General features: G+C 64.7%; 35 protein-coding genes and 1 tRNA gene. 19 read left to right on the top strand and 17 right to left on the bottom strand.

Annotated elements, in window-relative coordinates; translation table 11 throughout:
- Positions 1-182: 182 nt before the first annotated feature.
- Complete coding sequence (locus V2B31_RS15700) at positions 183-1,001, top strand: helix-turn-helix transcriptional regulator (RefSeq protein ID WP_328280219.1); 819 nt, start codon at positions 183-185, stop codon at positions 999-1,001.
- A 6-nt stretch (positions 1,002-1,007) separates the two neighbouring features.
- Here the strand turns inward: V2B31_RS15700 and V2B31_RS15695 are convergent, their stop codons facing one another.
- The gene (locus V2B31_RS15695) at positions 1,008-1,703 is read right to left on the bottom strand and encodes a uracil-DNA glycosylase (protein WP_328280217.1); all 696 of its coding nucleotides are present in this window, start codon (positions 1,701-1,703) and stop codon (positions 1,008-1,010) included.
- 23 nt (positions 1,704-1,726) lie between these two features.
- Here V2B31_RS15695 and folK point away from each other — a divergent pair, with 23 nt between their 5' ends.
- Together folK and V2B31_RS15685 are read left to right on the top strand one after the other, a co-directional pair.
- On the top strand, positions 1,727-2,221 hold the full coding sequence (folK, locus tag V2B31_RS15690; RefSeq protein WP_328280213.1) for a 2-amino-4-hydroxy-6-hydroxymethyldihydropteridine diphosphokinase: 495 nt from the start codon (positions 1,727-1,729) through the stop codon (positions 2,219-2,221).
- Positions 2,222-2,262: 41 nt separating this feature from the next.
- Positions 2,263-2,338 (top strand) — tRNA-Lys (locus tag V2B31_RS15685).
- A gap of 222 nt (positions 2,339-2,560) precedes the next feature.
- Here V2B31_RS15685 and V2B31_RS15680 read toward each other — a convergent pair.
- The gene (locus V2B31_RS15680) at positions 2,561-3,094 is read right to left on the bottom strand and encodes a hypothetical protein (protein ID WP_328280209.1); all 534 of its coding nucleotides are present in this window, start codon (positions 3,092-3,094) and stop codon (positions 2,561-2,563) included.
- Between V2B31_RS15680 and V2B31_RS15675 the strand changes: the two genes are divergently transcribed.
- Positions 3,035-3,406: a hypothetical protein gene (locus tag V2B31_RS15675; RefSeq protein WP_328280205.1), complete on the top strand. Its 372-nt coding sequence runs from the start codon at positions 3,035-3,037 to the stop codon at positions 3,404-3,406. The two genes, V2B31_RS15680 and V2B31_RS15675, sit on opposite strands and share 60 nt — an antisense overlap.
- A 459-nt stretch (positions 3,407-3,865) precedes the next feature.
- A complete protein-coding gene (locus V2B31_RS15670) occupies positions 3,866-4,744 on the top strand; it encodes a hypothetical protein (protein ID WP_328280201.1) in 879 nt (292 codons plus the stop codon).
- 82 nt (positions 4,745-4,826) lie between these two features.
- On the opposite strand, the gene V2B31_RS15665 is transcribed toward V2B31_RS15670, so the two are convergent.
- The 7 genes from V2B31_RS15665 to V2B31_RS15635 form a co-directional block, all read right to left on the bottom strand.
- Positions 4,827-11,294: a calcium-binding protein gene (locus tag V2B31_RS15665; RefSeq protein ID WP_328280197.1), complete on the bottom strand. Its 6,468-nt coding sequence runs from the start codon at positions 11,292-11,294 to the stop codon at positions 4,827-4,829.
- Between the two features lie 109 nt (positions 11,295-11,403).
- A complete protein-coding gene (glgX, locus tag V2B31_RS15660) occupies positions 11,404-13,275 on the bottom strand; it encodes a glycogen debranching protein GlgX (protein WP_328280195.1) in 1,872 nt (623 codons plus the stop codon).
- Positions 13,272-14,720 carry a glycogen synthase GlgA gene (gene glgA, locus V2B31_RS15655; RefSeq protein ID WP_328280223.1) on the bottom strand — a complete coding sequence of 483 codons (1,449 nt, stop codon included), beginning with the start codon at positions 14,718-14,720 and terminating at the stop codon, positions 13,272-13,274. The genes glgX and glgA overlap by 4 nt, the downstream gene beginning before the upstream one ends.
- A 163-nt stretch (positions 14,721-14,883) precedes the next feature.
- Positions 14,884-16,143: a glucose-1-phosphate adenylyltransferase gene (gene glgC / locus V2B31_RS15650; protein WP_328280193.1), complete on the bottom strand. Its 1,260-nt coding sequence runs from the start codon at positions 16,141-16,143 to the stop codon at positions 14,884-14,886.
- 34 nt (positions 16,144-16,177) lie between these two features.
- Entirely contained in the window at positions 16,178-18,337 is a 2,160-nt protein-coding gene (gene glgB, locus V2B31_RS15645) for a 1,4-alpha-glucan branching protein GlgB (RefSeq protein WP_328280221.1), read from the bottom strand.
- On the bottom strand, positions 18,337-20,808 hold the full coding sequence (locus V2B31_RS15640) for a glycogen/starch/alpha-glucan phosphorylase (RefSeq protein WP_328280191.1): 2,472 nt from the start codon (positions 20,806-20,808) through the stop codon (positions 18,337-18,339). Before V2B31_RS15640 ends, glgB begins: the two co-directional genes overlap by 1 nt.
- Positions 20,809-20,963: 155 nt before the next feature.
- The gene (locus tag V2B31_RS15635) at positions 20,964-22,157 is read right to left on the bottom strand and encodes a serine hydrolase domain-containing protein (protein ID WP_328280189.1); all 1,194 of its coding nucleotides are present in this window, start codon (positions 22,155-22,157) and stop codon (positions 20,964-20,966) included.
- Between the two features lie 140 nt (positions 22,158-22,297).
- Here V2B31_RS15635 and V2B31_RS15630 point away from each other — a divergent pair, with 140 nt between their 5' ends.
- From V2B31_RS15630 to V2B31_RS15615, 4 genes are all read left to right on the top strand, one after another.
- Positions 22,298-22,810 (top strand): RNA polymerase sigma factor, encoded by a 513-nt coding sequence (locus V2B31_RS15630; protein WP_328280187.1) that lies wholly within the window; start codon positions 22,298-22,300, stop codon positions 22,808-22,810.
- A 55-nt stretch (positions 22,811-22,865) separates the two neighbouring features.
- Complete coding sequence (locus tag V2B31_RS15625; RefSeq protein WP_328280185.1) at positions 22,866-23,795, top strand: FecR family protein; 930 nt, start codon at positions 22,866-22,868, stop codon at positions 23,793-23,795.
- Positions 23,779-26,235, top strand: a complete 2,457-nt coding sequence (locus V2B31_RS15620) for a TonB-dependent receptor domain-containing protein (RefSeq protein ID WP_328280183.1) — start codon at positions 23,779-23,781, stop codon at positions 26,233-26,235. The genes V2B31_RS15625 and V2B31_RS15620 overlap by 17 nt, the downstream gene beginning before the upstream one ends.
- 89 nt (positions 26,236-26,324) lie before the next feature.
- Positions 26,325-29,534, top strand: a complete 3,210-nt coding sequence (locus V2B31_RS15615) for an autotransporter domain-containing protein (protein WP_328280181.1) — start codon at positions 26,325-26,327, stop codon at positions 29,532-29,534.
- Positions 29,535-29,674: 140 nt separating this feature from the next.
- Here V2B31_RS15615 and V2B31_RS15610 read toward each other — a convergent pair whose 3' ends face one another.
- The 6 genes from V2B31_RS15610 to gatC form a co-directional block, all read right to left on the bottom strand.
- Positions 29,675-30,181 (bottom strand): hypothetical protein, encoded by a 507-nt coding sequence (locus tag V2B31_RS15610; RefSeq protein WP_328280179.1) that lies wholly within the window; start codon positions 30,179-30,181, stop codon positions 29,675-29,677.
- Positions 30,182-30,190: 9 nt separating this feature from the next.
- A complete protein-coding gene (gene gatB, locus V2B31_RS15605) occupies positions 30,191-31,696 on the bottom strand; it encodes an Asp-tRNA(Asn)/Glu-tRNA(Gln) amidotransferase subunit GatB (protein ID WP_328280177.1) in 1,506 nt (501 codons plus the stop codon).
- Positions 31,689-31,877, bottom strand: a complete 189-nt coding sequence (locus tag V2B31_RS15600) for an AbrB/MazE/SpoVT family DNA-binding domain-containing protein (protein ID WP_328280175.1) — start codon at positions 31,875-31,877, stop codon at positions 31,689-31,691. The genes gatB and V2B31_RS15600 overlap by 8 nt, the downstream gene beginning before the upstream one ends.
- A 297-nt stretch (positions 31,878-32,174) precedes the next feature.
- Positions 32,175-32,627 (bottom strand): hypothetical protein, encoded by a 453-nt coding sequence (locus V2B31_RS15595; protein ID WP_328280171.1) that lies wholly within the window; start codon positions 32,625-32,627, stop codon positions 32,175-32,177.
- Between the two features lies 1 nt (position 32,628).
- Positions 32,629-34,113 carry an Asp-tRNA(Asn)/Glu-tRNA(Gln) amidotransferase subunit GatA gene (gatA, locus tag V2B31_RS15590; protein WP_328280169.1) on the bottom strand — a complete coding sequence of 495 codons (1,485 nt, stop codon included), beginning with the start codon at positions 34,111-34,113 and terminating at the stop codon, positions 32,629-32,631.
- A gap of 99 nt (positions 34,114-34,212) precedes the next feature.
- Positions 34,213-34,500 carry an Asp-tRNA(Asn)/Glu-tRNA(Gln) amidotransferase subunit GatC gene (gene gatC / locus V2B31_RS15585; RefSeq protein ID WP_328280166.1) on the bottom strand — a complete coding sequence of 96 codons (288 nt, stop codon included), beginning with the start codon at positions 34,498-34,500 and terminating at the stop codon, positions 34,213-34,215.
- Positions 34,501-34,628: 128 nt separating this feature from the next.
- On the opposite strand from gatC, the gene V2B31_RS15580 reads away from it, so the two are divergent.
- Positions 34,629-35,750, top strand: a complete 1,122-nt coding sequence (locus tag V2B31_RS15580) for a DUF3089 domain-containing protein (protein ID WP_328280162.1) — start codon at positions 34,629-34,631, stop codon at positions 35,748-35,750.
- A 16-nt stretch (positions 35,751-35,766) separates the two neighbouring features.
- Complete coding sequence (gene ruvX / locus V2B31_RS15575; protein WP_328280158.1) at positions 35,767-36,237, top strand: Holliday junction resolvase RuvX; 471 nt, start codon at positions 35,767-35,769, stop codon at positions 36,235-36,237.
- Positions 36,238-36,388: 151 nt separating this feature from the next.
- Here ruvX and V2B31_RS15570 read toward each other — a convergent pair whose 3' ends face one another.
- Complete coding sequence (locus V2B31_RS15570; protein ID WP_328280154.1) at positions 36,389-43,060, bottom strand: autotransporter domain-containing protein; 6,672 nt, start codon at positions 43,058-43,060, stop codon at positions 36,389-36,391.
- Positions 43,061-43,302: 242 nt separating this feature from the next.
- On the opposite strand from V2B31_RS15570, the gene V2B31_RS15565 reads away from it, so the two are divergent.
- From V2B31_RS15565 to lexA, 6 genes are all read left to right on the top strand, one after another.
- Entirely contained in the window at positions 43,303-43,893 is a 591-nt protein-coding gene (locus V2B31_RS15565; protein WP_328280151.1) for an anthranilate synthase component II, read from the top strand.
- Between the two features lie 48 nt (positions 43,894-43,941).
- Positions 43,942-44,934, top strand: coding sequence for an anthranilate phosphoribosyltransferase (gene trpD, locus V2B31_RS15560; RefSeq protein WP_328280148.1), 993 nt, complete (start codon positions 43,942-43,944; stop codon positions 44,932-44,934).
- Positions 44,931-45,719: an indole-3-glycerol phosphate synthase TrpC gene (trpC, locus tag V2B31_RS15555; protein WP_328280143.1), complete on the top strand. Its 789-nt coding sequence runs from the start codon at positions 44,931-44,933 to the stop codon at positions 45,717-45,719. Before trpD ends, trpC begins: the two co-directional genes overlap by 4 nt.
- Positions 45,716-46,189 carry a cyclic pyranopterin monophosphate synthase MoaC gene (gene moaC, locus V2B31_RS15550; RefSeq protein ID WP_328280140.1) on the top strand — a complete coding sequence of 158 codons (474 nt, stop codon included), beginning with the start codon at positions 45,716-45,718 and terminating at the stop codon, positions 46,187-46,189. The genes trpC and moaC overlap by 4 nt, the downstream gene beginning before the upstream one ends.
- Entirely contained in the window at positions 46,186-47,367 is a 1,182-nt protein-coding gene (locus V2B31_RS15545; protein WP_328280135.1) for a molybdopterin molybdotransferase MoeA, read from the top strand. The genes moaC and V2B31_RS15545 overlap by 4 nt, the downstream gene beginning before the upstream one ends.
- Before the next feature lie 78 nt (positions 47,368-47,445).
- Entirely contained in the window at positions 47,446-48,117 is a 672-nt protein-coding gene (gene lexA / locus V2B31_RS15540; protein WP_328280132.1) for a transcriptional repressor LexA, read from the top strand.
- A gap of 10 nt (positions 48,118-48,127) precedes the next feature.
- On the opposite strand, the gene V2B31_RS15535 is transcribed toward lexA, so the two are convergent.
- The gene (locus V2B31_RS15535; protein ID WP_328280128.1) at positions 48,128-50,299 is read right to left on the bottom strand and encodes a ComEC/Rec2 family competence protein; all 2,172 of its coding nucleotides are present in this window, start codon (positions 50,297-50,299) and stop codon (positions 48,128-48,130) included.
- 69 nt (positions 50,300-50,368) lie between these two features.
- Between V2B31_RS15535 and gltX the strand changes: the two genes are divergently transcribed.
- Both gltX and gltA read left to right on the top strand, forming a co-directional pair.
- Positions 50,369-51,790 (top strand): glutamate--tRNA ligase, encoded by a 1,422-nt coding sequence (gene gltX / locus V2B31_RS15530; RefSeq protein WP_328280124.1) that lies wholly within the window; start codon positions 50,369-50,371, stop codon positions 51,788-51,790.
- 20 nt (positions 51,791-51,810) lie between these two features.
- Positions 51,811-52,988, top strand: a 1,178-nt coding sequence (gene gltA, locus V2B31_RS15525) for a citrate synthase (RefSeq protein WP_328280122.1), incomplete at its 3' end; no start/stop codon positions are given.

Genomic DNA, 52,988 nt, shown 5'->3' with positions numbered 1-52,988 from the left:
TTCAGCAGCTTGGGAATCCCTCCCGTGAGTCAGTCCCAGCGCGCGTTAGTATAAGTGGGCGCGCGCCAAAGCTCTTCCTGTTCACGCCCCTGAAAAACAGGTAATAACGGTCCAAGGCGTCTAATCGCCATTGGCGTTGCAGCGATTAGGCCATGAGCCGAAAGCCACGCGGGAGAGGGCAGGTGCAGGGAGAAACTCGAGTCATCGAAGGCGCGTTCGGGAGAGCGGCGATATTGTGGCTCGGCAATGATCTGGTGCCCCATGCCCATAAGGAGCCCCATATCATCATTCCGCTCAGCGGGACGCCCCGGCAAACCTTCTTTGTCGATTCCGAACTCTATGCGCTGGACGACGACACGGGCTATTTCATCAATCCGTTGGAAGTGCACAGTTTTCACGCGCCGGAGCGGGACGCGCAGCCATCCTTCCTGCTTTATTATATCGACCCTGCCTGGCTGGCGCGGCGCCATGATCTGAGCGTTGTCCGTCCGTTCCACCGACGCAAGATCCGGCTCGACCCGGAACTGCGGGCCCGCGCCCATTCGTTCGTCGATGCGATCCTGACCGGCTATGCGCTGGAGGATATGCTGGTCGTCGAACTGGAACTCTATCTCAACCGGCTCCTCGACGAAGCGCTCGCGCAGCAGGATGAAAGCGACGAAACCCTGCCGCTGCCGCGCTCGGATTTCCGCATCCGCAAGGCGATGCAGTTCATGCAGCGCAACCTCGACACCCGCTGCTCGCTCGATAGCGTGGCGCGCCACGCGGGCCTGTCGCGACCGCATTTCTTCGCCCTGTTCGTTCAGCAGACCGGGATGACGCCGCGCATCTATTGGAATGTGCTGCGAATCGAAAAGGCGCTGAACGAGATGAAGCAGGACGATGTTCAGCTTGGGGCTCTGGCCTACGACCTTGGCTTTTCGTCACAGGGCAATTTCTCGCGCTTCTTTCGCGAACGCATCGGCGTTTCGCCAAATTCATACCGGCGCGCGGTGCACTGACGGCGATTATATCGCGCCCCGCGCCAGCTCCACCGCCCGCGCCAGCTCCACCGCCCGCGCGAATACCGCCTCGAACATGGCCGCCGTCAGCCGCCCGGTATTCTGATTGTAGCGCGAGCAATGATAGCTATCGACCAGCATCCGCCCGTCGGGCATCCGATGCTCGGCCAGATGGGCGAAGCGCGCCTTTGGCAGCTTCCCGCCGAGTATTTTCACCGCCGACTGGTGCGCGATCTGCCCCAGCGCCACGAACACTCGCGCATTGGGCAGCGCCGCTACGCCGGCCGCGAGAAAAGGCCGGCAATTGCGGATTTCGGCCGGCTCCGGCTTGTTCTGCGGCGGCAGGCATTTGACCGAGTTGACGATGATGATGTCGCGCAGCGCTAGCCCATCGTCGGGCTGCGCCTCATAGACCCCTTCCGCCATCCCGAATTTGGCGAGTGTCGCGAACAGCAGGTCGCCGGCATAATCGCCGGTGAAGGGCCGCCCGGTCCGGTTCGCTCCATGCTTGCCGGGCGCAAGGCCGATGATGGCGATGCGCGCGGCGGGATCACCGAAGGCGGGCACCGGCGCATTCCACCAGTCGGGATATTCGGCGCGGCATTGCTCCCGCAGCGCCACCAGGCGCGGGCAGAGCGGGCAGTCACGCGGCGGTTCGCCGGCAGGCAGTGGCGAGCGGTCTTGAGGGCTTTGCAAGGTCACGCCGGGCAGATAGGCGCTAGGGCGTGACCGACACAAGCCACATCTATGCGCTGGCGCTGGGATCGAACCGCCCGCTGTCCGCCCGCCGCACGCCTGCGCGCTTGCTGGCCGAAGCTGCGGCCCTAATCGGCGCGGAAGTGCGGCTGATCGCCGTCTCGCCGATATTCACGACGCCGCCGCTCGGCCCTTCCGCGCGGTTCTTCGCCAATGCAGCGCTGCTGGTGGAGAGCGCCCTGCCCCCGCCGGCGATGCTGGCGTGGCTTCAGGCGATCGAGGTCCAGCTCGGCCGCCGCCGCCATCGCCGCTGGGGCGCGCGCAGCATGGACATCGACATCACCCTCTGGTCGGGCGGAGCCTGGCGCAGCCGCACGCTCGTAGTGCCCCACTCCGCTTTCCGCGTACGCGCCTTCGTACTCGATCCGCTTGTCGCGATCGTCCCGGACTGGCGCGATCCGGTGACGGGCCTTACCGTCCGCCACCTGCGCGCCCGCCTGCAAAAAGCCCGCGCAAATGGTTGACCATCGCCCCGCCCCCCTCTACGGGATCGACCACCCCATGCGGGCCCTTAGCTCAGTCGGTAGAGCAACTGACTTTTAATCAGTAGGTCGCTGGTTCGAATCCAGCAGGGCTCACCAAAAATGTTGACGGGCAGCATCGCGGCGTCGCGCCGCGCTACTCGGTCGATAGGCTGCGGAGTTGATCGGCATATATCGCGTTACCGAAGAGGACGCGCTGCCGGCGGGTTATCGCAAACAGCCTGACTGCTTATTGGCCGGTTGCCAGTTGGCACACATAGGTGGCTGAAGAATTTACCGCTTTGTAGCTTCCCATCATTCGACGATTGCACCAGCCGAAGGTCAAAATCGCGTGATTAGCGACAGCCTGCCGATGCCGCGTTCGAAGCCATTGGCCGACATCGTGCGTGACGAAGAATAATCATAAGCCGCCTCCACCGCAAAGCGATCGGTCAGATCCCGGCGCAGATAGGTCGATGCACTGACGATGAAGCGGTCGGCCCCGCCTAACTCCCGCTCGCCTCCTCCGGCGGCCCGGACGCTGAAATAGGTCTGCTCACCGAAACGCCAGTCGACACGCATCAACACTTCCGCAGATTGATAATGGTCAGGGCTGAAATAGCCCGGTTGATTCACCAGTCTGAAGTCGGTGCCGGAATAGCGAAGACCGACATGGACCTTGGGTTCGCTCATGATGCGCTGTTCAACTTCGGCCTGCCATCCTAGCTGGCGGTTGCCGTCCGAATAATTGCCGTAGGCAAAGCGTGCCGTAATTCGCGTTCGTTCAGTAGGCAGAAAATCGACCGAAGCCTTATATTGTTCGGCGACAAGTCGATTGCGCAGGGTGGCATCGCTATCGAACAGATACCGCTGCACCCCGGCATCGATACGCCATCTGTCGCTTGGAAAGACCGTGACATAGGCGTCGAACGTCAGGAAATCATTGCTACCACCCTCGCCGGGATTGTTGATTGTGTCGATGCTGAAGGCGGCGTTGACATCGACAGTGTCGCTGATGCGATAGGCAGCGGCCAGCCCCGCGCGTGTGACGGTGACGACATCTCCATCGCCATCGAACGGGTCGAACGCGGCATAGGCCAGTCGCGGGCCGATGCGGCCTCGACCATGATCGCCGAGACGCGCAGGCTGGCGGCCTTATCAAAGGCCGCCCGGCAGTTGAAGATTTGATCTACAAACCCAGTATTTCTGTATTCCGATGACCTGGCAAGGCTCGGCTATCGCGAGATTTCGCTACTCGGAACACGAGCCATTTGCAGCACCTACTTGCGATTGATAAGCTGGTGATAGTTCGTCTGCCAATGGAAAAACCTGCCGCCTTCCGCATTACGAGGGAGGGAATGCTTCGTCCCAAGGTCAGCTATCGCGAGCGCCGTGCAAAGGCGGATGGACCAATGGGAGGTGCTGGAGGCGGCCCGAGCTAGGCTGAACGGCCGACAATGAGGACGCTTTAGCTGAGCACCCGCCCATGCGATACTGAAACACGCAGGTCTTTGCGCCTGCGGGTGTGATCTTAAGGCCGAAGCCTTTGATCTCGTCATTCCATAGCATCTCGCCGGTCAGTATGTGCGACACTGTTCCAGTTCCGCAATCCATATCGGTTTATGACACTCATTTACGGGGGGTACTATGGTCAAACGAGCAACGCCTTTTGTGGTAGTATCGAATGGTAAGTATCGGCAGATATTCTCGATTGTCGAAAAGCCTTCAGGTGAGTTGACCGTCATTTTGCGCGGCGGAGAGAGCATCACGGACGGAATGCATCCGACATCAAGTTCGGTTCTAAATGAGCTTAGAATCTCGATACATCTTAGCAAAAACAGTACCAAAAATGGCAGGACAATAAAGGAAACGGTTACAATAGATGATGGAACTATTAGAACAAGCGCAGCTTTTATAAATGATTCTTCTGAATATCTTTTATGGCCTGTTAAGTCTATATTGTGCCCCGATCTTGACGATCCTGTATATGATATATCAAAGAAGATAAAAAATCCGGTTGTTATTTGCGAAAATTATCCTAAGAAATCCTGCTCTTTGATGATTCATGTCGTCGTTTGCGCCAAGAATAGACCAGAACCTCATTTTGTAGACAGACTTTTGACGGTGGTCCCGTTCACAAAATTCAACATTCTTCTATATACAAGTTTCTTGAACGTACCGACGACCCGATTCGGATCGATGGCGAACATGCCCACCTCGCCCCCAAGGGTTAACGACATAGAACATTTTCGTTACTACAAGATCAAGGAAGCCTTCCCGGATGGAGCGTCCGTTATATCAGATCATGATTTAGATCACATCCTTTGTGATTTCTCCCAATGGTTATTCATCGGATTAATGAAACTCTGGAAAGGTTATTTCAAAAACACTCCAGAACTGCTAAATTTTATAAATTTTCACGAGCCGGTATTCAGTCAGCTTCCTCAAGAGATTTTGCCAGCTACTAGCCTCGGCAGAACTCCCTTTGATCAGTGGCGCCCGTCTCAAACGTCAAAACGGGAATGACAACGCTGGGATTGGCGTTATTGAAATTGCGATGAGATGCAGGCCGCCCGCGCCGGGTGGCGCGAGCGGCCTTCTCCCCCGTTTAACCGATCAGGAAATCGGCGTTGGTCAGCGAAAGACCCGCACCGATCTGGGCGAAGGCTATCGCTGCGCCCGCACCAGTGCCGTCTGCGTCGTAGAAGAGCGTGCCGGTCGCGCTGTTGTAGATGATCCGGTCGCTGGCATCCGCCGCCGCCGATCCGATCACGAACGCCCCGGCGCTCAAGGTTCCGGCCGGCCCCGCTGCCGCGAAGATGGACGCGGACAGGACGATCGTGTCGTCAGCGACGCTGAAGTCGCCGATCTGATCGACATTGCTCGTTCCCAGTGCGGTCGAGAAGCGGAACTGGTCCTGCCCTGCACCGCCAGTCAGCGTGTCGGTGCCAGCCCCGCCGTCCAGCAGGTTGGCCCCGCTATTGCCCGAGAGGCCGTTGGCCTGCGTGTTGCCGGTGGCATTGATGTTGGCGATTCCTGTCAGCGTCAGTTGCTCGACGGCGCGACCGTTGAGATTGTAGGTGACGGTGCTGAAGATCGTGTCATAGCCCTGCCCGCTTGCTTCGATAACCTTGTCGCCCGCGTCATCGACATAATAGGTGTCGTCGCCCAGACCTCCCGTCATGGTGTCCGCGCCGGTGCCGCCATTCAGGATGTTCGCGCCGCTGTTTCCGGTCAGGCCGTTCACCAGGCTGTTGCCGGTCGCATTGATATTGTCGCTGCCGACCAGCGTCAGCTGCTCGATAGCGCGACCAGCAAGACCATAGCTTACTGATGCGAAGATGGTGTCGCTGCCCTCACCATTGGCTTCGACCACCTTATCCAGGCCATGATCGACATAGTAGATGTCGTCGCCCAGGCCGCCCGTCATCATATCGGCCAGCGCGCCCCCGTCGATGATATCATTGCCGGTCGATCCGATGATGTCGTTCGCCTGAGCATTGCCAGTGAGGGACTGGCCGGCGGCATTCACGCCGATAAGATTTTCGACATTCGTGGTCAGAACATAGCTTGTCAGGGTGGTGCGCACCTCGTCAACGCCCTGCGCCGCCAGTTCGATCACTACGTCGCCAGCCTCGTCAACATAATAGAGATCGTTGCCGAGACCGCCCGCCATCATGTCATCGCCGCCGCCACCGTTCAGGACATTCGCGCCATTATTGCCGACCAGACTGTTGGACAGGGAATTGCCTGTTGCATTGATGTCCCCGGAACCCGTCAGAGTGAGTTGCTCGACATTGCGACCGGCGAGACCATAGGTGACAGAACTAAAGATGACGTCAGAGCCCTGGCCGCTATTCTCGATCACTTTGTCGGCTATATTGTTGACATAATAGACATCATCACCCAGTCCGCCGGTCATCATATCAGCCCCTGCGCCACCGGTAATGATGTTGGCAAGGCCATTGCCCGTCAGCGTCTGCCCGGTGGCAAGAGTGCCGGTCAGATTTTCGAGCGTCGCGCCGAGCGTGTAGCTGGCGAGGCTGGTGCGGACCTCGTCCACGCCCTCACCGGCCAGTTCGGTGATGGCGTCGCCGGCATTGTCGACGACATATACGTCGTCGCCAAGCCCGCCGCTCAGGCTGTCCGCCCCAGTGCCGCCGTTCAGCACGTCATTGCCCGCGCCGCCGACGATGCTGTTGGCGAGGCTGTTGCCGGTCAGCGCCTGCCCGGTCAACGCCAGCCCCGTCAGCCGCTCGACATTGTTGCCGAGCGTATAGGAGGCGAGCGTGGTGCGGACCAGATCGTCGCCTTGGCTAGCGGATTCGGCGACCACATCGCCCGCATCGTCAACCATGTAGATGTCTTTGCCGAGGCCGCCGACCATCCGGTCCGCGCCGGCCCCGCCGTCCAGCGTATCGTCACCCCCGCCGCCGGTCAGGATGTTGGCGCCGGCGTCGCCGGTCAGAAGGTCGGCGAAGCCCGATCCGGTGAGGTTTTCGATCCCGCCGAGCGTGTCCGTGCCCGCCCCCACTGTATCCTGCGCCAGTCCGATCGCGAGGCTGACGGTCACGCCCGCCGCCGCGGCGGCATAGGTCGCAGTGTCGCTGCCTTCTCCGCCCAGGAGCAGATCGTCGCCCTCCCCGCCCTCGAGCAGATCGTCGCCCGCTTCGCCATAGAGGCGATCGTTGCCGGCCTCGCCCTTGACGTTGTCGTCACCCTCGCCGCCATATAGAAGGTCAAGCCCGATACCGCCCAGCAGCGCGTCGTTGCCGACCTCGCCGAAGAGCTGATCGTCGCCATTCTCGCCGCGGAGCACGTCGGCGCCATCGCCGGCGCGCACGATATCCTCGCCGTCGCCGGCAAAGACGCGGTCGTCGCCGGCGCCGGTCAGCAGCAGATTGTTCGCGGTCGATCCGGTGAGGATGTCGTTATAGGCAGACCCGGTCAGATTCTCGAACCCGCTGATCGTGTCGGTCCCCGCCCCGCCCGTCGCCTGCGCCGCGGTGGAGGCGAGCGAGATGGTGATCCCGGCGGCCGCGCTTGCATAGCTCAGGGTGTCGACGCCGCCGCGCGCTTCGAGCCAGTCGTTGCCTGCGCCGCCCTCGAAAACATTGTCGCCATCTGTCCCGATCAGCGTGTCGTTATACGCCGAACCGATGATGCCTTCGATCTCAATCAGCGTGTCGGTGCCGCTGTTGCCGCCCAGCGCATAGACGTTGGACGCGGCGCTCAGGTCGATGGTGACAGCCTGGTTGGCGTTGGCATAGCTGGCCATGTCCCAGCCATAGGAGCCGATCAACGTGTCATTGCCCTCGCCGCCTTCCAATATGTCGTTGTCATAGCTGCCGCTGAGAGTATCGTTGCCCGCGCCGCCGACGATGCGGTCCGCGCCATAGCCGCCGTCGGCCGTGTCGTCACCATCGCCGGCTTCGACATAGTCCGCGCCATCACCGGCGCTGATATAGTCATTGTCCGCGCCGCCATAGAGGCTGTCGTCGCCGCCTTCGCCGTAGATCTGGTCCGCGCCGAATTCGCCGCGCAGTTCATCCTTGCCCGCGCCGCCGACGATATAGTCGGCGTCGTCGCCGCCCCGGATCAGGTCGTCGCCATCCTCGCCATAGAGGCTGTCGGTACCGACCCCGCCGTTCAGATTATCATTGCCAGTGCCGCCATAGAGCGCGTCATTGCCCTGCCCGCCCGTGATGATGTCGATGCCCGCGCCGCCGACCAGCGTGTCGTTGCCGCCATTGCCGTTGATCGTATCGTTCCCGTCGACGCCATAATAGACATGGGCGTCGTCGGTATCGTCGAAGACATTGTCCTGCGGCGTGCCGATGATCCGCTGGAAATGGTTGCCGCTGAAGTCCGACAGTTGCACATTGGCGATGGTGCCGGCGGAGAACTCCAAGACATAGTCGGCCGATGTCAGCGTCAGGTCGCGATCGAAGTCGAAGATCAGCACCGTCTTGGCCGTGCCGCCGCTGCCGATCCGGCTCCACCAGACCTGGGTGAAGCCGCTGCCAAGGTCGCCGCCCGGAAGCGGCGCGCCGTCATAATAGAGCGACGACGACAGCTCGCCCCGGAACACCAAAGGCGTGCCGTTATTGTCCACCGCACCATTATTGTCGCCGTCGAAGTGGATCAGCGACAGCTTGTCGCCATCGGCCCGGCTGAAGTCGGTGATGACATGCGGTGCGCTGAAGCTGCCATAGGTCCAGTAGGTCGACAGGCGGAATATGTCCGCGCCGCTGCCGCCGGTCACTGTGTCGCGGCTGTTCGCCTCGGTTCCCACTGCAACGATATCGTCGCCCGCGCCTCCATTGATGCTGTTGACGCCATAGCTGCCGCTCAGCGTATCGTTGCCGTCGCCGCCGCTGATGATGTCGTCGCCATAGCTGCCGTTGATCGTGTCGTGGCCGGCCTCGCCGTTCAGCGTATCATTGTCGTAGCTGCCATCGACATAATCGTCGCCGGCTCCGGCATTGACAGTGTCGTTGCCATAGCTGCCGTTGATATTGTCGTTGAGCGAACTGCCCGTGACCGTGTCATTGCCATAGCCGGCATCGATATAGCCGCCTGACGTGCCTGCGGTGATGATGTCGTTGCCATCCTCGCCATAGAGATTGTCCGATCCAGCGCCACCGACCAGCACGTCGTCGCCAGCCCCGCCCGCCAGGCTGTCATTGCCGGCATCGCCATAGAGCGTGTCGTTGTCCGCGCCGCCGTTCAGCGAATCATTGTCGTTGCCGCCGTAAATAATGTCGGCTCCGGCTCCGCCCGACAGATTGTCGCTCCCGGCGTCGCCATAGAGGGTGTCGTTGCCGTCATTGCCGGTGATCGTGTCGTTGCCGTCCTGCCCCGACAAAGTATCGTTGCCCAGCAGACCGTAGATCAGGTTGTTGCCGGCATTACCGGTATAGCTGTCATCGCCGGCCGTGCCAGCGAATGCCTGGAAGTGATTGCCGCTGAAGTCCGACAGTTGCACATTGGCGATGGTGCCGGCGGAGAACTCCAAGACATAGTCGGCCGATGTCAGCGTCAGGTCGCGATCGAAGTCGAAGATCAGCACCGTCTTGGCCGTGCCGCCGCTGCCGATCCGGCTCCACCAGACCTGGGTGAAGCCGCTGCCAAGGTCGCCGCCCGGAAGCGGCGCGCCGTCATAATAGAGCGACGACGACAGCTCGCCCCGGAACACCAAAGGCGTGCCGTTATTGTCCACCGCACCATTATTGTCGCCGTCGAAGTGGATCAGCGACAGCTTGTCGCCATCGGCCCGGCTGAAGTCGGTGATGACATGCGGTGCGCTGAAGCTGCCATAGGTCCAGTAGGTCGACAGGCGGAATATGTCCGCGCCGCTGCCGCCGGTCACTGTGTCGCGGCTGTTCGCCTCGGTTCCCACTGCAACGATATCGTCGCCCGCGCCTCCATTGATGCTGTTGACGCCATAGCTGCCGCTCAGCGTATCGTTGCCGTCGCCGCCGGTGATGATGTCGTCGCCATAGCTGCCGTTGATCGTGTCGTGGCCGGCCTCACCATTCAGTATGTCGTTGTCGTAGCTGCCGTCGACATAATCGTCGCCCGCCCCGGCATTGATCGTGTCGTTGCCGTAGCTGCCGTTGAGATTGTCGGCGACCGCGCTGCCGGTGATCGTGTCGTTGCCATAGCCGGCATCGACATAGCCGCCCGCCGTCCCGGCCGTGATGATGTCGTTGCCATCCTCGCCATAGAGACTGTCCGATCCAGCGCCACCGACCAGCACGTCGTCGCCGGCACCACCCGCCAGGCTGTCATTGCCGGCATCGCCATAGAGCGTGTCATTGTCCGCGCCGCCATTCAGCGAGTCATTGTCGTTGCCGCCCCGGATGACATCCGCGCCGTCGCCGCCGAACAGCACGTCGTTGCCGTCTCCCCCACGCATATTGTCATTGCCGCCAAGGCCATAGGCGGTGATCGCCCCCGCGCTCGCCAGCAGCATGTCGTTGCCCAGCGTGCCGCGCCACACCGGGAAGGTGTCGGTGAAATCCTCCTGCGTCAGCGAGGTCGCACCGTTGATATAGGTGTAGATGTCGAGTTCGGAGAATTGCCCGTTATCGTCCACATCGACCCACAGCTCGACCCGGCCCGCGCTGCTGTTATTCTTCCAGACGACGTCGGCGAAGCCGTCACCCACCAGCGCGGCGGGCAGTTGCACGCCCGATGCGCCGCCGCCGACAACGAAGGTGAAGTCGATCGGGGTCGCGTTGAACACGATCCCACGGCCATAGGCGTAGGAGGGCAGGTCGATCTTGTCCCCGCCCGTGACGCCGGCCCCCTCGAAATCGAGGATAGTGTCGATGGTCGAGGGCGAGCTGTCCGATCGCGGCGTGTTGTAGGTGAAGGTGAAAACGTCATTGCCGGCGCCGCCGCTCAGCGTATCGCCGTCGAGGCCGCCGATGATCTGGTCATTGCCGCCGCCGCCGTTCAGCACATCCTGGCCGAGGCCGCCGATGATGACATCCGCGCCGCTGCCGCCGGTGATGATATCACTGCCTGCCCCGCCGGTGATCTGCATGTTGTTGGTGGCAGCCGCGCCATTGAGGTACAGATAGTCGGTCTGCAACTGCCCGCCGGCGTCGATCCAGGTGACGTTGGTCTGCGCGTGGAGCGTGAGCTTCACCTGCCCCGATCCGATCGAGAAACGCTCGACATTGCGGACGGTATCGGCATCGAACAGGATGTAGCTATTGTAGATGCCGTAGATGGCGAGCACGTCGATGCCGCCGGACAGGTCGCTGCTGCCGTCGATCCGGTCGAGCGCGTTCAGATTGGCGCCGACATCAATATAGTCCGCGCCGTCGCCACCCACGACCGTGTCATTGCCCGACCCGGTGATGATCTCGTCATTGCCGTCGCCGCCGTTCAGCAGATCATCGCCGTCGCCGCCATCGAGAAGGTCGTCACCGCTATCGCCGTTGATGGTGTCGTTGCCGCCCAGACCCGATAGCGTGTCATCCCCGCCCGCGCCTGAAATCATATCCGCGCTGCTCGTGCCGGTATAGACATTATTGTCGGCATCGCCGGTATAGTCCGCCATCGTCCCTCTCCACACACCATCATTAGTTGGGCGTTAAGCCCTTAGGTGACTGGATTAATAGGACGCCCGGCGAAATCCGCATGCCCTGTTTGGGGTATGCGTCGGAGGTTCAGCGATCGAGGCGGTAGGGGAGGATCGAACGGGCGGGCACGTCGATCGTCTCTCCGTCGAAAAGGAAGGCGCAGGGTCCAGCCGCGCCGTTGACGCACAGCGCGAGGCCGCCGTTGCGGAAACGCAGCGACAGCCGACGGCGCTGCGGCTCCTCCCACTGGCTTGTAGTGAGGGGCTGGCCCTGCTCGTCCAGCCATTCGACATCGGCGTCCGAGAGCAAGGCCGTGCCATGCAATGCCGGCGTTTCGGCGCGTAATCCGGCGAGGGCGAAGGCATGGGCCTCGATCGCAGCGTCGCGTCCCGCCCAATCGACCCAGCCGATCGCGTTGTCCTGGCAATAGGCATTGTTGTTGCCCTGCTGCGTGCGGCCGAACTCGTCACCGGCGGTCAGCATTATCGTGCCGCGCGACAGGAACAGGGTGGAGAGCAGCGCCATGATGTCGCGCCGGCGGGCGGGCAGCACCGCCGGGTTGTCGCTTGGCCCCTCGACGCCGTTATTCCAGCTCAGATTCTCATGATGGCCGTCGCGATTATGCTCGCCATTGGCTTCATTGTGTCGCTGCTTATAAGCCGTCAGGTCGGCGAGGGTGAAACCGTCATGCGCCGCGAGGAAGTTGACGCTCCTAGTTGCGTCGCCCGAAAACACGTCGAACGATCCGGCCAGTCGGGTGGCGAGCGCCCCAATCATGCCATCGTCGCCGCGCCAGAAGCGCCGTACATCGTCACGATAGCGGTCATTCCATTCGAGCCAGCCGTCACCGAACTGCCCGAGCTGATAGCCCCCCGGCCCAATGTCCCACGGCTCCGCGATCAGGATACGGTCGGACAGGCGCGGGTCGGCGCGCATTGCCCGCAGCAACGGCGCATCAGGATCAAAGCCCGTCTCCATTCTCCCCAATGCCGGCGCGAGATCGAAGCGGAACCCGTCCACCCCCGCCTGCTCGACGAACCAGGAGAGCGACTCCAGGATCAGCGTCTGCGTCACCGGCGCATTGCAGGCGATGCTGTTACCGGTGCCGGTGTCGTTGATGAGCCGGCCCTCGCCGTCCCGCCGAAAATAGCCCCGCCCATCCAGCCCGCGCAGCGACAGGGTCGGACCGAAACGATCGCTCTCCCCGTCATGATTATAGACCATGTCGAGGATGACGCCGATGCCCGCATCGTGCAGCGCCTCTACCGTATCACGCAGTTCGGCCATCCCGCCCGGCGCCAGACGCGGGTCTAGCGCGAAATAGCTCACCGGATTATAACCCCAGGCGTTGGTGAGGCCGAGCGGCCCCAGATGACGCTCGTCGATCCAGGCGTTGATCGGCATAAGTTCGACCGCAGAGACATGCAACGCCTTGAGATGCGCGATGATGGCCGGGTGCGCCAGCGCGGCTATGGTGCCGCGCCGGGCTTCCGGCACATCGGGATGCAACATGGTGAAGCCACGCACCTGAACCTCGTAGATCAGGCCGCCGGGGGTGAAGCGGGGTGCGTGGGCCGGGCGTGCCGGCATCGGCTCGGTCACCACACCCTTGGACATCAGCGGGGCCGTATCTACCCCCTCGCCGCGCCGCGCGGCCAGCACCGGATCGTAGCGAAGGACGCGGTCGATCGCCTTCGCGTAGGGATCGAGCAGCAGCTTGTCGGGATCGAACCACAGCCCCTCGTCGGGATCATAATCGCCATCGGCGCGCAGGCCGTAGCGCGCGCCCGCGCCGACGCCCGCCACTTCAACATGCCAATGGCCTTCCGCATCGCGCAGCATCGGCAGGCGGGTCTCTCGGTCGTCTTCGCCAAACAGGCAGAGCCACAGTTGCGCCGCGTCAGGCGACCAGACCGAAAAGCGCGTGCCCTGCGGCCCGACCACCGGCCCCAGCGTCATGCCGCCGCCGCCAGCAGCGAGCGATACAGCGCCGCATAGCGCGCGGCGCTGTGGGTCCAGGACACGTCGGAACGCATCCCCGCGCGCTGCATCGCCTGCCACGCCGCCTTATCGCGATGGAGCGCCACCGCCCGGTTGATCGCGCCGTGCAGCGCCAGCGGATCGGACGGCGCAAAGACGACGCCGGTCGCCACCCCAGCGTTCACAGCCGCCTCATTGGCGTCGATCACCGTGTCCGCCAGCCCACCGACCCGCGCGACCACCGGCACGCAGCCATAGCGCAGCGCGTACAGCTGTGTGAGGCCGCAGGGCTCGAAGCGCGAGGGGATGAGGATAGCGTCGCCGCCCGCCTGGAGCAGGTGCGACAAGGGCTCGTCATAGCCGATCTGCACGCCGACCCGCCCGCGATGTCGCTCCGCCGCGCTCAGAAACGCGCCCTCGAGCGGATGATCGCCCGATCCCAGCAGCGCAAGCTTGCCGCCCAGGCCGACTAGATGATCGACCGCATCGACCATCAGGTCCATCCCCTTCTGCCAAGTCAGACGGCTGACGATGATGAAGATCGGCGCGGCGTCATGATCCAGCCCGAAGCGCCTTTCGAGCAGCCGCCTGTTGGCGGTGCGCGCGCCCAGGCTTCGCATCCCATAATGTTTCGGAATCAGCACATCGGTCGCCGGGTTCCATATATAAGTATCGACCCCGTTCAATATGCCGTGCAGCCGATCGACCCGCCCGTTGATGAGGCCATCGAGCCCCATGCCATGCACCGGCGACCGGATTTCCTGCGCATAGGTGGGGCTGACGGTCGTGATTGCATCGGCCGACACCAGCCCCGCCTTCAGATAGCCGATGCCGCCATAATATTCGACGCCATCAACGCCCCAGGCTTCGGGGGGCAGGCCCAGGTGCGCGAAAATGTCGGCGCCGTAGCGGCCCTGAAAAGCGAGATTGTGGATCGTCACCACCTTGGGCACCGAGGCCGCCGGACCGAAGCGGACATAGGCGGCGGTCATCGCTGCCTGCCAGTCATGGACATGGACGATGTCCGGCCGCCAGCCCTTCAGCGCGCCTTCGGCGATGTCCGCACCGACGCGGGAGAGCGCGGCGAACCTCCGCCAATTGTCGCCCCAGTCGTTGCCGCCATGGTCGCTATAGGGACCGCCGTCGCGCATGAAGAAATCCGGCGCGTCAAGCACCAGCAGATCGAGACCCTCCACTTGCGCTGCCAGAACCGCTGCCTTGCCGCCGAACAGATCGTCATAGCGGCGCACCGGCTTGCCCTTGCCCACGCCCGCTATGACCGCCGGATAGCCCGGCACCAGCGACCGCACCGTGACCCCATGCTCCGCCAGCGCGCCGGGCAGCGCGCCGGTCACATCGGCAAGGCCTCCGGTCTTGATAAGCGGATAGATTTCGGAGGCGACGGACAGCAGCTTCATCGTGATCCTTTATTCCGAAGCATTCATCCTCCCCTGGAAGGGGAGGTGGCATCGCGAAGCGATGGCGGAGGGGTGTCACCCTATCGAGAGGGGGACACCCCTCCACCACACCCAACGGGTGTGGTCCCCCTCCCCTTTCAGGGGAGGATTTTTTCAGCGCAACACCCCCTCACTCCACCAGCCGGTCAATCATCGGCTGGGTGATGAGGCACACGCCGCTTTCGCTCCGGCGGAAGCGTTGCGCGTCATGTTCAGGATTTTCGCCGACGATCAGCCCCGGCGGGATGATGATGCCGCTGTCCACCACGCATTTGTGAAGCCGCGCGCCACGGCCGACCACGCAATTGGGCATGATGACGCTTTCGGTCACCGACGAGAAGCTGTGCGTCCGCACGTCCGAGAAGAGCAGGCTGCGGTGCAGCGAGGAGCCCGACACGATGCACCCGCCCGCGACCAGCGAGGAAGTTGCCGAACCGCGCCGGCCATCTTCATTATGCACGAACTTGGCGGGCGGGGTCACTTCCGAATAGGTCCAGAGCGGCCAGCTGCGGTCATAGAGGTCGAGCGAGGGAACGACGTCGGTAAGGTCGATGCTCGCCTGCCAATAGGCGTCGATGGTGCCGACATCGCGCCAATAGGGCACCAGCTCGCTTTCCGCACGGACGCAACTGCTCGAAAAGCGATGCGCCACCGCTTTCCCATGCTTGACGAGATAGGGGATGATGTCGCCGCCGAAATCGCGCTTACTGCCCGGCGTGTCGGCATCGCGGCGCAATTGCTCGATCAGCAACTTGGTGCGGAACACGTAAATGCCCATCGACGCCAGCGCCTCGTCGGGCTGACCGGGAATGGCGGGCGGGTCTTTAGGCTTTTCGACAAAAGCGGTGATGTTGTCCGCTTCGTCCACATGCATGACGCCAAAGCCCACCGCCTCCATGCGCGGCACTTCCAGACAGCCCACGGTCACATCCGCGCCGCTATCCACATGCTGCTGGAGCATCAGCTCATAGTCCATCTTATAGACATGATCGCCTGCCAGAATGACCATATATTCGGGCGCATAGGCTTCGATGATGTCGATATTCTGGTACACGGCATCGGCCGTGCCCTCATACCATTGGCTCTCCGAAATGCGCTGGCTTGCGGGCAATATGTCGAAGCTTTCGTTGCGCTCCGGGCGGAAGAAGTTCCAGCCGCGCTGCAAATGCCGGATCAGCGAATGCGCCTTATATTGGGTCGCGACGCCGATGCGGCGGATACCGCTGTTGAGCGCGTTGGAGAGCGCGAAGTCGATGATCCGCGCCTTGCCCCCGAAATGTACGGCCGGCTTGGCGCGCCGATCGGTCAGTTCGGCAAGGCGGCTGCCCCGCCCGCCCGCCAGCACATAGGCCATGGCGTCGCGCGCGATCGGCTGATATTTGGTCTGCATGTCGGGGCCTCTCCTTGATCGCCCATGATATTCTTTAGTAATCCAACTCCAGCAGCAAGGTTGCGAAGGGCGGGATGGTGATATTGGCCCATCCCTCCTCGTCCGCTTCGACCACGCCCAGATTGCCCGCCCCGCTTCCGCCATAGTCCGCCGCATCGCTGTTCACGATCTCGCGCCAGCGCCCGCCCGAAGGCAGCCGCAAGCGATAGCCGTGGCGCAGCAGCGGAGTGAAGTGGCTCACGACGACCACCGGCCGCGTGCCCGGCGCACGGCGGACCCAGGCGAAGATCGAATCGGCGGCAGCATCGGCGAGCACCCACTCGAAGCCTTCGGGCTCGCAATCACGCGCATGGAGCGCGGGGCGCGATCGATAGACGCGGTTCAAATCGGCCACCAGCCGCTGCACGCCGACATGCGCGTCCGAATCGAGCAGTTCCCAGTCGAGCGCCCGCGCCTCGCTCCATTCGCGCCGCTGCGCGAATTCCTGCCCCATGAAGAGCAGCTTCTTGCCTGGATAACCCCACATGAAGGCATAATAAGCGCGCAGCGTCGCGAATTTCTGCCAATCGTCGCCGGCCATCTTGGTCAGCAAAGATCCCTTGCCATGCACCACCTCGTCATGGCTCAGCGGCAGGACGAAATTCTCGCTGAAGGCATAGACCAGGCCGAAGGTGATGTCGTCATGATGATGCGCTCGATGCACCGGATCGCGCGCGAGATAGCGCAGCGTGTCGTGCATGAAGCCCATATTCCATTTGAAGCCGAAGCCCAGCCCACCGCTATGCACCGGCGCGGACACGGCGGGCCAACTGGTCGATTCCTCCGCGATCGTGACGACGCCGGGATGCTGGCCGTAGAGCGCCTTGTTCATCTGCTGGAGGAAAGCGACCGCTTCTACATTTTCCCGCCCGCCATGAGCGTTGGGAATCCATTCGCCCGCCTTACGCGAATAATCGAGATAGAGCATCGACGCGACGGCATCCACCCGAAGCCCATCGACATGATAGCGCTCGGCCCAGAACAGCGCGTTGTTGACCAGGAACTGCGATACCTCCCGCCTGCCGAAATTGTAGATGGCGGTGTTCCAGTCGGGGTGGAACCCCTTGCGCGGGTCGGCATGTTCGTAGAGCGCGGTGCCGTCGAAACGGGCGAGACCATGCTCGTCGGTCGGGAAATGCGCCGGCACCCAGTCGAGCAGGACGCCCAGCCCCGCCCGGTGCGCGCCGTCCACGAAGCGCGCGAACCCCGCCGGATCGCCGAAGCGCGCGGTCGGCGCATAAAGGCCAAGCGTCTGATAGCCCCAGCTCGGGTCATAGGGATGCTCGCTGATCGGCAGCAGTTCGATATGGGTGAAGCCCATGCCCACCACATAGGGGATCAGCCGCCGCGCCAGTTCGTCCCAGTCGAGGAAGCCGCCATCCTCGGCTCGCTGCCACGAACCGGCATGGACTTCGTAGATCGACATGGGCTGGCGGCGCGCATCGGCCTGCCGCCAATAATCGCGGTGCCGGTCGTCGCCCCAGACATGCTCCAGCGGCGCGGCGACGATCGAGGCGGTTGATGGGCGCAGTTCCGACTGGAAGGCGAACGGGTCAGCCTTGAGCGGCAGCACCACGCCGTCCGCGCCGACAATCTCATATTTATAGGGCGTGCCCGCGCCGACTTCCGGCACGAAGATTTCCCACACGCCCACATCAGCCCGCCGGCGCATCGGCCCGCGCCGCCCATCCCAGCGGTTGAAGTCGCCGACTACAGAAACGCGCTGCGCGTCGGGCGCCCAAACCGCGAAATGGGTGCCGGCGACGCCCTCATGCGTCATGATGTGCGCACCCATCTTGTCGAACAGGCGCAGATGCGATCCTTCGGCGAGGAAATAATCGTCGAGCGGCCCCAGCACCGGGCCGAAGCTGTAGGGATCGAGCAGCGCATAGGAGCCGCCATCGCCATAGGTCGCGACATAGCGCAGCGGCTGGCGCTTCCGGATCGCGACCTGCCCGGCGAACAGGCCATCGGGATGGATCAACTTCAGCTCGCCGACGGGCTTTCCCGCCAGCGTCTCCGCCGCAACGCTCACCGCCTCAGGCAGCAACGCGCGGGCGACATAGCCCTTTTCCGCCGGATGCACGCCGAGCGTGGCGAACGGATCATCGTCCCTGCCGCTGACCAGCCGCTCGACCTGCTCCGGCGTCAGCATCATCCCTGGCCCATCTTCCATATGTCGGCGGCATATTCGCGAATCGTGCGGTCGGACGAGAACCAGCCCATGCGCGCGACGTTGCGGATCGCCTTCTCCGCCCAGGCGGCCTCGTCCTGCCAGATCCCCTCGACCCGGCGCTGCGCGGCCGAATAGCTGTCGAAATCGGCGGCGACCATGAACCAGTCATGATCGTACAGACCCTGCACCAGTCCCTTGTAGCGGTCTGGGTCGTCGGGGGAGAACACGCCACCGGCGATTGCTTGCAACGCCTGCCCCAGTTCGCGGCTGCCCTCGATCACCTCGCGCGGGTTGTAGCCGCTGGCGCGCCGGTCGTTCACCTCCTGCGCGGTGAGGCCGAAGATGATGATATTCTCCTCCCCCACATGATCGCGCATCTCGACATTCGCGCCGTCGAGCGTCCCGATGGTCAGCGCGCCATTGACGGCGAACTTCATGTTGCCGGTGCCGGAAGCTTCCATGCCGGCGGTAGAAATCTGCTCGGAAAGATCAGCGGCGGGAATCATCATCTCCGCCATCGAGACATTGTAATTGGGCACGAACTGCACCTTGAGCAGCCCCGCCACCGCCGGGTCGTGATTGACCGCGCGGGCGACATCGTTCGCCAGTTTGATAATCAGCTTGGCATTGTGATAGCTGGGCGCGGCCTTGCCGCCGAACAGCTTGACCCGCGGCACCCAGTCCTTTTCCGGGTGCGAGCGTATCTGGTCGTAGAGCGACACCGCCTCCACGATGTTGAGCAACTGCCGTTTATATTCGTGGATGCGCTTGATCTGGATGTCGAAAAGCGCCGCCGGATCGATCCGCGCGCCAACGCGCTTGCGGAGCAGGTCGGACAGCGCCGCCTTGTTCGCCCGCTTGACCTCCAAGAACTTCTGCTGAAACGCGCTGTCGGTAGCGAAGCCGTCCAGATCGCGCAGCGCCTCGGGATCGTCCAGGAATCGCTCGCCAATCGCCTCGCGCACCAGCGCCGTCAGCCCCGGATTGCACTGCATCAGCCAGCGGCGGAAGGTGACGCCGTTGGTCTTGTTGTTGATCCGCGCGGGGTAGAGCCGATGCAGGTAGGCGAACACCGTCTCCTTCATAAGCTCGGTATGAAGCGCCGACACGCCATTGACGCTGTGCGACCCGGCAAAGGCCAGGTTGCCCATCCGCACCCGCCGCTCGCCGCCCTCGTCGATCAGCGAGATCGTGCCTACGGCGCGGTCGTCGAACCCGCCCGCCCGGCGCGCCTCGCCCAGCAGGCGGCTGTTGATCGCATAGACGATCTGCATGTGGCGCGGCAGCAACCGCTCGAAAAGAGGAACGGGCCAGCTTTCCAGCGCCTCGGGCAGCAGCGTATGGTTAGTGTAGCTGAAGGTGCGACGGGTAATGTCCCACGCCTCGCCGAAATCCATCCCATGATCGTCGACCAATATCCGCATCAGTTCGGCCACGGACACGGCCGGATGCGTGTCGTTGAGCTGGATCGCGGCCTTGTCCGCCAGCGTCCGCACATCGCCGAAATATTGGACATGGCGGCGGACGATGTCCTGCAAGGAGGCCGAGGAGAAGAAATATTCCTGTCTCAGTCGCAATTCCTGCCCCGCGGGCGAGGAGTCGGCGGGGTAGAGGACTCGGGTCAGAGCCTCCGCCCGGTTGCTTTCGGCGAGCGCGCCCAGATGGTCGCCGGCATTGAACTTGTCGAGCAGGATGGGGTCGATCGGCTGCGCTTCCCAGAGGCGCAACGTATTGACCCGCTTGCCCCGCCAGCCCGCGATCGGCGTGTCATAGGCGGTCGCGATCACGCGCTCGCCGGGCCGCCAACGCATCTGGTGCGGCCCTGCATCCTCGTCTTCCGCCGGATCGACGCGCCCGCCGAAGCCGACCTCGTAGCTCGCCTCGCGCCGCTCGAACTCCCAGGGGTTGCCGTGCGCCAACCAGGTTTCGGGCAGCTCCACCTGCCAGCCGTCGGAAATCTCCTGCCGGAACATGCCATTCACATAGCGGATGCCATAGCCATAGGCCGGCACATCCACTGTTGCCATGCTCTCCATGAAGCAGGCGGCGAGCCGGCCAAGGCCGCCATTGCCGAGCGCAGCGTCTGGCTCCAGCGCGGCGATCAGGTCGAGATCGACCCCGAGGCGGTCCAGCGCGCCCTGGAGATCGTCCAGCATCTCCATATTGGATGCCGCGTCGCGCATCAGCCGACCGATCAGGAATTCCAGGCTCAGATAATAGACCCGCCGCCCCTGTTCCTCATAGGTTTTTTGGGTGGAGGCGATCCAGGCGTCGATCACCCGGTCGCGTATCTCCATGATGACCGCATGAAGCCAGTCGTGCGGCTTGGCGGCGGCGGCATTCTTGCCGATGCGGTAGGTCAGGCGCTCGACAATCTCATGTGCCAATATGTCCGGGTCCGACTGACGCGGCGCGGGCTTGGGCAGCTCCGCCTGGGCTTTGAGAGTCATGCGCGGTCCCCCTGATGCAAATCGCCTTGGCTGTTGGTCCAGCCGATGATGGCACAGCCGGCGGCCCCATTCCATCGCGATTTTTGCGCTGCAGCAACAACGTGCCCATCTGCCATTCGATCCGGTAGCGGCCTAATCTGGTTTAGCCGCGCCGCTCATTCGTCCGGCAGCACCGCCGCGGTCACGCCGGCGCGCAGCTGCGCCCGGATGGGATAGGTGCTGGATGGCAGATGCTGGGTCATGAACAGGCCGATGATCCGGGCGAGAGGATCGATCCAGAAATAGGTCGAGAACACCCCACCCCAATAATATTCGCCGCGCTCCAGCCCCATGGCGACGCCAAGGCCAAAGCCGACCCCCTGATAATCGGCTTCGCTGAACATCGCGCTCGACAGGCTGGCGAGATCGCCGCCGCCCGGCAGGTGGTTGCGCCGCATCGCCGCCACCATGTCAGCCGACAGCAGCCGCACGCCGTCCAGCTCGCCTCCGCGCAGCAGCATGCGCGCGAAGCGGTGATAGTCGGCGACCGACGACACCAGACCCCCGCCCCCCGAAAAGAACCGCCCGGTCCTGCGCCAGCCGCTGCGCGCGCCCAGGTCCGCGACGCTGATGCCGCCGCTCTCGTCCAGCCGCCAGGCGTCGGTCAGCCGCTCGGCCTTTTCGTCGGGCACGGCGAAGCTCGTATCCCTCATGCCCAGCGGATCGAAGATGCGGCGGCGGAACACGGTCCCCATATCCTCGCCCGTCAGCCGCTCGATCACCACGCCCAGCACATCGGTCGATACCGAATAATTCCATCGCTCGCCCGGCGAGAATTCCAGCGGCAGGGTGGCGAGATCGGCGATGAACTGGTCGGACGTGCGCTTCTGCTGAAACTCGTCGAGCCCCAGCGTCCGGTAGCGCGCATCGATCGGCGTTTGCCGCTGGAGCCCGTAGGTGAGGCCCGACGTATGGCGCATCAGGTCGATCATAAGCATGGGCCGGGCCGGTGGCGGGCCATCGTCGCTGCCGACGCGAAGGTCAGCGAACTCCGGGATCACGTCGGTCACCGGCGTGTCCAGCGCAACCTTGTCCTCCTCCACCAGCATCAGAAAGGCGACCGATGTCACTGGCTTGGTCATCGACGCGATACGGTACAGCGCATCCTCGCGCAGCGGCGTGCCATCCGCGCGCGCCTGCCCGCGCACGACCGAGAGCAGCGGCTGTTCATTGCGCGAGAGATAGACCTGCATATGCGGCAACCGCCCGGACGCGACATAGGTGCGATCGATCATGTCGATCAGCGCGTCCAGCCGATCGGCGTCCATCCCTGTCGCTCGCGCCGCCGCCCTGTCCGTCACGCCCGTCATGATGCCGCCTGTCCGTCGCCGCCGATGATCGTGCGCTAACCCACCCGCACGCTCAGGTAAACCGCTTGCCCAATTGCCAAGACCCCTTCCGCCCCTCTATGGCAACGCGCCACGATGCTGCTCGACTGGACATGACAGGCATGGCCGACGGCCTTTCCGCGATCTTCCTTGCTCACCGGCCTGCGCTGCTGCGTTTCCTGCGCGCGCGCGGCGCGGGCGACGATGCCGAGGATCTGTTGCAGGACATGTGGATGAAGCTGGAGGCGAAGGATCTGGGGCCGGTGGCCGATCCCGTCCCCTATCTCTACCGCGCCGCCAACAACCTGATGCTCGACCGCTATCGCTCAGCCACCCGGCGGGAACGGCGCGAGCAGGACTGGTCGGAAAATGCCGGCGGCGTAATGGCCGATCCGGTGGAGGCGACGGCGATCGACGAGCGCATGATCTTCAACCAGCGGCTGGAGCAGGTGCGTGCGGTGTTGCGCGCGCTTGGCCCCCGGGTCGAACTCGTATTCCGGCGCTTCCGGCTTGAGGGGGTCGGGCAAAAGCTGATCGCGGAGGAACTGGGCGTCAGCCTCACCACTGTCGAAAAGGACTTGCAGAAAGCCTATCGGGCATTGCTGGCGCTCAAGCAGAAATTCGATACGGAATGACCGGCACGGCGGCGTCATGCTGCGTAAGGGGCAGAATGAAAACAGGGCAGGAGCCATGATCGACAAGGAAGCGCTGGACTGGCTGGTCCGCACGCGCGATCCCGATTTCACCGACTGGGACGGCTTCACCCTGTGGCTGGAGGCGGACCCGGCTCATGGCGCGGCCTATGACGCGCTGATGGTCGCGGACAGCGAACTGGACAGCTGGCTGCCGGCCGAGCCGGTAGCGATGCCGGTCGCCGCCAACGACGCTGGCCCGCGCGGCTGGCGGCCGCTGCGCTGGATCGGCGGCGGCGCGGTGGCGGCAGCGCTGGTGGCTGCTGTCTCGATCGGCATGTTCACCCGCAGCGATATCTACAGCGTCACCACCCGCCCCGGCGAACCCCGCACCATCGCGCTCGATGATGGCACGCGGGTCGAGCTGAACGGCGGCACGACGATGCGCTTCGACCGCAACAATCCGCGCTCCGCCGCGCTGGATGCGGGCGAGGCCGCTTTCACTGTCCGCCACGATGCCGCCGACCCGTTCCGTGTGACTGTGGGCGATGATGTGTTCGAGGACGCAGGCACCGTTTTCAACATTGTGCATGTGGACAATGCGACCCAGATCGGCGTGTCGGAAGGCAAGGTCGTCTATAATCCCGATGCCGAGGCGATCCAGTTGCCCGCCGGGCGTGGCCTTGCGGAGGATGCGCAGGGGCTGCGGGTCATGGCGATCGCACCGGAAGCGGTGGCGAGTTGGCGGCAGGGTCGGCTCATCTATGCCAACGCCGCCGTGGCGCAGATCGGCCAGGATATCGGCCGCTCCCTGGGCGTCCAATTGACCGTGGCCCCCGGGGCGGGCGCGCAGCGCTTCACCGGCACGATCCGGCTGGACCGCGATCCGGCGCGCTTCTTTGCCGAAGCCGCGCCGCTGATGGGCCTCACCGCCGTGCGGCAAGGGGATGCATGGCTTTTGAAAGAAGGGGATGGTCCGCAAAGCTGACCTTCTGACCGTCGCCGCCCCTTTCTTCGCAAGCGTCGCAATTCTTGCAACCCCCGCTTATGGGGCGGACAGACAGGATATCGTCATCGCCCCCGGCCGGCTGGGAGAGGCGGCGATCGCGCTTGGCCGCCAGACCGGGGTCAATATCGGCATATCCGACCAGTCGCTCGCGGCCATCGCGACCCCGGCGGTCAAGGGCCGGCTATCCGCCGAAGCCGCGCTGCGCCGGCTGCTCAAGGGCAGCGGCGCGCAAGCGGTGCGGGTCGCGGGCAATGGCTGGCGCATCATACGCGCGCCGCGCGCTGCGCCGCTCCCCGTAAAGCCGCTCCCCGCCCCCACCCCGGTCCCCGACGCCCTGCCGCCCGAGCCGCCGGCGGCCGAGATCATCGTCACCGCGTCCAAACGCGATACCCCCTTGCCCCGTTATGCCGGCATGGTCGAGGCGCTCGATGCGCGGGAGTTTTCGAGCAGCGAGGCGGCCGGCGGCACCGCCACGCTCCTCTCGCGCGTGGCGAGCCTAAGTTCCACCCATGCGGGCACCGGCCGCAACAAGCTCTTCATTCGCGCCATCGCCGATTCGGGCGTCGTCGGCCCCACCCAGGCGACCACCGGCCAATATCTGGGCGACATGCGGCTCAACTATGCCGCGCCCGATCCCGACCTCAAACTTTATGATGTCGGCCGGGTCGAGGTGCTGGAAGGGCCGCAGGGCACGCTCTATGGCGCGGGCTCGCTCGGCGGCATCATCCGCATCATGCCCAATGCGCCCAATCTTGGCGAATTTGGCGGGCAGGTGTCGGCCGGCCTGTCCGCGATCGAGCATGGCGATCCCGGCGGCGACCTCGCCGCCACGCTCAACCTGCCGATCGTCGCGGAAAGGCTGGCGCTGCGCGTTGTCGGCTATGGCGTGCAGGATGGCGGCTATATCGACGATGCCGGCCGCGGAGAGGATGACGTCAACCGGGTCCGCACCTGGGGCGGCCGCGCCGCTCTGCGCTTCGTCCCGAACGAGGCGTGGACGATCGACCTTAGCGGCGTCTATCAGCATATCGACGGCCACGACGCCCAATATGCCGTGCGCAGCGCTGGACGGCTGACACGCGCCTCCGCCCTCGCGGAACCCTACGGGTCCGATTATCTGCTCGCCAATCTTCGGGTCGAGCGGCAGTGGGACAGTCTGCGTCTGGTCTCCTCGACCGGCTATGTCCGCCACCGGCTGAACGAAAGCTATGACGCGACCCAGCCCGACAGCCCCGTCGCCCTGTTCCGGCAGCGCAATCGGGTGAACATCTTTTCGACCGAAAACCGGCTGGTGCGCGATCTCGACAATGGCCTGGGCTGGATAGTCGGGGCCTCTTATCTCGAAAGCCATTCGGACCTTTATCGATCGCTGACGGCGTTCGGCAAGACGAGCTTCCTGCCCGAAATCATCCCCGGCGTGCCGCTCTATGGCGAGGGTCGAGCGGCTCCGGCGACCGGAGTCCGCAACATCGTCAGGGAGGCGACGCTCTTCGGCGAAGCCTCGTTCGAGCCTGTAAGGGGCCTGATCGCCACGGTCGGCGGCCGCCTGACCAACAGCCGCCTGTCGGGCGAAGCGCTCGATCCGGTCGCTCTGCTCTCCAGCGCCGATATCGCGCGCGCCGAAGCGCAGGCGAACCGCAGCGAAACCATCTTCCTGCCCTCCGCGTCGCTGCTGACCGACGCCATTCCCGATGTCACCCTCTACGCCCGCTTCCAGCAAGGCTTCCGCCCCGGCGGGCTAGCCGTCGACGATCAGCGCGTCCGCCGCTTCCAGAACGACCGCGCCTCGACCATCGAGATCGGCGCACGCAAGGGCGTGCCGGGCCGCGACATGCTCGCCGCCAGCGCCAACATCGCCTATACCGACTGGCGCGACATCCAGGCCGATGTGACCGACCGGATCGGCCTCCCTACCACCGCCAATATCGGCGACGGGCGCATCTACACGGTCGAAGGACGCATCGTGCTGCGACCGCTGACGGCGCTGACGCTCGATGCCAGCCTCATCTATAATGACAGCCGCCTCACCCGACCGACCGATTTCATCCGGGCCTTGTCCTACAAGGGGTTTTCGTTAAGGCTCCCCAACGTCGCCAATCTGGGCGGCCGCCTCGCTTTCGACTGGCGCATGCCGGTTGGCGACGCGGCCAGCCTCCATCTGGCCGGATCGGCCCGTTATGTCGGCAAGTCGCGCCTGGGGGTCGGCCCGATCCTCGGCCAAACCCAGGGCGATTATGTCGATACCAGCCTGTCCGCGAGCCTGACGCGCGGGCCGGTGCAATATTCGCTGTCGCTTTCCAACCTGCTCGACAGCAACGGCAACCGTTTCTCGCTCGGGACGCCGTTCAACCTCAGCCCCGACTATTACACCCCGCTGCGCCCCCGCAGCGTGCGCATCGGCGTGGACTTCGCCTTTTAATCGATCCCCGCCGGGACGGAAGCCGGCCGCCCGCGTCGTCCCTTGCTCAGGCCGCGAAGAACAGAACGCGGCGCGCAGAGGGAGACATCATGCGACATCTACTGGCCTGCACGGCCATCGCTCCCGCGCTGGCGGCGATCAGCCTTGCCGACGCGGCGGCGGAAACGACGATCAGCAGTTCGACGACAACGGCAGTGCGGACGTCCACCGTCGCCAATGGCGCGGCCGACGACATCAATATCGCGTCGGGCGGATCGATTACGCTCAGCAGCGGCGCCGCTGTCACGGTCGATAGCAGCAACAAGCTGACCAATGCGGGCACGATCACGATCAACGGTGCCGACAATGTCACTGCCGTCGCGATCGCCCCCGGCACCAGCGGCGCAATCACCAACAGCGGCACCATCACCCTCACTGAAGATTACACCGCGACCGATACAGACAGCGATGGTGACCTTGACGGGGCTTTCGCCAGAGGCACGAACAAGAAAGGCATCTGGGTTCAGGGCGGCGCGGCCCATAGCGGCGCGATCGACCATAGCGGCACCATCTCGATCGAAGGCACGGCGTCGTCCGGCATCCGCCTCGATGCGGCGCTGAGCGGTGCGCTTTCCACCAGCGGGACGATCGCGGTCGTGGGCGACAATGGCGTCGGCGTGCTGGCGAACGGCGTTACCGGCAATGTCACGTTGCGCGGCGCGACGAGCGTCCAGGGCGCGAACAGCATCGGCGCGGCGCTGCTCGGCAATATCGACGGCGCGCTCAAGATCCAGGGCAGCATCGTCAGCACCGGCTACCGCTCGACCACCCGCCCGTCGGACGTCAGCAAGCTCGACGCCGACGATCTGCTCCAGGGCGGCTCGGCCGTCGTGATCGCGGGCAATTTGAGCGGCGGCGTCATCTTCGACATTCCGCCGACGACCGACGCCAACGATACCGATGTCGATGACGACGGGTTGACCGACACGAACGAAGGCTCCGCGTCGATTGTCACCTATGGCCGCGCCGCCGCGGTGCAGATCGGGTCGGCCACCCAGGATACGAGCATCGGCGCGGTGGCCGCCGGCAACAGCGGCTATGGGCTGATCGTCAACGGCAGCATCGGGGGCTATGGCGTCTATGACGGCGTGGACGCCACCGGCCTGTCGATCGGCGGCCTGGGCGGCGCGGTTCAGATTGCCAAGGGCGTTCAGATCAAGGGCACGATCGCAGCGTCCTCCTATGACAGCAATGCTACCGCCCTGCGCATCGGCAACCGCACGAGCGCCGGCGCGGTCGATGTCAGCGGCACCGTCGCAGCGTCGGGATCGAGCAAGGACGGCACGATAGCGCGCGCGCTCTTCATCGAGAGCGGCGCATCGGTCTCGGCCTTGAGCAACAGCGGCACGATCAGCGCCACCGCTGCCAGCACGGACAAGGGCGCTGCCACGGCTATCGCCGACGCATCGGGCACCGTCGCCAGCCTTGCCAACAGCGGCCGCATCACCGCGAGCGGCGGCAAGGACGGGTCGAACATCGCGATCGACCTCAGCGCCAATGGCAGCGGCGTGACGATCAGCCAGGCGCTCGCTTCCGCCACGGCGACGGCTCCGTCGATCACCGGCGACATCAGGCTGGGCGCGGGCGGCGACGTGCTGACGGTCTCCGCGGGCAGCATCACCGGCGATCTGGCCATGGGCGCGGGGGATGACCGTGTCGCCCTCTCCGGCACGTCCAACCTGACCGGGAACATCGCCTTCGGCGTGGGCAGCGCGACGCTCAGCCTTGCAGACAGCGCGACGATCACGGGCGGGGTCGATTTCGCCGGCAATGCCGCAACCCTGACCTTGGGCGGCACATCCGCGCTGTCGGGCGCGGTGACCAATGCCGGCAATACTGCCGTGGTGCTGAACGGCGGCACATTGTCGGCCACCAATAGCGGCTCGGTCGCTCTGGCGTCGCTGACGGCGAGCAGCACGTCCACCATCGGCGTCACCATCGACGCCGCGAACGATACGCATACACGCTATGACGTAGCGGGCGCGGCCAACTTCGCGAGCGGCGCGCAGGTCAAGGTCAATCTGACCCAGGTGTCGGGATCGACCGGCGACTATGTGATCTTACGCGCCGGATCGCTGACCGGTGCGCCCACGCTCAGCCAGGCCGCGGTGCTGCCCTATATTTTCAAGGGCAGCGTCAGCGGCAATGACAGCGCCGGCACCGTGACCCTGTCAATCGCGGCAAAGAGCGTCGCCGAACTCGGGCTCCAAGGCTCGATCGCGCAGGCTTATCCAGCCATCTTCCAGGCGCTCGATCAGGATTCGGCGGTTGCGGGCGCCTATCTCGGCATCGCGGACGGCGAGACGCTCGACGCCGCGCTGCGCCAGATGCTGCCCGATCATGCCGGCGGCACGTTCGAGGCGGTGACGTCCGGTTCGCGCGCCACCGCGCGCATCCTGTCCGATCCGAACGGCATCTACCGCACGAAGGACGGTCGGCTCGGCTTCTGGCTGCAACAGGTCGGCTTCGGCGGGGCAAAGAGCGTCGGCAGCACAGGCTCCTACGACATCACCGGCTGGGGCGCTGGCGGCGGCGCGGAATATCTGACCGGCATCGGCGCGTTCGGCGCGGGCCTCGCCTATATCCATGCCAGCGATTCGGCGGGCGACGCGGGCAATGCGGTCGATGCCGACCAATATGAACTGTCGGCGCACTGGCGCGGGCAGTGGGGCCGGCTACAGGCCTTCGCCCGCCTCTCCGCCGCCACGATCCAGTTCGACGGATCGCGCCAGTTCGCGCTCGGCGATCTCGTCCGCAAGGCGGAAGGCCGGTGGGATGGGAAGCTTTACTCCGCCACCGCCGGCGCGTCCTATCAGATGCAGATGGGCCGCTTCAGCCTGCGCCCGGCGCTCGGCGTCGATTATTACAGGCTGAAGGAGGACGGCTATGCCGAAGCCGGTGGCGGCGACGCCTTCAACCTCACCGTGCTTGACCGCACCAGCGACGAGACGACGGTGAACGGGGCGCTGACCGCCGGTTACGACTTTGGCAGCCTCGAACGGGAGGATGGCTGGCTCCGCGTGGAGTTGGAAGGCGGCCGGCGCGAGATCGTCAGCGGATCGCTGGGCGACACTATTGCGTCGTTCAAGGATGGCGACCGCTTCACTCTGGTCGCGGAAGAGCGGACCAGCGGCTGGACCGGCCGCGCGCGCCTCTATGGCGGAACCGACACCTTCCGGATCGGCGGCGAAGTCGGCGCGGAAGAACAGCAGGACCATGTCGCTTTGTCGATTCGCGCGACGGTTAACTTCACGCTGTGACGTCTAGGGAATGAACAGCCGGGTCAAACCCCCAGACCCTCCCGACCCGCCTGTTCCGCCATGGCACATACCCCTCCCCAAGGGCGCCACGGCAAAAAAGAGGGGCGTCGCCGGCACCCGCCCGGCGGCGCCCCTTCATGTCATTCGCTGACGATCAGGAGCCGGCGAATGGCTTCATGCGCGATCCGGTCGGGCGTCATGGCGGATTTGCCGTCGAGGGTGATGATGACCGGCACTGGCGTCGTCGTGCCGTCCGGTCCCACAAGCTCGAACGAGAAACGCGATTCTCCTGCGAGGTTCGGCCGGCGGCCGATGCCGAACGCACCCCAGGAACGTGCGCACAGCTTCACCTGCAAGGCGGTGAGGCGCACTTCGGACACTGGCTTGACCCGCTCGTCGCTCTGTTTGGCGGCGAGCACCTCTTCAATCAACAGCTGCAAATCGCGCGGCGATGTGACGAAATCCGACCCTGTCAGCTTCCCATTGGGGAGGCAGAGCTTTCCGGCGCGAACCGGGCCGACGACATCCTCCAACGGGAAGCCGATAGCGGCCCTGATCGTCGGGGCAGATGTCGTGGCGGGCGCGTCACTGGCGATCAACGCCAGCGCGGTAAGCATCTGCGCCAGAAGAGCGGAAGTCGCCACCATCCCGCCGCGTCAGGCCGCAAGCCCCTTCTTCACCAGGTCGTTGACGACCTGCGGGTTGGCCTTGCCCTGCATCGCCTTCATCGTCTGGCCGACAAAGAAGCCGAACAAGGCTTCCTTGCCGCCCATATACTGGGCGACCTTGTCCGCATTATCGGCCAGCACCTTAGCCACCGCCGCCTCGATCGCGCCGGTGTCGCTGGTCTGCTTCAGCCCCTTTTCCTCGACGATTCTGCCGGGCTTCTCGCCGGTGTCGAGCATGATCTCGAACACCTGCTTGGCGATCGTGCCGCTGATCGTGCCATCCGCCACCAGCGCCAGCAATTCCGCGCCTTCCTCGGGGCTTACCGGGCTTTCCTCCAGGCTTTTGCCAAGCCGGTTGAGCGCTCCGTAAAGTTCCGACAGCAGCCAGTTGGCCGAAGCCTTGGCCACATCCGCCTCGCTCTTCCCCTGGATCCGCGCACCTTCCGCCAGCAGCGCCTCGAACCAGCGGGCAGTGTCGGCGTCGGCGGTCAGCGTCGCGGCGTTGTAGGCGGACAGGCCCAGAACCTGCTCGTAGCGGCGGCGCTTGGCGTCGGGCAGTTCGGGCAGCGACGCCCGGCATTCCTCCAGAAATGCATCGTCCAGTTCCAGCGGCAACAGGTCGGGATCGGGGAAGTAGCGATAGTCGTGCGCGTCCTCCTTCGACCGCATCGACCGCGTCTCATTGCGGTCGGGATCATAGAGGCGGGTTTCCTGCACGATCTTGCCGCCCGCCTCCAGCACATCGACCTGCCGGTTCGCTTCATGCTCGACCACGGCCATGACGAAGCGGACCGAATTGACGTTCTTCGTCTCGGTGCGCGTGCCGAAAGCCTCGCCCGGCTTGCGGACCGAGACGTTGACGTCCGCGCGCATCGATCCCTGGTCCATATTGCCGTCGCACGACCCCACGTAACGCAGGATGGTCCGCAGCTTCGACAGATACGCCCCTGCTTCGGCCGGAGACCGCATGTCGGGCTTCGACACGATCTCCATCAGCGCCACGCCGGAGCGGTTGAGATCGACATAGGAGCGGGTGGGATGCTGGTCATGCATCAGCTTGCCGGCGTCCTGCTCGACATGGATGCGCTCGATGCCGATCGTCTTGGTGCTGGCGTCGGGGTTCTTCTCGTCCAGCACGATGTCGATCTGCCCCTCACCCACGATGGGGTGATAGAGCTGGCTGATCTGATAGCCCTGCGGCAGATCGGCGTAGAAATAATTTTTCCGGTCGAAGCGCGACCATCTGTTGATCTGCGCGTCGATTGCCATGCCGGTGCGCACCGCCTGACGGATGCATTCACGGTTGGGCACGGGCAACATGCCGGGCATCGCCGCATCGACAAGGCTGACCTGCGTATTGGGCTCCGCCCCGAACGCCGTCGCCGCGCCGGAGAAGAGCTTGGCGTTGGACGTGACCTGGGCATGGACCTCCAGGCCGATCACGACCTCCCACTCGCCGGTTGCGCCCTGGATGCGATAGGGTGATTCAGTCATTTTCGCTCTCAATTTTGGCTGCTCGCAAAGCAAGATGGCCGTCTTCATTCATAAACAAATTGATCTGGCCACCTTTTGGAAGGCCAAGATAATCACGAAATGCTTTATTAACCCACAGGCGACCACGACTATCGATCTTGGTGTAATATGCGTCCGGTCGCACATCCCCATTGCTCTTCATGCCAGCCTCCATTCGACAGCCTTATTCTGCCCAATCCAGTAACTAATACCAAACTGCGTTAATGAGAACTCATAAGCCCCTCCCCTTCAGGGGAGGGGTTGGGGTGGGGTATCGCCCCAAGCGCCGGGTCAAGAGGATGGACCCCACCCCCGGCCCTTCGGCGGCGGCACGTGACGCCGCCGAACCTGAAGGGGAGGGGAGAATCTTACTCAACGCAGCGAAGTATAACATAGTCGACGCTTCATTTTACGCGCAAGATTCGACGTGGGCACGATGGGTTGACTGGGTCATTTCCGTTCAATTTCCTATTGGTATTCCCCGCGTGCCGGTCGCACGAAAATCACCTTGTTCAAGGGCAATTGATACCAAGAGATGGTTATTGAAAGGTTCGGAAAAGTACTCAACACGGCCTGGCTCGATCCAAGTCTGTCGGATAGAAACGGGGCCTTTTGAACTTGCCCTTATTTCCACCTGAGTAACAATATCTCGCGATACATTAATCAAACCAATGTCGTTAGAACCTTCGGGTGCAACCACCTTCATCGCCGTTCTAACATCGCGTTCGAACTTACGCCGACAAGCAGCTTCCACATCGCTCTTTGCTGTTATTTCCGACATCGCTGCTTGCAATGCGCACTCGTTATAACTTGCCGCCGCCAGCGGATTTTTATTGGAACAGGCGGCAGCGACCAAGAGCCAAATAACACTTGTGCATTTTACAAAAAAGCCGCGCCGCCTGAGCCTCACCATCTCACCACCACCTGTTCGGCCGCGCCACAAAGCCAGCCCTTTCCTCGATCGCCAACCCCGCGTTCAACACAGTCTGCTCATCCAGCGCCTTGCCGATAATCTGCAAGCCGATCGGTAGCCCCGCCGCGTCCAGCCCGCCCGGCACCGCCATCGCCGGCAGCCCCGCCAGCGAAGCCGGCACGGTGAACACGTCATTGAGATACATGGCGAGCGGATCAGCCTGCTTCTCGCCCAGCGCAAAGGCGGCGCTAGGAGCGGTCGGGGTCAGCAGCAGGTCGCATTGCTCGAACGCCTGCTCGAAATCGCGGGCGATGAGGGCGCGCACCTTCTGCGCCTGCGTATAATAAGCGTCGTAGAAGCCGGCCGACAGCACATAGGTGCCGATCATGATGCGGCGCTTGACCTCCGGCCCGAAGCCGGCGGCGCGGGTCGCGGCATACATGTCCTGCAAGCCCGCCCCGTCGGGCAGATCCCGCTGCCCATAGCGAACGCCATCATAGCGGGCGAGGTTGGAGGAGGCTTCGGCCGGCGCGATGATATAATAGGTCGGCAGCGCATATTGGGTGTGCGGCAGCGACACCTCCACCACCTTCGCGCCCGCATCCCTCAGCCACTCGATCCCGCGATCCCACAGCGCGGCGATCTCGGAATTGAGGCCATCGGGGCGATATTCCTTCGGGATGCCGACCGTCTTGCCGCGCAGGTCGCTCGACAGGTTCGCTTCCCACTGCGGCACGGGCAGATCGAGGCTGGTCGAATCCTTGGGATCGAAGCCGGACATCACCTCCAGCAGGATCGCATTGTCGCGCACCGTCCGCGCCATCGGCCCCGCCTGGTCGAGCGAAGAGGCAAAGGCGACGATGCCCCAGCGCGAACAGCGGCCATAGGTCGGCTTGATGCCGGAAATGCCGGTGAAGGCGGCGGGCTGGCGGATCGATCCGCCGGTGTCGGTGCCGGTCGCCGCCGGGCAGAGCCGCGCCGCGATCGCCGACGAGGAACCACCCGAAGAACCGCCCGGCGCAAGCGCGGCATTGCCACCATCCTTGCGCCGCCAGGGCGAAATCACATTGCCATAATAGCTGGTTTGGTTGGACGAGCCCATGGCGAACTGGTCGAGGTTGAGCTTGCCCAGCATCCCCGCGCCCGCCGCCCACAGCTTGCCCGATACGGTCGACTCATAGGTCGGCACAAAGCCTTCGAGCATGTGCGAAGCCGCGGTCGTCTGGACGCCCTGCGTGCAGAACAGATCCTTCATCCCGATCGGCACGCCGGCAAGAGCGCCCAGCGGCTCGCCCGCCGCCTTCGCCCGATCGGCGGCGTCGGCGGCATCCAGCGCTTTTTCCGGCGTCTCGACGATGAAGGCATTGAGAGCCTTGGCTACCGCGACATTGGCGTTGAACGCCTCGGCCACTTCGCGCGCGGAAAAATCCCCGGCGCGGAAGCCGTCGCGGATGTCGGCTACGGTGAGATCAGTGAGATTGGTCATGGAAAAACTTCCGTTCGCCCTGAGCCTGTCGAAGGGCCGCACTTTTCTTCGGAGCAAGGACTGGGCTTCGACAGGCTCAGCCCGAACGGGTGGAGCGCCTTATTCGATCACCTTGGGCACCGCAAAAAACCCATGCTCGGCCTGGGGCGCATTCGCCAGCACCTTCTCGCGGACATTGCCGTCGGTCACGACATCGTCGCGCAGCCGTTGATGGTTGGGAATGACGGCAGTCATCGGCTCTACGCCGGTCACGTCCACCTCGCCCAGTTGCTCCACCCAGCCAAGGATGTTGTTGAGTTCGGGCACCATCGCCTCGGCCTCGGCCTCGGTCACCGAAATGCGCGACAGGCTGGCGATCTTTTTCACGGTCTGAAGGTCTATCGACATGGGCCGCCGCTACCACCCGCGCCCGCGCGCTTCAAGCGGCATTCGCGCCCTTGCGCGGGACGTGCGCCTGCGCCAGACAGTGGCGCGGACGGTGGCCTTTCGCCCCGCCGGTTTGGAGAGACGGCACGGTGGCGCGGAAATTCCTCTATGTGGTGGCGGGCCTCATCGTTCTGGTGATCGCCGCGCTGCTCGCCTATCGGGTCTGGGGCAACGCCCTCATCCGCATGGTGATGGTGCCGCGCGAGCCCTTCCAGCAGCTCCAACCGCTGCCCGCCGATGCCTATGTCGATGCCGGCATGTGGATCGCCCGGCCGGATATCGTGACGAATAATCCCGCCCTCTGGACGCCGGCGGGCGTCGCTCCGCCTACTGCCAGCGCGCCCAAGGCCGCGATCTTCTTCATCCATCCGACCAGCTATATCACGACCTTCGGCGACGCCCACTGGAACGCGCGGCTCGATGACAAGGACAGCGCCGCCACCGCGATGCGTTTCGTCATGGGGCAGGCCAGCGCCTTCAACGCCGCCGGCGCGGTGTGGGCGCCGCGCTATCGCCAGGCCAATTATGGCGCTTTCCTGACCGACAAGCCCGCCGGCGACCAGGCGCTCGCCGCCGCCTATCTTGACGTGGCCCAGGCGTTCGCCGCTTTCCTGAAAGCCAATCCCACCGGCCCGCTGATCCTCGCCGGGCACAGTCAGGGCACGCGCCACCTGCTGCAGCTGCTGCGTGAACAGGTGGCGGGCAAGCGGGTCGCGGACCGGGTCGCGGCCGTCTATGCGGTCGGCTGGCCGGTGTCGGTGGAGGCTGACCTGCCCGCGCTCGGCCTGCCCGCTTGCGCGCGGCGCGACCAGGCGCATTGCATCGTCAGCTGGCAAAGCTATGCCGAACCGGCCGATCCGTCCGCCGTGGTCGAGACGTTCGAGCGCAACAGCGGCTATACCGGCCGTCCGCGCAAGGGCACGCACATGCTCTGCACCAATCCGATCACCGGCGCCTTCAACGGCGCTGCCCCCGCCAGCGCGAACAAGGGCACGCTGGATGCGCGCGAGGAAGGAAAGCCGCCCAAGCTGCTGACGGGCATCGTCCCGGCGCGCTGCGACACCAGCGGCGTGCTGATGATCGGCGAACCGGTCGACATGGGGCCGTTCACCCTGCCGGGCAACAATTACCATGTCTATGACTATAGCCTCTTCTGGGGCAATGTGCGGGAGGATGCGAAAAAAAGGCTGGCGGCGTTCCTGAAAGAGTGACAGGGCCGCCCTGTCCATGCCTCTCGTCACCACCGACCGCGCCGCCTTCCGCGACGCCCTGCCCCAAGGCGGCCGGCTGATCGGGATGGATGTCGGGACCAAGACGATCGGCCTTGCCCTGTGCGACGCTGGCTGGTCGATCGCCAGCCCCGCCTACACCGTCGCGCGCACGAAGTTCGGCAAGGACAAGATCGGCCTTGCCGCCTTCATCGCGCAGCAGCAGGTCAAGGGCATCGTCATCGGCCTGCCGCTCAATCTCGACGGCAGCAGTTCGCCCCGCGCGCAGGCCAGCCGCGCCTTCGCCCACAACATCGCCGACCTGGGGCTACCGATCCTGCTTTGGGACGAACGCTGGTCCACCCAGGCCGTCACCCGCACCCTGCTGGAAGCCGACGCCAGCCGCGCCCGCCGCGACGAATTGGTGGACAAGCTCGCGGCCAGCTACATCCTGCAAGGCGCGATCGATGGGCTGGTCGCGGGTCTTTGACCGGACGGCAGGCGCCGTGCCTCACCTTGCCAGATTAACCCCTATGCTTCGGGGTCGCGACATTCCGCACAAAGGCGACGGCCCGGCCTTACACCTTCGGACGCCGGCACATCCCAGGGCATAAGTCCGCACCTACCGGGATCGCCCCCGATCAGAATTTGAAGGTGACGCCGCCATTCACATGCTGCTGGCCGTTGCTGCCGGAAAACTCTGCGTCGCCGTTGACGAACAGCGACACGCTGGCCGAGATCGCGACGTTCAGCCCGCCACCGACATGCGGCACCGTTTCCCGCCGTTCGACGCCGGCGACGCTGTAGGTCGCGCCGACGCTAGCAATCCCGCCGGTCGCGCCGATCGCGTCTCCCTCCAGCATGTGCCGCACGCCAATGGACACCCAAGGCCGCAGGCTTTGGGTGCCCGGCGCTTCCAGCTTCAAGTCGGCGCCGAGAAAGGTGGCGTCATATTTCTGCTTTGACACATCAAGCGCAAAGGCGCCGCCACCCGTTTCGCGCGCTGCGCCGCGATCCACGCTGATATGCGTGAGGCCGAGCTGCGGCCCAACTCGCCAGCCATCGCGGATATCCCAGCCATAGCCGACCCAGCCGTCAATCGTCATACCGTGCAGTTTATACCGGCTGCGCGCCGAGCTGCCGCCGACAAGGTTGCGCACCGTGTCCGCCTTGGCCCGGTCGAACAAGATCGTCGCGCCGGCCGACAGGCCGCCCGCCGCATAATGGACCCGACCGCCCAAGAACATGCCGTCGGCGTCGTTGCGCGCGCCGATAGCGCCCAAACGCTGTTTGCTATCGCTCCGCCCGACGAACAGAGCGGCGCCCACAGTATTGTTGCCATAGCCCACGCCGCCCAGATAGCCGCTGCTGTCCACATCGGCCTGTGCCACGCCGCGCCGGTCGGGGGCGAAGGTGCGCCAATTGCCGTAAGCCTGACCGAAGGTGAACAGCCCGCCTTCTTCGCTCAGCCCCGCCATCCGCACGGACCGCAGCGCGCCGGCTATCGCAAGGCCGTTCTCGATCCCGATCTGCGCCGCCGACGCATAAGGCTCCGGGCTCAGCGTCGATAGCGCAGCCGCGCTGGCGTAGCCATCTGCGCCCACCATGCGCGGAAATGCAGCGAGAATGCCCGGCGTTGCTTTGCCGTCCAGCAGAAGATCGTTGAGATAGTCCCTGGTCTGTTCCGCCTGTGCCGACGCACTGCCGCTGAACAGGAACAAGCCTACGAGGTCGATCTGTTTCGCCCCGAAGGACAGAATGCCCGCTATCTGATCGTCCCGCATGATGTTGGTGCCGAAGCTGCCGCTGATGCCATTGCTTGCGCGCACGATCGTATAGACGCCGGGCGTCAGCGGACGACTGCCGGTCAGCGTCAGCGCGGCGCCGTCCGCGATCGTCAGCGATCCGTTGACGATCAGCGCATCACTGACCGTCGGCGTGAACTCGAACAGGGTGTTAGACCCTGCGTTCAACGTGACATTTCCGTTGACGGTCATCGTGCCGGGGGAAGCGCCGGGCGCCAGCGTCCCGCTGACGTTCACCGCCCCGTTGACCGTGCCCGCCGACGCGAAGGTCGCCCCCTGGGGCACGTTGATCGCCCCGATGATGGTCGAATTGGCAAGGCTGGTCAGTTGACTGCCCTGACCGAAAACGATCGCGCCATTGATCGTGCCCGCATTCACCACCTGGTTCAGCCCGTTGGTGAGGTCGAGCCCGCCGAGGATCGTGCCGTTGTTGACCAGTAAATTGGTCCCACCGGAAAAAGTCACCGCGACCGGCCCGGCGGTCTGCAACGTCTGCCCCGCGCTCAAGGTCAACGCCGCGTCACGCAGGAACAGCGTCTCGTCCGCAAATGCCCCGTCGGTCGTGACCGTGCCGGTGCCGGTAACGAGCTTGCTCTCGAAATTGACGAACCGGGCAAGCAGCGCGTTGCCCAGCAAGCCGCCGCCGTTGATGTCGATGATGGCGGCATCCGTGCCCTCACCCCCGTCGATGGTGCCGGTCAGCCCGCCGCCGATATTGTGCGTCACGCTGTCATTGCCGGCCCGCAGATAGACGTCACCCTCGATCCGGCCGGCGTTGACGAGCATGTCGTCCATGTCGCCAAGATCGACCGATCCGATGATGACGCCGGTCGATCGGTTGGTCAGCGTATCGATCGAGCCGAAGGTCTGCACCGCGCCCGCCATGAAAGTGCCGGCCAGATCGATGTCATCGAAGTAGAAATCGAACTCGGTATCGCCATCTATCGTTCCGCCGGCATTGCCGCGGATCGTGCCCGCATTGTCGAGCATCAGCTTGTCCGCGGCGACCACGACGGCGATCGAACCCGTGCCTGAATAGGCGTCGGGCACAATGCGGGGCGTGTCGTCCGGCTCCCAAGAGCGCCCGACATAGGAGGTCGCGCCGTTGGCCGAGATCGTCGCGCCAGCTTCATTGACGATCGACACCGCGCTTGCGCCGTCGCCGCCCAGCGACACCCCCAAGCCCGCCACCGGAATCAATTCGGCGGGCGTATCCTCGTCGATCGCGGCGGAATAGCCCGCACCGCCATCGGCGCTGATCACGCCGCGATTGACGATGCTGATCGCGCTGACCGGCGGGGCAGATTCGCCTTCCAGCCCCTCTTCGGTATAGGAACCGATCGTCAGGCCGGACGACAACAACCCGCTGCCGACGATCGATCCGTCATTGACGACGCGAATCGCCTGATCCGCGCGAGAATAGGCGTCGATCTCCAGCGCTGTCGCCTCGGCCCCCGCTTCAGGGTCGCCGATGGTGCCGCTGTTCGCCACATCGATGGCCAAAGCCCGGCTGCTGACTGTCGCACCCCAGATCGATCCGCTGTTGGTCAGGCTGAAGCTCTCCTGACTGGTCTGGGCGGGATAGCCTTGATCGTCGAACCCGTCGATCTTGCCCGGCTGAGAGACGCTCAGATAGCCGTTGATCGATCCGGTGTTCGTCATCGTGACCCGGGACGCCGCCAACGATGCCAACACACTACCGTTCATCGTGCCACTATTCACGATCGACGCATCGTCGGCGTTCGCGCTGCGGGGGTATTCCAGACTATAGCGCGGCCCGACTATCAGGCGTGCTGCGCCATAGGACGGGTTGGCCGCATCGATCCGCCCCGAATTTGCAAAGCTGAAGCTGCGCGTGTCGGCAACTATGCTGACCCCGCCAGCGATCTGCCCGCTATTGTCGAAGCTGTTGAAGGCCAAGGTTCCGGTGGCGATCAGCTTGTCGATTGCCACAGCGTACCAATCCGACCCCCCGAATACATTCTGCGGCGCCGGGACCGCTGTGATCGTCCCGCTGTTGCGGAACGTGAAGCCCGCCGCGTCGCTGGCTTGAATACGGACAACCGGCCGATAAAGATCATAGCCGTTGATGGTGCCCTGATTGTCGATCTCACGCGCATAGCCCCCAACGCCACGCGCCAACGTCCCGCGATTGACGAAGGCCAGCGTCGATCCCGCGCCGAGCGCATTGGTGGGATCGGCCGCGCTGCCCAATGTTACCGAGGTAATCCCTGTCGCGCCTGCCTCGTTTAGCGTGATCGAATTCACGATCGTGCCGTCCCCGGCAAGGATCAGCGGCTGTGTCTGCGACCGCTGGCCGGCGAGGGTCAGGACAGTGTGGGCGCCATAGGCGGCAAAGCCGAGCTGCTCGAACCCGTCGGGCGGCGTCGCGTCGGCGTCTAGCGTGACCGTGGCGCTGGCGTCATAGGCCCAGACGAATGTGTCGCTGCCCGTCAGCGTCTCGATACTGCCGGTTACGCCGGTGAGGCCGCCCAGCGCGATGAGGATATCGTCATTCTTGGTGAGCGTGAGATTGCCGTTCAGCGTGCCGCCGCGATTGATGAAGACGCTCGTCCCAAAGTCGTAGGCAAAACCGTAAGGGTCGTAACGCAGCGCGACGTCGCCTTCGATCGTTCCTTCGTTGCGAAGCACGCTGCCGCTGCTGAGTTGAACCGCGCTGAACCCTGCCGCCCCGGCGATCAGACCGTTCGCCTGATTCCACAGGCTGGTCGGGCTGTTATATTGCGTGCTACTTACCGCCTGTGCAGCGCTGCTGCGCAGGACGCCGTTGTTGGTTACGAACGCCGAATCGTAAAGGGACACTGCACTGCCCTGCGTGTCGATCCGACCGCTGTTGGTGATCCGGCCAGACGCGAATATCCCGATCGACCGGGCGCCTCCAGAGATTTGCTCGATCACGCCGGTGTTGCGGATTTCGGCTTCCGTGTTGTTGGATGAGAAGCTCCTGAGGCCGAACGCGCCGCTCAACTGGATCGTACCGTTGTTGACGATCAGGCCGCCTCCGTTGGCGATGCCAGTAAGGTAGGGGTAGCTGACGGACCCTGCTTGCCCGACCGTTACGACGATGACGCCTTCATTGGTGAAGCTGCTGCCATCGCTCAGAACGATCGCAGTCCCGTTGCTATAGCTGACCGGCGGCGTCTCGACGAACAGGATCCGTCCGGTGTTCGTCATGGCGATGGCGTTTGCCGGCACCTGATCCTCACCGTTCAATCTGATTGCCGTGGCGGTCAGATCGAACATGGTCCTAGTCGTGTCGCCTGTAAATTCGCCGGTCAGCACGACCTTGCCCGATCCCGCCAGCCCGACGCCGATATTGCTCGGCCCATCAAGGGTCAGCGTCGCGTCGTTTGCAAGCTGATAGGAAAGTTTCTTGAAAATGCCCTTGAGTTCGGGCGTTGTCACCGTGTCTGCGTCAATAATGTACCGAAGCGTCTCGTCCCCGCTGCCCGTTACCCGCCCCGTAAGGCCGGCAAACTCCCCGGGGCCGTCATTGACGAGCGACGTCGCGAACATGTCGTAGCCAGAGCCGAGATAGATGTCGCCGTTGACCATGCTGCCCGACAGCGCGGCAAAAATGTTGCCGCTAGACAGATTATATGGCCGGCTGCCCAGATTGACGTCGCCGTTAACGATGCCCGCGTTGACGATATACGCCCCTGCGATATCGGTATTGGATGGCGCAGCGATGCCGGCAGTTCCACCCGTGATGACTCCGCCGGCCTGGTTGAAGAGCGTTCCATACCAACCAACTTCCAGCCCTGTGCCGGCTGACGATATGGTGCCGCTGTTGACCAGCGTTCCCTGGACCAGGCGCACACCGGCGGTCGCGCCTTCAATCGTGCCGCTGTTGGACGATTCGTTATAAAGGACATCGACGCCGACGCCCGCGATGGATCGGATCGTGCCGCTATTGTCGAACCCCGCCCAGGCGCGCAGGGCGGTGCCCTTGGCCGTGATCGTGCCGCTGTTGACGATGCGGGTCGATCCCGCCACACCACCGCCGCCAATAGCGGTTATGGTCCCGCTATTGTCGAACAGCGATGCGCTGCCGAAACTGACCGCGTAGGTGCTTGGGTCCGTCAGGCGCGCAACGATCGTTCCCGAATGGGCTACCTCGAAGCCGCTGCTGTTATAAAGTCCGTCCATCAGCGCAGGGCCTTGCGTGTCGATCGAACCAGCAAGAAGGAACCTGTTGGCCGACGCGTCCGAGCCGTGATCGCCGCTGGACAATGTCAAAGCGGTCGTGGACGCATAGCTTTCCGACAGGGTCAGGGTCGAGCCGCCGCTTACCGACAGCCTGAGTGTCTCGAACGTGTCGGGCAGAACGATACCGCGGTCCAGCACCCTATCTTCCTCGAAGCTGAAGAGCAGGGTGTCGACGCCCCCGCCGGCATCAACCCGGCCGGTCACAGTCCCGAATGGCTGATCGACATTGGCGGCCCCCACGATGAACGTGTCATTGCCGCTGCCCAGCAGGACGTCGCCCTCTATGGTTCCGCCGATGTTGTAAATGGACGAGCCATTGTCGCCGCCCACGACGTTGCCCTTGATCGTGCCCTGATTGTCGAGAAACAGCGAGCCCGATGTGCGGATGGCATCGCCCCCGCTCAAAATAGTCCCTTCATTGGTGATGTAGAGCGAATCTCTGGCATCAATGGCGGTGTGATTGGCGACGATGCTGCCGCCTTCCCCGTTCACAATCGTAAGATTGCGACCGCTGATCGCGCGCCCCATTCCTTCGGCCAGAATTGCGCCGTCATTATAGACGTTCGCGCTTCCCCTGAAGCCAAGCGTATCGGCCGCACCGCTCGCGCGGATGGTGCCGCTGTTGCTTATGTAGCTTTGAAAGCCGAAATTGGACTGGCCCGGTTCGCTCGTGACGGCGCTCAGCGCGCCACCGTCGATCATGCCTTCATTGATGATCGAGTCCACGCGTCCCTGGATCGCGCCGATGGCCCCGTCCGCCCGATTTATGATGGACGAGAAATAGGCCCGGCCGTCATCGCTGCCCCGAACCGCAATGCCGCCGGTGCTGCTTTCGATGACGCCGCCATTGTCCAGCTCGACCGCTGTTCGAAGATATTCCAATTCATAGCCGGTGGAGCCGTTGGAGCGGGGTCTCTGTAAGTCAATCGCCGTCGGCCCAGTGATGCGGCCCGTGGACGATACGGTGATAGTTGCTTCGGTCCAGCCGTAATTGCCAAAGGACATCAGAGCGATAGCACTGGACGTCCCACCGCCGACGTTGCCGTCGATCTGCAGTGTCGTCGGCGCGACCTGGCTATATGGCGAGTATGACCGCTCGATGCGAATGCTGATGGCGGCGTCGGCGGCAGCAACGGTGGCGCCCTGCTCGACCAGCAGTTCCGCACCCCCACCGCGAACCACGATCCGCGATGTCTCCGTGCCCGAACAGCTTATCCGCTCGCCGGGCTGGGCGGGATTGGGGCTGCACGCCGCTTGCGCAACGCCAGGCGCCATCATGGTCAAACAGATTGCGGACGACAGCAACAGAGACGCGCGACGAGCCTCGCCGCAACGCGACGTGTTAACGATAGACATAAACCCCCAAATCCCTCCCAAACATTCGAGGTACAGCTAATTGAAAACCAACCACTTGAATAGATGAATTGTTTTCGCTGGATTATTCTGATGCGCGGCGCTGCTCGACGGTCTCATCTTTTGCCGCTTGCGACCGCTCCGTCCGCCGGGCTAAAGCGTCCGGCATGATCCTCGTCATCGACAATTATGACAGCTTCACCTGGAACCTCGTCCATTATCTCATGGAGCTGGGCGCGCAGGTGGAGGTGGTACGCAACGACGCCATCTCCGCCGGCCAGGCGCTGTCCACCGGGGCCAAGGCGTTCCTGCTTTCGCCCGGCCCCTGCACCCCCAATGAGGCGGGCGTCAGCCTCGACCTCGTCGCCGCCTGCGCCGACGCCGGCGCGCCGCTGCTGGGCGTGTGCCTCGGCCATCAGGCGATCGGCCAGCATTTCGGCGGCAAAGTGGTGCGCGGCGGGCTGATGCACGGCAAGACCTCGCCGGTCCGCCATGACGGTACCGGCCTGTTCGCCGGCATCCCCTCGCCTTTCACCGCAACCCGCTATCATTCGCTGATCGTCGAGGATATCCCCGACAGCCTGATCGTCAACGCGACCAGCGAGGACGGATCGGTCATGGCCTTCCGCCACGCAACTCTTCCCATTCACTCGGTGCAATTCCACCCGGAAAGCATCGCCACCGACTATGGGCATGAGATGCTGGCGAATTTCATGGGCGTAGCCGGCCTTCCGGTGCGGACGCGCGAAGCCGCCTGATCGGTTGCCTCTCGACTCTCCCGCCCGGCACGGCATAAGGCGGCGGCGATGACCCGCCTGCCCGATCCATCGACCCCGCTCGACGCTGAAGAAGCCGCCCGCGCCTTCGACCTGCTGTTCGACGCCGAGCTGCCCGAAGCGGACATTGCCGCCTTTCTCGTCGCCATGGCGCGGCGCGGCGAGACCGCGACGGAGATCGCCGCCGCCGCCAAGGCGATGCGCGCGCGCATGGTTCGCGTGGCAGCGCCCGACGGTGCGATCGACGTGTGCGGCACCGGCGGCGACGGGCACCATACGCTCAATGTCTCCACCGCCGTCTCCCTCGTCGTCGCGGCGGCGGGCGTGGCTGTGGCCAAGCATGGCAACCGCGCCGCATCCTCCAAGGCCGGGGCTGCCGATACGCTCGAAGCGCTGGGCCTGAACCTCGACAAGGCAGCGGCAACGGCGGAGGCGACCCTCGCCGACCTCGGCATCTGCTTCCTCTTCGCGCAGAATTATCACCCGGCGCTGAAACGCCTCGCCCCTATCCGCCGGGCAATCGGCGAGCGCACCATCTTCAACCTCATGGGTCCGCTCGCCAACCCCGCCCGCGTCCGCCGGCAGTTGATCGGCATCGCGCGCCCCGCCTATGTCCCCATCTACGCGCAGGCGCTTTCCGACTTGGGCGTCGATCATGCGATGATCGTATCGGGCGACGAGGGGCTGGACGAACTGTCGCTCGCGGGCGGCAACGACGTGGCGGAAGTGACCGCCGACGGCCTTGTCGCCATGCGCCGCCTGACCGCCGCCGACCTCGGCCTATCGACCCACCCGGTCGAGGCGATCCGGGGCGGGGATGCCGCGCACAATGCCGCGGCCCTGCGCGCGCTGCTCCAGGGTGAACCTGGCCCCTATCGCGACGCCGTGCTGCTGAACGCCTCCGCCGCCCTGCTGGTCGCCGGAGCCGTCCCCGACCTGCGCGAGGGCGTGGAGGAAGCCGCCGAAACCATCGATCGCGGCCTTGCCAACGCGCTTCTGAATTGCTGGATAGCCTATCCATGAACAAGCTCACCGAAATTTGCGACTATAAGCGCGAGGATGTGGCCCGGCGCAAGGCGGCGACCAGCATCGCCGACCTGCAAGACCGCGCCGCCGGCCAGACTCCGCCCCGCGGTTTCCGCCGCGCGCTCGACGCAGCCGCTGCAACCGGCTTCGGCCTCATCGCGGAGGTCAAGAAAGCCAGCCCGTCCAAGGGCCTGATCCGCCCCGATTTCGATCCCCCCGCCCATGCCGCCGCCTATCAGGCCGGCGGCGCGGCCTGCCTCTCGGTTCTCACCGACGAACCCTATTTTCAGGGGCATGACGATTATCTGGTCGCCGCCCGCGCCGCCTGCGCGATCCCGGTGCTGCGCAAGGATTTCCTGGTCGACCCCTGGCAGGTGCTGGAAAGCCGGGCATTGGGCGCGGACGCGATCCTCATCATCGTCGCGGCGCTCGACGACGGGCAGATGCGCGAGATCGAGGACGCTGCCCTCGGTCTCGGCATGGACGCACTCATCGAAGTGCATGACGAAGCCGAACTGGAGCGCGCGCTCGCGCTACGCTCGCGCCTCATCGGCGTCAACAACCGCGACCTGCGCGACTTCTCAGTGGACTTCGCCCGCACCTACGAACTGGTCGGGAAAGCGCCCGAAGGCTGCACCTTCGTCGCCGAAAGCGGCCTCACCGGCCCCGCCGATCTCACCGCCATGGCCGACCATGGCGTGCGCTGCTTCCTCGTCGGCGAAACGCTGATGCGGCAAACCGATGTCGAGGCTGCCACCCGCACGCTGCTGACCGGCGCATGACCGGCCTCACCCATCTGGACGAAGACGGCGCGGCCCGGATGGTCGATGTCGGAGCCAAGGCGACCACGGCGCGCGAAGCCGTAGCCTCCGGCCGCATCGACATGAGCCCGGAGGCCGCCACCGCCATCGCACAGGGCCTGGTCAAGAAAGGCGACGTGCTCGCCGTCGCGCGCGTCGCCGGCATCATGGCGGCCAAGCGCACCGCCGACCTCATACCCCTCTGCCACCCGATCGCGCTCAGCGCCGTCGCGCTCGATTTCGCGCTGGACGATAAAGGGGTGACCGTCACCGCCACCGCCCGCACCGCCGGCCAGACGGGGGTCGAGATGGAGGCGCTCACCGCCGCCTCGGTCGCGCTGCTCACCATCTACGACATGGCGAAAGCGCTCGATAAAGCCATGGTCATCGGCAACGTCCGGCTGGAGGCCAAGACCGGCGGCAAGTCGGGCGACTGGCGGCGCACCCCATGAGCCTGCTCCCGGTCGCCGAAGCGCAGGCGCGGCTGCTCGCGCTCGCCGTGCCGATGCCGGTCGAGACCGTGCCGATCGCGCAAGCGGCGGGCCGCTGGCTAGCGGACGACCTAAGGGCGCTGCGCGACCAGCCCTGGGCCGATCTTTCGGCGATGGACGGCTATGCGGTGCGCGCGGCCGACTATCCCGGCCCCTGGCGCGTGACGCAGGAAAGCGCCGCCGGCGCGTCCACCCTCTTGCCCGTCTGTCGCGGCGAAGCCTGCCGTATCTTTACCGGCGCGCCGCTGCCGCCGGGCGCGGACGCCATCCTGATCCAGGAAAACGCCACCCGCGTCGGCGACCGCCTGACCGCCAGCGATGATCCGCTCCCCGCAGGCCGCCATATCCGCCCCGCCGCTTCCGATTTCGCGACCGGCGCGACCCTGCTGGAGGCTGGCGCCCATCTCGGCCCGACCCAGATCGCGCTCGCGGTCCTCGCCGGCCATGGCGCGCTGCCGGTCCGCCGCCCCCCGCGCGTGGCGATCCTGTCCACCGGCAACGAGCTTGTCCCGCCCGGCGCGCCGACCCCGCCCGGCTTCCTTCCCTCGTCCAACGCGCCGATGCTGGCCGCGTTGCTCGCCGCCCTCCCCAGCGACGTCACCGATCTCGGCATCGTCCCCGACGATCTTGAGGCCATGATCGCCGCGCTGGAGAGCGCCCGCTACGCCGATATCATCGTCACGACCGGCGGCGCGTCGGTCGGCGATCATGACCTCGTCCGCCCGGCCTTTGCGGCGGCAGGAGGCACGCTGGATTTCTGGAAGATAAGGATGCGCCCCGGCAAGCCGCTGATGGCCGGCCGGCTGGACAAGGCGCTCTTCATAGGTCTGCCTGGCAATCCGGTGTCCGCCTTCGTCACCGCCACGCTGTTCCTGCTGCCGCTGGTGCGCCACCTGTCCGGCGCGGCCCAGCCGCTTCCGCCAACCAGCGAAGCGCCGCTCGCCGCCCCGCTCCCGGCCACGGGCGAGCGCGACGAGTATCTGCGCGCCTTCCGCACGGGCGAGGGCATCGTTTCCGTCACCTCGCAGGACAGCGCCGCCACAGCCGCCATGGCGCGCGCCGACTGCCTGATCCTGCGTCCCGCCGGATCACCCCCGGCGCAGGCGGGCGACCGGGTAATGATCCTGCCGCTGGCCTGAGCCTGCCGGCGTGGAAAGCCGTTGACTAATCCGCATGTGTTTCCTATGCGTTCCTCATACGTTCCATGGAGGACCGCGATGTTGACGCCCAAGCAGCAGGAATTGCTGAGCTTCATCCAGACCCAGCTTGAGGAGGGCGGTGTGTCGCCGTCGTTCGAGGAGATGAAGGACGCGCTCGACCTGCGCTCGAAATCGGGCATTCACCGGCTCATCAACGCGCTGGAGGAGCGCGGCTTCATCCGCCGCCTGCCCAATCGCGCCCGCGCGCTCGAAGTGCTGAAACTGCCCGAGGCGATGCACCGCGCGCCCGCGCCTGTGGTGCCGCTGAAGCCCAAGGCCGCGCCGGCTATGCCGATCGCCGCCAACGACGTGATCGAAATCCCGCTGCACGGTCGCATCGCCGCCGGCGTGCCGATCGAGGCAATGGAGGGGCAGACGATGCTCTCCGTTCCCGCCGCCCTGCTCGGCGCGGGCGACCATTATGCGCTCGAAGTGTCGGGCGACTCGATGGTCGAGGCCGGCATACTCGATGGCGACTTCGCCCTCATCCAACGCACCGAAGTCGCGCGCGAGGGGCAGATCGTCGTTGCGCTGATCGACGAGGCCGAAGCCACGCTCAAATATTTCCGCCGCGAAGGCGCCAAGGTCCGGCTCGACCCCGCCAACGCCGCTTACGAACCGCAAATCTACGACCCGCGCCAGGTCCGCATCCAGGGCAAGCTTGCCGGGCTGCTGCGCCGCTATAACTGACAAAGGAAACCTATAACCCCTTGTTCCCCGGTGAAAGCCGGGGATCAGGGTCCGAGGCGCTATACTTGGACCGTCGCGCCGGCCGAACAATCCACGGATGCGCGTCGCCGGGCCTTGTGACGGTGTGAACTTCGCCCCGGGACAGGTCGATCGACAGTCCCCCCGTCCGCGCCAGCAACCGCCGATCGACCTTCAGCCAGCGCGGCCGGCACCAGCGCGGCAGCCGCCTGTCGCTGACCACGATATCCGCCGCCGCGCAATCGCGCGCAAAACGCGCCCGCTCGATCAGCATGTCGCTCCGCGTCATGAGCAGCCGCCAGCGCCGCCCGCCCCGCTCCAGCGCCAACGCGCAGAGATCGGTCGAGCAGCGCGCCGTCGGGAGATCGGCAATGGCGCTCAGTTCGCCCTCATATCCCGCAGTCTCCGCCAGCACGTCGCGCACATAATCGCCCGCCCGCTCGCGCAACAGCGCCATCCCCGCCCCACTCCGCACCGCGACATGCTGCCCGTCACCCGTCACCACTATGTCGGGCGCGGGCGTCAGCATCGCCAGCCCCATGCCGATCCCGACCGGCGCCAATCCCGCCCAGCGCACCCCCGTCCGCCACAACAAGCACCAAAGCAGCCCGCCGGTGATCATCGCGAACAGCGCCACCGGCATCGCCGGCGCGACCATGGTCGCCATCGGGCTCGCCCCCACGCCATGGGCGATCAGCAACAGCAGATTGAGCGCCTGCTCCGTCCCCCACCAAAAAGGCGCGCCCAGTCCTACGACATCGAACAGCAAAGCCAACGCCTCCAGCGGCATGACAACGAAGGTGGTGAGCGGGATCGCCACCAGATTGGCGATTGCGCCCAGCATCCCCGCCTTGTGGAAATGAAACAGCGCAATCGGCATCAGCACCAGTTCGACCGCCACGCCGGTCGCCAGCGTGACCGCCAGCATCCGCGCGGCTTTCCGCCCCATCCCCTCGTCCCGCGCAGCGGCAAAGGCGCGAAAGCGCGGATGCTCCGCCAGCGCCACGATCGCCGTCACCGCCGCGAAGCTCATCTGGAAGCTCGGCCCGACCAGCGCCTCCGGCCATACCACCAAAACAATCAGCGCACCTGTCGCCACCAGCCGCAGCGTTACCGCATCGCGCCCCATCGCCATACCGCCCAACACCAGCAGCGCCGCCACGCAGGACCGCACCGTCGGCACCTCCGCCCCCGTCAGCCAGGTGTAGAAAATCCCCGCCAGCGCGCCCCCGGCTCCGGCGATCAGCATCAGCGGCAGCCCCAACGCCGCCCGCCGGCTCAGCGCCAACACCCGCAACAACAGAAATATCACCGCCCCGATCAGCGCCGTCACATGCAACCCGCTGATCGACAGCAGATGCGCCAGCCCGCTGCGCCGCATCGCTTCAGCGTCCGCCTCGCTGATCGCGCCTTGATCCCCGGTGGCGAGCGCGACGGCGATCCCCTCCGCCGGCCCATCCGTCTGCGCGCGGATATGGTCGAACAACCGCGCCCGCAGCGGCGGCGCGGCAGTCGAAGCGCGCAGCACCGCCACGGGTTTGAGCGCCTTGCCCGTCGCCCCGATCCCCTGAAAATAGGCGCGCGCGGCAAAATCATAGCCGCCCGGCACGCTCGGCGGCGCGGGCGGCATCAGCCGTGCCCGGAAACGGATCAGCGCGCCCTCGCCCAATCCATCTGGCATGTCAGCTTTAGCGATGTTGACCCGGACCACCGCAGGCAGCGTCGGCGCATCCACCGGGCGCAGCATCACCCGCACCATCTGCTGCGCCGGCACTGGCCGCACCGACTCAACCGCGCCCGTCATCTGCACGAAGACGGGCCGAGCGAGCGGCGGTTGCCCCAGCAGCGCCGCCTTCCCCCACACCAGCAGGCACCCCGCGCAGGCCAGCACCCCGCCCACCGCCACCATCCGCCGCAGCCGCGCGCCATCGGGCATCAGCGCACCGAGGCAAGCCAAGCCAAGAACCGCACAACAAAAAGCCAGCCAGGCCATGGGGTTGGGCAGCAGGAACCAGCCGGCGATCCCGGCGCCCATCGCCATGGGCGCCCACAGGCCGATCTGCTCGCGCTCCCGCTCCAGCCAGGCTTCGACCGTGCCAAAGCCCGCCCGCGCCCACGCCGCCCCCTTCCCCAGAGGGGATGTTTGTCGCGGCGCAAAAGCCATGCTAGGGGGCGTCGCATCCATGGGTCGGCAGGACGAATGTCAAAGAATATGACGGGAAGTGCAACGGGAATGAACAAGCCGGTCGTGACCCGTTTCGCCCCGTCCCCCACGGGCTATCTCCATATCGGCGGCGCGCGCACCGCGCTCTTCAACTGGCTGTTCGCCCGCCACCATGGCGGCAAGTTTCTGCTGCGGATCGAGGATACCGACCGCGCCCGCTCGACCGATGACGCAGTCGCAGCAATTTTCGACGGCCTTGAATGGCTGGGCCTGGCCGGCGACGAACCGCCGGTGTTCCAGTTCGCGCGCACCCCGCGCCATGCCGAAGTCGCCAACCAGCTTCTCGCCGCCGGCCACGCCTATAAATGCTATGCCACGCCCGAGGAACTGGCCGACCTGCGCGAGCAGCAGCGCGCCGCCAAGCAGCCGCTGCGCTATGACGGCCGATGGCGCGACCGTGACCCCAGCGAAGCCCCCGAAGGCGCGCCCTTCGTCATCCGCATCAAGGCGCCGCGCGAGGGCGAGACCGTGATCGAGGATGCGGTGCAGGGCCGGGTCGTCGTCCAGAACAGCGAACTGGACGACATGATCCTGCTCCGCTCGGACGGCACGCCCACCTACATGCTGGCGGTCGTCGTGGACGATCATGACATGGGCGTCACCCATGTGATCCGGGGCGACGATCATCTCAACAATGCCTTCCGCCAGCTCAGCATAATCAAGGCGATGGGCTGGGACGAGCCGACCTATGCCCATATTCCCCTTATCCACGGGTCGGACGGCGCGAAACTGTCGAAGCGCCACGGCGCGCTCGGCGTGGACGCCTATCGTGACGAAATGGGGATGCTGCCCGAAGCGGTGCTCAACTATCTGCTGCGTCTCGGCTGGGGCCATGGCGACGAGGAGATCATCCCCATCGCCCGCGCGATCGAGCTGTTCGACATCGACGGTGTCGGCCGCTCGCCCTCGCGCTTCGACATCAAGAAGCTCGAAAATCTGAACAGCCATTATCTGCGCGAAGCGGAAGACGCGCGCCTTGCCGACCTCGTCGCCCCCAGGGTGGAGGCTCGCCTTGGTCTCACTCTCACCAACGACCAGCGCGCCACCCTGACCGCCGCGATGGCCTCGCTCAAACCCCGCGCCAAGACGCTTAACGAAATTGCCGAGGGCGCAGAATTTCTGTTCAAAAGTTACCCACTGGATTTTGACGAGAAGGCGTCGGCTCTGCTAGACGATGGCGCGCGCGCGCTGCTGGTCCAGACGGCCGACGCTCTCCAGCCCGTCCAGCCCTGGACGGTCGAAGCGATCGAGGAAGCGATACGCCGCGTGGCGGAGGATGCCGGCCTGGGGCTGGGCAAGGTGGCGCAGCCGCTTCGTGCGGCGCTCACCGGCCGCACCACCTCGCCGGGCATTTTCGATGTCCTCTTCCTGCTCGGAAAAGAGGAAAGCTTGGAAAGACTGGCCGCCGCAGGGCACGCGACGGCCGGCTGATGGCACACAAGGAGAACAATATGTCGGATAGCACTGCCAAATTGACGATCGGAGAGGCCACGCAGGACTATCCCGTCCTGGACGGAAGCGTCGGTCCGCAGGTGATCGACATCCGAAAGCTCTACGCCAACACCGGCATGTTCACCTATGATCCCGGCTTCACCTCGACGGCCAGCTGCGATTCCGGCCTGACCTACATCGATGGCGACCAAGGCATCCTGCTGCATCGCGGCTATCCGATCGACCAGCTGGCCGAAGGGTCGAGCTTCATGGAGGTCTGCTACCTGCTGCTGAACGGCGAACTGCCCTCCGCCGGGGAGCTGGAAGACTTCACCCGCACCATCACCCGTCATACGATGGTGCATGAACAGCTCACGACCTTCTACCGCGGTTTTCGGCGCGACGCGCACCCGATGGCGATCATGTGCGGCGTGGTGGGCGCGCTATCGGCCTTCTATCACGACTCGACCGACATCAACGATCCCGAACAGCGCAAGATCGCCAGCCACCGGCTGATCGCCAAAATGCCGACGATCGCGGCGATGGCCTATAAATATTCGGTGGGCCAGCCCTTCGTCTACCCGCGCAACGACCTCTCTTACACCGCCAATTTCCTGCGCATGACCTTCTCGGTCCCGGCGGAAGAATATGTCGTCGATCCGGTGATCGTCGACGCAATGGACAAGATCTTCATCCTCCACGCCGACCATGAGCAGAACGCCTCGACTTCGACCGTCCGGTTGGCCGGTTCGTCGGGCGCCAACCCCTTCGCCTGCATCGCGGCGGGCATTGCCTGCCTCTGGGGTCCGGCGCATGGCGGCGCGAACGAAGCCGCGCTCAACATGCTGCGCGAGATCGGCACGGTCGATCGCATCCCCGAATATATCGCCCGCGCCAAGAACAAGGACGATCCGTTCCGCCTGATGGGCTTCGGCCACCGCGTCTACAAGAATTACGATCCGCGCGCGACCGTGATGCAGAAGACCGCGAAGGACGTGCTGGAGAAGCTGGGCGTCAACGATCCGGTGTTCGACGTCGCGCGCGAGCTGGAGCAGATCGCGCTCAACGATCCCTATTTCATCGAAAAGAAGCTCTACCCCAATGTGGACTTCTATTCGGGCGTGATCCTGTCGGCCATCGGCTTCCCGACCGAAATGTTCACCGTGCTCTTCGCCCTCGCCCGCACCGTCGGCTGGGT

This window comes from Sphingobium sp., assembly GCF_036170395.1.
In the GTDB taxonomy this organism is placed as follows: Bacteria; Pseudomonadota; Alphaproteobacteria; order Sphingomonadales; family Sphingomonadaceae; genus Sphingobium.
The sequence above is the reverse complement of the archived record's forward strand: the minus strand, read 5'-3'. Positions and strand labels throughout refer to the sequence as shown.

Bases quoted from the DNA above. Each gene is read 5' to 3' on its own strand.
- V2B31_RS15670 (WP_328280201.1), top strand. From the start codon at position 3,866: ATGGTCAAACGAGCAACGCCTTTTGTGGTAGTATCGAATGGTAAGTAT.
- V2B31_RS15665 (WP_328280197.1), bottom strand. From the start codon at position 11,294: ATGGCGGACTATACCGGCGATGCCGACAATAATGTCTATACCGGCACG.
- glgX (WP_328280195.1), bottom strand. From the start codon at position 13,275: ATGACGCTGGGGCCGGTGGTCGGGCCGCAGGGCACGCGCTTTTCGGTC.
- glgC (WP_328280193.1), bottom strand. From the start codon at position 16,143: ATGCAGACCAAATATCAGCCGATCGCGCGCGACGCCATGGCCTATGTG.
- glgB (WP_328280221.1), bottom strand. From the start codon at position 18,337: ATGCTGACGCCGGAGCAGGTCGAGCGGCTGGTCAGCGGCAGGGACGAT.
- V2B31_RS15640 (WP_328280191.1), bottom strand. From the start codon at position 20,808: ATGACTCTCAAAGCCCAGGCGGAGCTGCCCAAGCCCGCGCCGCGTCAG.
- V2B31_RS15635 (WP_328280189.1), bottom strand. From the start codon at position 22,157: ATGACGGGCGTGACGGACAGGGCGGCGGCGCGAGCGACAGGGATGGAC.
- V2B31_RS15630 (WP_328280187.1), top strand. From the start codon at position 22,298: ATGGCCGACGGCCTTTCCGCGATCTTCCTTGCTCACCGGCCTGCGCTG.
- V2B31_RS15625 (WP_328280185.1), top strand. From the start codon at position 22,866: ATGATCGACAAGGAAGCGCTGGACTGGCTGGTCCGCACGCGCGATCCC.
- V2B31_RS15620 (WP_328280183.1), top strand. From the start codon at position 23,779: ATGGTCCGCAAAGCTGACCTTCTGACCGTCGCCGCCCCTTTCTTCGCA.
- V2B31_RS15615 (WP_328280181.1), top strand. From the start codon at position 26,325: ATGCGACATCTACTGGCCTGCACGGCCATCGCTCCCGCGCTGGCGGCG.
- V2B31_RS15610 (WP_328280179.1), bottom strand. From the start codon at position 30,181: ATGGTGGCGACTTCCGCTCTTCTGGCGCAGATGCTTACCGCGCTGGCG.
- gatB (WP_328280177.1), bottom strand. From the start codon at position 31,696: ATGACTGAATCACCCTATCGCATCCAGGGCGCAACCGGCGAGTGGGAG.
- V2B31_RS15600 (WP_328280175.1), bottom strand. From the start codon at position 31,877: ATGAAGAGCAATGGGGATGTGCGACCGGACGCATATTACACCAAGATC.
- V2B31_RS15595 (WP_328280171.1), bottom strand. From the start codon at position 32,627: ATGGTGAGGCTCAGGCGGCGCGGCTTTTTTGTAAAATGCACAAGTGTT.
- gatA (WP_328280169.1), bottom strand. From the start codon at position 34,113: ATGACCAATCTCACTGATCTCACCGTAGCCGACATCCGCGACGGCTTC.
- gatC (WP_328280166.1), bottom strand. From the start codon at position 34,500: ATGTCGATAGACCTTCAGACCGTGAAAAAGATCGCCAGCCTGTCGCGC.
- ruvX (WP_328280158.1), top strand. From the start codon at position 35,767: ATGCCTCTCGTCACCACCGACCGCGCCGCCTTCCGCGACGCCCTGCCC.
- V2B31_RS15570 (WP_328280154.1), bottom strand. From the start codon at position 43,060: ATGATGGCGCCTGGCGTTGCGCAAGCGGCGTGCAGCCCCAATCCCGCC.
- V2B31_RS15565 (WP_328280151.1), top strand. From the start codon at position 43,303: ATGATCCTCGTCATCGACAATTATGACAGCTTCACCTGGAACCTCGTC.
- trpD (WP_328280148.1), top strand. From the start codon at position 43,942: ATGACCCGCCTGCCCGATCCATCGACCCCGCTCGACGCTGAAGAAGCC.
- trpC (WP_328280143.1), top strand. From the start codon at position 44,931: ATGAACAAGCTCACCGAAATTTGCGACTATAAGCGCGAGGATGTGGCC.
- moaC (WP_328280140.1), top strand. From the start codon at position 45,716: ATGACCGGCCTCACCCATCTGGACGAAGACGGCGCGGCCCGGATGGTC.
- V2B31_RS15545 (WP_328280135.1), top strand. From the start codon at position 46,186: ATGAGCCTGCTCCCGGTCGCCGAAGCGCAGGCGCGGCTGCTCGCGCTC.
- lexA (WP_328280132.1), top strand. From the start codon at position 47,446: ATGTTGACGCCCAAGCAGCAGGAATTGCTGAGCTTCATCCAGACCCAG.
- V2B31_RS15535 (WP_328280128.1), bottom strand. From the start codon at position 50,299: ATGGCTTTTGCGCCGCGACAAACATCCCCTCTGGGGAAGGGGGCGGCG.
- gltX (WP_328280124.1), top strand. From the start codon at position 50,369: ATGAACAAGCCGGTCGTGACCCGTTTCGCCCCGTCCCCCACGGGCTAT.